Origin of the sequence: uncultured Amphritea sp. (genome assembly GCF_937127095.1) — a bacterium.
GTDB lineage: Bacteria > Pseudomonadota > Gammaproteobacteria > Pseudomonadales > Balneatricaceae > Amphritea.
On sequence record NZ_CAKZLP010000004.1, the window covers coordinates 1 to 57671 of the forward strand.

A 57671-nucleotide genomic window follows, 5' to 3' on the forward strand; every position below is an offset into this window, starting at 1 on the left:
AGGCTCCTCTGGATGCCTTGGTATCCGTGGGATTTATGGAGTTATGCGACCGTTTGTGGGGATGTCCCCAGTACCCCAAGGCACACGGATCTCCATGCCAGGGTTGTAAGAAATACTTATTAATGGAGCGCCGGGGTTAAGCCGGCGAATTTCTTCAGTGGTAGTGTGAAAATTTCTAGCAATATCACTCATGGTGAACTCCAGTTTGTTAAGCGTGGGTCGGTAAATACAAGTGGGCTCTGATTGACTTCAGATATGGTGATGACTCCAGCCGAATATCAGATCTTTCAGCCTTAGCCCGGGATCCACCTTTGTGAATACGGGGCATTTCATGACCGGTGGCGCAGAGTATCGGAACCGGCGCATGGATCTGCTGGTTAACGGTTTGTACCTCGCCCTCAACAACATCTCGATAAAAGATATTGGCTTTAAACGTAGGTGTTTGGGGCTGCTGAATGATTGCGAGAGGTGTACTTGCAGACAACTGGCCCAAAGCTTCCAGGTCGATATCAGATTGCTGAGACGTTAAACGATTTAGCATGTTTGATGCCTGCTCTACTGACACTCGGCGGATGCTTTTTGTACGCCGTTCAAGCAACGCGATACGATAGGGAGCCTTTACCACCACCGGTATAGAGCGTTTCAGTTGATTCACACACAGTCGGGCGATACCGGCCCGGTTTAACGCAACTTGAATTTCTTCCCGGGTACTCAGGTAGTCGGCCACACTCGTTTTCTTTGGTAGCACAGATCGAATGGCTGCGATCTGGCCACCGGCTTCCTGCTTTAGTTGATTAACGTGCTGGGCCAGTTCTAGTGATGACGGCCCCACCAGCAGGATCCCTTTCGATTTCTGAGTACTCCGGCCTTCCTGACCATCCATGAATTCAATACTGTTGATGCTTTGAATGGCTTGATCGACAAAAAGATGATGTTTCCGTGCACAGTAGAACTCTCCATATTTATCATCTTCATCAGCAATGCCAGGCATCCAGATGCTATGGGTTTCGTCTTTGATGGCTGCCGCCAAATTATTTTGCTGACTGATTAGGTTATTGAGAATGTCCACCAGCGCAAAAGTTGTCATAGTCATTGTTCCTGCAGGCTTATAGAGTATTGTGATTGGAGGGTTACTTGTTTATCGATATTGGCATTCAGCCGACCTTTCAGTTCTGTCAGCAATTCTTCGGTGTCGGCAATCCGAATCTTCAAGTGTGCGGTCGTCGCGGCAATGTGCTGTTCGGCCAGTCGTACCATCGTGTGAAGATCTGGAGAGAAACAATTCTGATACATCAGCTCACCGTCATGCGTGGTGTTTGGCCAGCCAAGCGATTCACACTGTTTTTCTACAATTTGACCTTTGATATGGGTGAAAACGGATAGGTGTTTTTCAAACCGGTCAGGGACCTTTACCATGAACTCAAGCAGCTCAGGATCAGCGTCCATTTCTCGCTGGTACCGCATCAGATCCTCGTTGTGCCCATCGCAGTATCGTTTAATGATCTTGCCATTCATCGATATAATGATCGCGTTAGTAATGAATGAAGAACCAATGCAGATTCCCTCATTAGTAACATGGACGATATGGCTGATTTGATACTGCTCTTTTACTCGTTTCCAACCCATAACTTCCCCCTGGATGACTGAAAACTCAGCGCATGGTTAACTGCATTAATTTGGAAAAGCGACTCTAGCTGGCCTATTGCAGAGACTGCGATAGATTCGTCAGCGGCCAGGTAAAGTTCACTGAGAAACCGAATACGGTGAATGTCTTCATTCTGAAGATGCTTATCCAGATCCCCTTTGCTCAGGGATTCCCGGTACCGGGCTTTTAATTCGGAGAAGGTGATTTCAATCAAAGGCCGAAATACAGGTTTGATTCTCACATGAATAGAGTTTCCCAACTGGATCGTTTGACGTGGCTGTGGTACGGACTGGATACAGCCATTGAAGCTGAGGGCTTTAACGATCAATGGCCTGAAACATTCACGCCCGTAATAGAACGTGCACACCTGCGGCGATTCATCGTTCGACAGTTGCCGGTATAGCTTTTCTATAACCTGCTGTACCGCATGCCGTTCATCAAAATCTTTGGTTTCAGCATCAGCCCAGGCCTTTTCAAGCAAGCTTGCTAAGTATTCAAACATCAGCCTATCCATATTGGTTATCTATACGGCATATAATAAGGCATTTATATCGATAAACCAATACTTTATTTATACCGTTATCTCCTAATAGATAACGATACCTCATCCCCTAGCCCTGTCTAACCTTCTGGGTACCCTCCCCTATGGGAATCTATATTAAGACCACCCGTAATTTCAGATCTCAAAAATAAGATACTCCAAATTATAGATACCTCCTTTTGCGGCCGCGACAATCACCAATGCAATCTACATGCAGCAAACTATGCTTCCCTTCTATATCGATATCTTTAAATTAAGATCCCTAAAAATAGGAACCCAAAATATATTGATCCCCTAAAACCCACTAAAACTAATGTCTGAGCCATTAATTGGATACGAAAAATTAAGATCTCCTTCTATAAGGGAACCTTCATATAAAGTATCCATAAAAATATAGATCCCTTTAAAATCAGGACCCTGAAATTTAGGTGCCCTACCCAGGCAGATTCCCGCTAGGAGGGTACCCAAAAGAGGTTGAACAGAATTGCTGATGGGCAGAGCTTAGGAGATAACGGTCTAAATATACAGGTAATCGAGGTTTTGGGGATTAGCTGGTCCTGCCAGGTTCGGTTTTAGGCTGGTGGTCGAGCGCTATACGAGATAACGGTATAAGTTAATTATATCAAGATCCATACTGAAAAATATTGAAATGTTCATATTGATTATCTATATTGAACTTATCGGTGCGTTAGTACTGATATGCAAGCTACTCCATCGAGCAACCTTTTTGCCGGTCTAGTATTCATCAATCCCCCCGATGAATAGTAGACCGGCAGTTTTTTATCAGCTTAACATGGCCTTCTCCGGCCCCATTCATCGCTAAGGAGCTTTGCTATGAACACCGGTGAATATATTACTGTAATCCACAAAGACCGGTCGCGTACTTCCGAGCTACTGATCTGGTGCGATATCTGCGGATATGGTGCGCGAGAGGATCACAAAACTGTCTATCAGAAAATTCATTTCTGCCGCCGTCATAAAGCCAGTGAGATTGACCGGTTTATGTCCGGCGAGTTACCCGGGTATTTTGAACTCAAAAACACCCCGCCCTCAAACTGATTAACTAACCAATCGGCAAACTTAAATAGGCCTACCTATGACCCAACTTAAACTAGTAGATTTCAAATGCACCGATGACATCAAACAGTACTGGGATACGCTTATGACACTGGGCAAGTTCTTCCATCTGGATGATGACCCTGGTGACTGTTTTGATCCTGGACCTGACACCGACATGATGACTATCAATCATGAGAAAATGTGGCGGTTTTGCGATCTGAACGGTATCGACCCATGGAATATCCATACTGAATGGAATGCAGAAAAGGAAGCTCAGGAAGCCGCTGAAAGTAAGATCAGACGCGAAATCGATGCTGAAAAGCTCGGTATCCGGCTCCAGGATGCTGGTTTTTCCAGAAATACTTCCAACAGCACAGATTTTAAAGTGAAACCGTAACATCCAAAAAAGGGCATTATGCCGTTGCCAGGTTCGTTTGGTTTCGGCTATTTGCATTCTAGGGTTGAAATGACCTGCTGATTCCCGTCAATCTGATCGTCCACCTCTGGAGGGATCGCGTAACATACGAGCGATCGTGCCGAAAGAGTAAATTGTCTGGTCCAGCTGTTGAAGAGTAAAAAAGGAGTCACACCATAGTGAACCTGAGTATGCCTCAATGTTTCAATGGGCTGACCGGTGCGATCTGCTCCTGCTCGATCCATGGTAGGTTCTCCATTGGGAGTTTAGCTAAATCCTCATAGAGCGCTGAAATGGCTGGATAGCCTCTTGCTGATTCAAGCGCACGCATTAACTCGGCCACATGTTTCTCTTCGAGTTTTTCATCAGCCTGAGTCTGTGGTTGCTCCTCCACCCCCATACGATATGGCTGGATATCGGTATCAAGTCGCTTCGCCAAGAACGCAAGGATTCTGTAGCCACCCGTATCCCGATCACCCCAGTGATAAATTGGTACTGCACCACGCAGTTCAGCGATGATGATATCCATTACTCGCGCCCACGAGCGAGGAGGAAAGCCTGCGGTGTATATAATCACACCTGAATCATCGATCTCACGTACATACCGTTCAAAGCTGGTGGGATTTTCAATGAAAAGCACATACGATGGTCGTTGGCCCCACTCAATGCCTCTCACTTCATCAGGGGAAACACCGATTCCATAGTGGAGCGCAGATAAGTCGATAACACCTCGGCAGAGCAACTGTCCATAGGCTTTGAAGCGCATTGGTATTGGGTATTTACTAATCCCAAAATACTCAAGCAGCCTCGCCCCGTCTTCAACCAAATCCACAACATCATCGTCGATATGCGGGAGCATAAGTTTTCTAACGAGACTGGCAAAACTCTTACCTTCAAGCTTCTTGGAATCGCCATAGAGCTTAGCACTGAGCGTGCGAATGTCGGACGATGGTTCAGACTCAGGTGACTGAACGATATACTCTACAATCTTCATTGCATCAAAGAGTCTATCGGCTTGATTACGCTTCACACCATAGAATGTCTTCTTGCTCGACCATGCTTGAGCTATCTTCAACTTTGTATCATCCCACCAAGGCACATTGAATTCTGCCATCTCTAAATGCTGAAATGCGACTCGGATTTCATCAGCCTGGGGGGTTATCCCCTGGCTTTCAATGAGGCTACGGCCATCAGTGATTTGGATATACTCAATATGCTTGAATGTCCCCAGTGCCACTTTGCGCTGATACTGAATTTCCATATCTGCAATGGACTCCAGCGTCTGATGCAGCGTCGTTTTGATGCTGTTATTGAGGGCAAAGTACCAGCGGTAGGTGTGATCGGTGATATTTATCCTGCACTCAGGCACCACACCTTCAGGTTTATCTATCTTCGCTATCAGTTGATTGACAAACCTTTCAAGGTTATCCCTCATATAAACTAACTTCCTCAGCTTTGGATTTCAGCTCAGCCGCACGCTGAACCACCAGTTCTGGATGGTAAACGGGATTGTGTTGGTCAATGAGTTCCTGTCCTGCCTCGAATATCTTAGTGTGATCAATCACCACATCCCTACCGTCGCGGCAAATGGTATAGATCTGATCCATCTCCTTACCGATTTTCAGGGTCACTTCAGGCGGAGCCGCAATCAAAAGTTGCAGTCCAATTTCTTTGAGGAATGCAACCGCAGCACTCGCATTTCCACCGTCCATATTGTTGAACGCTTCATCGAGGAGCACTAAAGAAGCTCCACGAGCTGAGTGACCACGGATCTTGTATACGTTCATAAAGCTTGCAGCCAGCGCGATATATGCCGGTGTCTGTAGCTCGCCGCCTGAACCGGTACTCTGCATATCAGTGACACGGCGCTCACTCAGAGTGTTAGGGTTGCGCATCATCATGTCGTAGGTAAAGAAATTGCGATAGTCCCTGATCTCATTGATCAGATCGTCACCACTGATCAGTGCCTCTTTCAACAGATCTATAGCCGGGTGTTCTGATACTGTCTCAAACATTGTACCAACTAATTCTGTCTCTTCCTTATCCGCGGTCGTTATGTACTCGTGGATGGTATGCAGGCTCTCTGTTGCAAGAATCTTAAAATGAAAACTGTAAATATTATCGTTAAACGGTATTTTCTTAAGGACGTTATTGAGCTGATTGAAGGTATATTTCATTTGCTCAAAGCGACTTTGAAGCTCACCTACGATGATGCCTCGGAAGTTTTTCTCCATCTGCTCAGCCGCTTCATGGGCCGCCTGACGATGGTCAAGAAGTTGTACCGCTAAGATACGCTCAAGCCAGTCAGAGCAATCCGCCTCAATGAAGTGGTACGCCTCTATATTCTCGTTATCAGACCTTGCTGACTCAAGTAGCTCTTGGCGGTTCGAAATATCCTCCGCAAAGTCGGTCGTGAACCCAATAACCTTCTGTCGCAGCTCTCCGCGTGATCTGATCTCCTTTTCCCTCGCCGCATGAGCGTCACTTTGGGCTTCGTTTCGAATCAGAGAGTAGATCCCTTCTTCGCCCTCAAACTTTTGCTCATAGGCCTGCCAGTTCTCATCCGCTTTAGCAGCATCGTGCAGGGATGACTTTTCTGTAATGCAGCGTATTCCTTCAGCCTCGTTTCTCTTTGTTGAGAGATTTTCAAGCTCATTCTTCAAGCCTTTCAGCGCTGCTGTGGACTGATTCTGATAACCTTCGGCTTGTATGATCGCCTTATTACACTCGTCGTAGTCCTTCTCGGTCTGATCCTTTGAGGCCTTTAGCCGTTCATCTTCGGATGAAAGGGGTTTCAACTGCTCTTGTGCGGTAGATAATGCTTCTACGTCTATCATCAAGTGTGTGCTTAGTTCCTGAACGGACACCGCGCCTTCCACAATGGATGCCGATAGTCCTGCCCACTGGCGATTGAGATTGCTGAGCGTTGTCACTGGCTCATTGAAACTCGCCAGGCGCTGCGCGAGCACATCCAGTTCGGCCTCAAGGCGCTTCCGCTGCTGCGCTTTTGCATGTTTACCAATCAACAGCCCTTGGATCCGAGCGGTACCACCTACCGTACCGCCGCCTGTTGCTAGGCCAGAGGCCATCAGCGCTTTTCGCTCGCGTCTAAGTTCATCACGCGTTGCCGCCATCTTAGTTCTATCCAGAACGATGTTCATAAAGCCGCGTGCGATCGAGTCGCTGGTATCAATCAGCGTTGAAACCATTCTCTCAGTGGGCGCTTTATTGGCGTGTAGAGCATGGTCAGGGTTAATCATTCGTGCACGTTTGAGTCGCGGCTCTCGCTGCTGCGCGGCCTCATACACCTCGAGCGCATGCTCAAAATCATGCTCAGACACCACCAGTGCTTCGCGGTTAGGCCCCAGATACGACTCCACTGCTTCCTGCCAGTCTTTATCGGTGATCTCACAAAGATCACAGACGGGTCTGGACTGAATCCCCTCGCTCTTGAGCAATTCGATGGTCATGCTAGTCACTGGGTGGATGTCCGATAGTCCCTGCTTGAGTCGTTCAATGCGCCTATGTAAGTCCTCACCCTGATTCTTAATTTGTGCCAGCGCTTGGCTCACATCCTTATCAGCGGCTTCAACGCGTTCGGTCATCTCGCGCAACAGCATGTTTGCGCCTTTCAGTCCTCCGATAACCTTGAGATTATTCGCCGGTTCCGATGTCGATAGACTGTTGACGCCTGCTTGTTCGAGCACATCCACAAGCAATCCCCAATGTCTAGCAAATAGCTCGAAACGCTGAATACCCAGCGTGTCAGGGAATCGTTCCTGGGTAACTGAACGCACCGCAACCTGCAGTGCATGCATTGAGCAGGAGAGCTTAGACCTGGATTGTGTGACCTGCTCCGCTGCTGCCTCAATAGTTTTGCTCAGGCTGGCCGCATCAGAGTTTTGCCACGCGATTAGTGCTTCCTCTCGACGCTGCTTGAGTTTCGGTAGCCGTGGCATCTCTCGGGTGATGGTGCGTTGAGCTGTTATTAGGCGGTCCTGCGCAGCTTCTTGGGCATCTTCTTTGCATGCTAGTTCCTCACCAAGACGCACAACATCAGCCTCCTGTGAAACCCATAGAGCATGGTGAGCCTTGATGCGGTGTTTAGTAATTTTCTTCGCTTCTGTGATCAATACCTCGCGTGCGTCTTTGTGGCTCTCGGCGCGAGCGATCTCCTCCTCAATACGTTGATGTTCGAGAAGGTCTTCACGCAGTTGGTCGGTTTCAATGGGATCCGGTGGCAAGATGAAGTCTCTGATAAAGGGATCGATCGGACTGTCCATCTTCAGCTGCAGAGCGTTCGATAACGTCTTAACCAACAAGTCAGGCTCAATTTTGGAACTGCGCGTCTGATTAACCGACATCGCCTCAGATATTTTTTCGCGTATCGACTTCGCACTGTCGATCATCTCATAGTGCACCACACCGCGATGTTCTTTGGTGGTCTCCTTCATGCGCTCGACAAACTCACGCCACGGCAGAAAAGTGTCATCCCCTGACAACAGATCAGCTTCAATGATGTGGCGGCCTTTGATGATATGACCGCGGGTATCAATGTTTGTCGATTGGCTGTTGGCATAGACAGACAAACCGAACGCATAGGGGCATTGATGATCGTCGTACCAGTTCAGAAATATGTAGGTGTTGGCACTGTCGCGCTGGCAGCTCGACTTATCCTTCTCTTTAATTTCACCCAGCGCATAACTTCGTGCAGATCGCCCTGAAGTTTTGGAATCAGAGGCCGCATTGTAGCGAGTTTTGCGTTGGTCCCCCCCCATCAAAACAAATTGGATCGCATCAAAAATCGTTGTTTTTCCCGCTCCGTTTTCACCCGATACAAGTGTAGCGGGTGCGTTAAGATCGATCGTCTCTAGTTCGAATAAGTACCACTGCGCCAGGACAACATTGTGAAGACTATGTCTCGAAATGGGGTTATTCTGCGCTGTCATCAGGCACCTCCTCAGTCACAATGGCCTCAATTTCTTCGTGCGCCGCTTCGGCAGACGCAGTTTCGGGTGAGTAGCTATCTATATAACGATTGAGTGTACCCACGTATGCTGTACTTACCACCCGGGTGATGTTGGGGAGTACCGTCACCTCCTGAAGTTTCGTATCGGGATCTCTGTTTCCGAGTTCAATAATTCCCTTTTTCCTTAAATTTTCCAGTGCGGAGTTGGTATCTGATATGGAAGGTATTTCTCCCTTGACCTGTTCGTACTGGTTTAGAAGTTCCGCCGTTGGCGGTGTCACACGTCCGAGATCAGTTCGTCCCATTGACGCTTCAGCATCATACATTTTCCGTAGAATAAGCAGGAATAGCGTGGAGATGATATCCAGTTGTTTACCGGAGCCTCGCGGTAAAATCCCCGCATAGCCGAAGTTGCGATCGTAGTACCACATCATATCCAACCCATCAAAGAGCTTGTGAAAATAGGACTGATTCTCATGACACAACTTAAAGTGCTCTTTTTGGCCTCGTTTTCCCTTCCATACCCACTGTTTCTGCAGTAGATACGCCGCCGTGTTGCGCAGGCTATCAGCATAGTCAGTAGATTTGTTCGACTCGATATCTTTAAGCTCTCTGAGCATAATGTCACTAGCCATGTAAGCGCTTCTCCGTGGTGGCGTGCCGGGTGATTGTCAAGCGACGACCGGCCATCTGTTTAAGGTCTGTCCACTCCTCTTCGTCAAACTCAACGCTGTACGTTGACTGCAATGGGTAGAGTGGATGCGTTTTCGATACGCCCTGCGCCAAAAGGCGCAAATGAAGTGCTGCCATCATGTCATCAGCGGTATCAATCCTGAAGTCATCCGTGGTTATCTGAACCCGACCATCAAGATTGGACTCAATGAAATTTGCAACACGCGCAGGATCATATTTCTGGAAGTTTATGTGTTCTTGCTTGAGCTGGTTGTATGCCCGTTTTTCCCACAGAGGTTTTTGCTGTCTCCGTGCCGTTGGAGCAGGCGGTACAGGCTTTGCCTTGGGCGTAGCCAATCGGCAATCGGCAAGAAGTTCTTCACCTATTAACGGGCTAGGTAAGGCATCTAACAAAGCATCACTCCCAATGCGGTCAAGCAGCGCCTGAATTTGTTGTCCCATATTGCTTGGGGTGTGCACGGTATACTTGATCTTCTCGTTCATCCGACGGGTTATGCGGCGAGCGTAGTCCTGTGTCTTCTTGAATAGTGGATTAATTCCATCAAACGCTTTACTTAAGCGGTCCAGATCTGCTTCTACAAGCTGAACAGAAGGGTTTGAAATATCGTCACGCTTATAGGCTTTAGCACAGGCCTCTATGCGATCTGGATTGAAGCGAATATCGCTAACCAGCTTACGAATCGTACTGGCATGAAGGTTGGGGTTTCCTCTCAGAGCCAGTTTCTCAATATTAGGCAGAAAAAGCTCGCCCAAGTATTCTTCAAAATAAAAGGCGAAATTATTACTGCCCCGGGCGGTTCCGCCACTGATCACATGATGGATTTCGCGGATGTTGCCAACGAGAGCTCTGAGTATGTTTGAGAAACTTTCCATGTCATCAGCCGCTTTACGCACTAATGATCCGTTACTTGGGTCTTTTACCACTTCAAAGAGGTTAGAGCGTACAGCCAAACACACCACACCTAACGATGGGTGTTCAGCACTCATACTGCCAAGGAAATGCAGCAGTCTTCGCGCATCTTGCGCCATCCAGACAACATATCGATAACCACTTTCCTGCTCTTCCCGAATCCACCCCGTATCACGGAGACGGTTATAGACGTACTGTTCTGGTGCAGGGTTTCCTGACGCGGCCTCACCCGAGTTTATTTCAAGGCTCAAGTTTTTATTAGCGATATAGTCCCGTAGAAAGACTCGTACTTGTTGCGGCGTGGGCTCATCGACCAACTGCGTCGGGTCCAGGAAGATATCGAGCTCTACTAATAAAGAGAGCACAGACCGCCCATTCTCGCCCGAGATCGGTTTAAACAAATTGGTATTTAGTGTGGCAAAGCTCATCGAATCGCCCTGTTATCCTTTGTTACGCCCAAATCTGCTTAGAATCAATGCAGACTATTTATTGTTATATACTTTATACACCCCTATATTTAATATAGGTAGTAGATATTTATACAGTAGTAGCATACACTTTCCTGCGTATAAGCAACTAAGCGTGAGAATAAGGCCCGTATATGCAGTACTCACAGTACATGAAACCCGTAATCGCGTCAGACACGCAAAAAATCTCAGTGACAGATCTGGCCAGTAAGCGGCTTGAAACTGGGGCGTACTCACATTCTCAGTGGCTGCGTTTGTGTTACATTGAGCGACAGCTACTTTGGGAGCGACGTTTAACAACGACCATGCTGATGGAGACCTTTGGTATCTCGCGTCCCCAGGCTCAGAAAGATATAAAGCTTTACCAGCAGCTTGCACCTAAGGCAGTAAAGCCATATCAGCTAGGTATTCCCTACCATCAACCCACTGAAAGCTTTGAGCCGGTCCTGTTGTCTGAGGCCGATTTACAGTGGCAGGCCATTGAAGAGTATGCTCCGCCCATAGCTGCCCACGCCACTGAAATGCCTATGCTGATTCGCCATCATAATCTGCGTGTTCTAGCCCGGTTGCTTTCGGTCATTGAACACCAGCGGTCTATCGAAGCGGTGATTGCTACAATGAGTTCACCCAAAGGACGTGGCCGACGGTTAACGCCTACTGCCGTTGCGTTTGTTAATAATCGTTACCACGTACGCGCCTTTTGCTGGGATAACATGGCGTACCGTGATTTTCTTATTGGCCGCTTCAAAACCACCCCAAAAGTGATTAAACCCTCGAAGAGCGCAAAGGACTGGGGGGATAACGCGCCTGCTTTTGAACGCTGTAGAGGTATACCCCCTGAGCCGGATACTGAGTGGGAGCAGATGATCGAACTTGAACTAAGACCTAATCCTCAACTCAGCCAAGATCAGCAGGCATTAATCGTGACTGATTATGAGTTAGATCAAGGGGGAACCGCCAAGCGGATCGTTCTTCGCAAATCATTAATCGGTTATTTCTTAGTTGATAATCGTATCCCTTGTAGCGAAGTTGAATACAAACTTGCTATAGATAAAAACCCAAGTGCTTGGCCTGTCTTTGCCTTTACTGTTGACACAAATAGGCTTGCTCACGAACTCGGTTTCTAACCTGACTGAAACCTTGGTGGGAATTGGAAGCAGCTTAGAAGCAAGGTTAGGTTAGCTGACCTACCCAAGATATAGCCTTTGGATCATTAGCCCCAGTCAGGGTTCAAGCCACGCAAACGTCCGAAATAAGTAAAGCGGCCTCTTTGCTTAAGCATCCAAGCAACTTTTGAACGAAATAGCCTAGCTCCTGCAATAACGATGCAAGTCCAACCTCAGAATGCAAATGGCCTTTGTTGCCGACTGGAGTGCACCGAAATTCAGTAGATCTAATTTGAGCATATATCAGGTCTTTTTCTTCACCAACTGTCCAGTGGTATTGTCCATTCGATAGAAGACGATGCTGCCATCAATTATCCGTTTAGCAACTTCTCTGGCCGTCTCCAAAGGAACTGAAAACCACTCTTTCGGGTGATAAGCCTTACCGTCTTTGCCTATTAGCGTCATTTTTAGGCGCTGCGCATGTAGAAACCCATGAATAAGGCTTTCAAACTTATTGGGATTTAGGTTGTAACACTCCATGGAAGCAAGAATCTTCACCGGAGCTTCCAAAAATGCCGTATCACTCTCAGCATTTCTCGTTCTTTCCTCAACGGTTAACTCGGTATAGCCGATCTTAACCAAGTTAGGCACTTTTTTCAGGTCAGGGTTATCGCCTTTGGTAGTGACGAAGTATATCTGACCGGCACGCTTATCCTTATGGGACACGTTATTGAAAGCATCAACAACTGAGTCGGCCTCACGGATGATACGGCGCCCCGTTTCGTCCTGATAGAGGCGTTTAGCAAGCGAGCGTAGAAGATGATTTGATTCCGTCCCGTTCTCGAAAATCACGCGCAGCCTGGGATTGTATCTCCCCATGTTATCTTCACGATACTCACCTATCTCATCGATCAGGCATACCACACCGTCCAAAATGAAAATATCACCAGACTGTACCTGCGAGACTTGCTGGAACCGTACCGTTTTAGCTTCGCCAGACTTCAATTTTTCGTGTATCTCATAAAAGATGGATTCAAACTCATAAAAGTCCAGACATGTACGTTGCTGTGCAATCTCATCAGGCGTTTCCCTACCTGTTACAAAGGATACGTTGACAGGCTCAAAGATACTGGTATCTCCCTGATCTATTTCCGCAAACGCATTACTAGAAAAAATATCCTCAAGAGACGTCACCTCATCGTCCTTATCCTCAGCAGCATCAGGGGAAGCCTGCACTATTTCACTATCCGGGATATTTTGTTCTGCCAACGCAAAATCACGAGGTTCAATTTCGCCTACAAGCTCCACAGTCTCCGGAAGCAAACGGTGGTGATCATAAGGTTTTAGAGTCGCATAGAGCTCACGGTTACTGATATAGCCATTCAGACGTCTTGCAAGCAGCTTTTCAGGCAGCGTACCTGTACTCTCTGGTGCTCTTTTATTTTGATCAACGAAGGCATTGATCTCTTCGAACTTGGACACCTCAAGTGGTGCGCCACTGCTAGATCGTTTAGCCTGAACATCAAGTAGTCCAAACTCATCCGGGCCATTAAAAATATCATCCAGTGAAGGGCGTACCGCGCCCTTGTTTCTATCATGGTTGATAGGCGGCATCCTACATCTCCCTATGCGCTCTGCGGCTTAGCTGCTTTGTGCTCCTGGGCCTTACGCTTGATGTAGGCCAATGCCTCAGCCAAACGGCGCTCATACAGATCGCTGGCTGTTGCAGAAGGCTCACATCCCTTGTTCTTCATGAATTCGTTGATACGGGGCCATAGAACAACAGCTTCCTGTTCGGTCATCTGAGAACGCATACCCACCACAGTATCCTGAATAGTTTTCAGCACAGACGGAGTGACCGCTTTTGAGAGAATTTCGTAGGCTCCCTGGAATGGATTGATCTGCCGGATCAAGTCAACATTCAGGTGTTCGATTTTGACGAACTTGTTGCCAATCTGAACAAACTTACGATTGGCCTTAGGATCACTATTAGATGACTCTTGATTGGGTTTGGGCGCAGATCCAGTTTCAACCTGATAAGCAGCGGGCGTCCCCTCTTCTACACCTGAAGGCACAATAATTTCTGCACCTTCCGGAAGATCCAATTCATCAAACAGACCACCGGTGGACTGGATCGCCATAGACGCATGAACAGCTTCGGATACAGTCTGTACTTCATGGGCATCCATATCGGGATACAATTTTTCGACCACCTTAGGAATTTCAACCGATTCCATTACTTCGGAATCAGCATCCCCCGTCACAGCAGGCGCTATGACTTCAGGCTTTTGTAGGATGGCCGCTTTAATGTTGTCTATGTTTTCCAAGGCCTTGACGACCTTGTCTGAAACTGGCGCCGTAGTATCTTCAATCACTACAGTACCCGGTTCTACCTCCTCACCGGGCATGAAGCGTGAACGGGGTTTAAAGGTTATGGCTGGGGCTAGTACCTGCTCCATTAATAGCGATACAGTAATAGCCTTGAGCATGTTGTTGACCGATACCTTAACGTCATCGTCTTCAGCATCAGGCTGGGCAATCAGGTTGGTGAACTGAGCGTGAGGCTTACCCTCACAGTCACGGGTAGCCCGTCCAATGATCTGGATGATCTCGGTCAAAGAGGATCGATAGCCAATGGTCAGTACATGTTCGCACCACGGCCAATCAAAGCCTTCTTTGGCCATACCCAACGCAATGATGATGTCGACATCTTCGGCTTTTGATACATTACGCAGGTAGTTCTGCACCTCAATCCGCATCGGGCCATCGTCCACTAAATCAGCCACTTTAAGTATCCGGCCAGTTGAATCCTTGACCGTGATGATGCCAGTTTTCATGTCCTTCTCGATTACGTCACCAATGGCATCCAGGATGTAATCGACTTCAGCCAGCTTATCTTTGGTCGATTCCACCGCATTTACGTTCGGGATATGGACGATCGTTTTTTTCTTGGTATCCAGAACCTTATGAACGGCATCGATGTAACGCCCCGTGTAGAAGTGGTAGCCAATGCCTAATGATTTGAGGTGCTCGTAGCCGTTCAGCTGCTCGTAATAGGAGTACGTGACCTGAGTGAATTTCTCCTCATCCTCAGGCAGCAGGATAGGTACCGCATCACCACGAAAGTAAGAGCCGGTCATCGCAATGATATGTGCATTAGAGCCTGCCATTATGCCATCAATCAGCCCCCCAAGGCGGTTCTCACCATCGGCCGAGGTATGATGAAATTCATCGACCGCCAACAAGGAATCATTGAAGTCAGCCGGCTTGAGTTCCTGATAGGCGAAACGCAATGTGGCATGGGTGCATATCAAAACACTGGCATCCGGATCGGACATGAAACGAACGAAGGCTTTTACCTTCTGAGCTTCGCCACCAGGGATACAAAGATTGTAGTTTGGCTGCACAATCCAATCAGAAAAAAAACCACCACTGGTCAGATCCGTGTCCTTAAATGAAGCGCCGATACTCATCTCTGGCACGGCAACGATGACCTTTTTCAACCCTTGGTATTGTAGTTTGTCCAGTCCCAGAAACATCAAAGCCCGTGACTTGCCAGAAGCAGGTGGTGCTTTCAGCAATAGATACTGGGCATCACGCGCCTCATACGCACGAGCCTGCATTTCACGCATACCCTTGGTATCAAGATTTGAGCTCTTACCAGTTTGCTTATACTGGACAGTTAACAGATCAGCCATAATCACTTACTCCGTGTGGTTTTCTTTTTGGCAGGCACCTTAGCATTCTCTTTGGCAATCAACTTCTCGTAACGAGTAAACAGGTGCTCCAAACGCTCTGAAGCATCGCGGAACGGCCTATCGCGATAGAGTTTTTCAACCGCACTATCCAGAGTTTTGTGGGCCTCGCGCAACGGCTCAGGCATCTTGTCTGGGTCGTACAGGTGGGCCAAAGACTTATCCGGGTAGTCTTCTCGAACCAGCAAGACCTCCTCGGCCAGCGCTTCGATCTGCTTGCGTTGTTGATCTGTCACATCAGGCCAAGGGTAAGTGTTGTAAACCAATGTGGCAGAATAGCGATAACGGCTTTCCAATCGCCCTGCAACAGCTCGCATCCAATCATTGTGCATTTCGGAGGTGAGAATACCGAATTCATACAAAGCGGCATCAGGGATAATCAGGTTGAGGTTCGTAGATATAACATCAGATCCAAACAAGCCAATAGGTACATATTCTCTACGCTCAGATGATACAGCGGGAACAATCATGAAAGATTCAGGATTTCTTGTCTCTCGAAACTGATGAGGTCTGTTTGCTAGTTTACGGGCACCTGAATCTCGACTTGCAAGGCGAATTTGTCTAACTGCATCGACTCTCTGCTTTACTAAGGGCATCACTTCAATTTCCTCTGAGGAAGCATCTGCAAGCCACAAGCACCATCGCTCTTTAGCTTGTAGGAATTCTTGTGCTCCCATGAGGCGTTTTATCCACCTTGTTGCATTCGGTTCATTTGTAACCAAGTTACTTTTTTCTTCAGGAGATAGGAGTAATTGACCTCCATCTGTTGGTTGACTGCCTTTAACCATGACAGGACTGCCAACAAGAGGGGTGGTTCTGCTTGAAACTACCGTATCCCTAGCGTCTACAAGGTACGGATTGATATTCGCAGCTGCGATACAATGAACTGTGTTTTTAACGGTTGTCTTGAATAAGGCCTTTTCTTTTACACTTGCTGCATTAGCAACACCTATAACAACAACGTGGACAGCCGCATTTTGCTTAGCATGGTTTTTCCAAGGGAAGGTCTGATAAGCGAAGCGAATCTTTAGGTTTTTTTGAAAGATCTCCGGCCAAAGTACCCCAACCTGATCACCTTGACAGATAGAATTGGTAGATACAAAAGCGAACTCTGCCTGCTTACTTTCAATGTAGTTAGCCCCTTTCCAAAACCAGCAAGTTACAAAATCAAGTATGCCGAATGACTTAAACCCATAAAAAACTTCTGCCATGTCTGCATTCTGATCAGCATTACGTCCTCCATTGCCAAGAAATGGAGGATTACCGCAGAGATAGACTTCATATAGATTCCCATTAGAATCAATAGTCGAGCAGACTTCGTCCCAGTCCCTGCGCAACGCATTACCACAAACAACGTTGCCTGAATCTCGAAGCGGAAGTGCCGCCTCGGCGTAGCCAAACTTGGCTTTAAAAGCCATGTTCATCTGGTGTTCGGCCAACCATAGAGACAAGATTGCTACTTCATGGGCGAAGTCGTCAATTTCAATTCCAAAGAACTGCGATAGACGAATACCGGAATAATACATTTCATTCTGGCCTGATACGACATTCAGTGCGTCGATCACTTCCATTTCCAGCTTACGTAGTTCCTTATAAGCGATAATCAGGAAGTTACCTGAGCCACAGGCAGGATCGAAAACACGAAGGTTCTGAAGCCTTACAAGCAGTTCCTTGAGCTTGCGTTCGCTCTTGCGGGACTTCTCCAACTCCGCATAGAGCTTATCGAGGAACAAGGGCTGTATCACCTTCATAATGTTCGACACGGATGTGTAATGCTGTCCAAGATTGCCGCGCTGTTCTTCATCAATGACCGCCTGGAACATCGAGCCAAAGATGTCAGGATTGATCTCTGACCAGTCCAAAGAGCCACAATCGATAAGGATGCGACGCGCTTTGCGACCAAATTCTGGGATGGGCTCATCATCACGGAACAGGCCACCGTTCACATACGGAAACGCCTGAAAGTGAGCAGACATCTCTTTGCGCTCAGGTGCAGCTGAATCCAGGTTCAGCACGGTAAACAGGTCTGTGAAAAACTGATCAACGTCAGAGCCATCATCCTGAGTGCATGACTGAATGGCCGTAGTCATCTGAGCCTGCTCAAAGATGCCCGTATCTTCGGCATAGAAACAAAACAACAGACGAGTGAGAAAGACGTTTAGCGCGTGAAGGTCCTCAGGTTTAGAAAGGTCGTTGCGTTCTCGGATCAGGTCAAACAACTGCCCCATTTTCTCAGAGGCTTTTACGTCCGCAGGATGCTCTGAATGCATGACTGCTTTTTCGTAACCCGCCAGAGGCAGGAAGAAAGCGTACTGTTTATCCAGTTCATCCATAGACGTATCAAGTCGCTCATCCGCCTTGAGATCGAACGCCACCAGGCTATCGAAGTTGGTTACGATCACAAAACGAATATCATTGCGAGCGACCACATCACTTGCCTTAAGCGATTCAGCTTCAGCATCAAGGTCAGCGCTTGTCGGGACTACACGGAAATAAAGTTTCTTCTTCAGGCCTATATCACCGCCCGCACCTACATTGCGACTGTCCCCACCTTTACGAAGCCGGGTGATCGTACTCTTCGGGAAGCCGTAAGCGTCTAGGAATGAAAAAATGAACTCATCGGGATTGAGGTCGGTGCAAGCCTGCTCCAGTGATTCGATAATACGTGCCTGACTAATGGCCATGCGTCAGCTCCTTGTGCCGATCATTCGTCGTACCTTCGACTTATGCGAACTCTGAATAACTCTGATGAACGGAGACAATATACACACCTTGCTCCAGATAATGAATAGTTGAAGTCTTACCAAAATTCAGAATCAAACTATGCTCAATCCCCCTAAAATAGTATGACATACGCATTCGGGCAAAGAGCTACAGTGGCGGCGCAGTCAGCATTTTTCGAGCGTCTGATAATATGCGTTCACATCCTCGACGCTACAATTCAGCATATGGGCTCGTTTCATTAACCGGTCTCGGACCGAATCAAACCTTTGATCCAAAACAAGCAGCTCCTTGTAGTAATTTGAGTGCTTGGCTTTCTTATCCATATCCTTCTGATTCACCCAAACAAAAATACCGTCAACGGATCCCAGCTCCAGCATTTCCTTTGACATTTTGTTATCTGGAATAATTGACACCGTTGCCATTGGATAGCCTTCTTTCTTATCGATCACTAAGACACAGCCGATCGCTTTAGCTTTCTTCCGGAGCTTGCTTAACAGATCTGGCACCATATAAGTTCCCCTTCTTAAATCGTTTCCGTCTTTGCTACAACAAGAAGATCTCTATCGCTTTCAGGCACAACCTGACGGGCATCTTTCAGCGTTTTATAGGTTTCTTTTGATAGGATGTGAATGTCCTGGGGCTACCGCTGCAGGCTCTCTGTCTGGTTATTATACGACCTGTCTCACTGTGGTATTGAAGCGATACATTTGATAGATTTTTCATGTTGTCCTCGATACTAGCTGTAAGCATCCAGTATATAACCTCCGTTTTATCTAAAGTCATCGATCAGCTTTTAATTTTTCTAGCATTGAGGTTAGTGCGTCTTCAGGCCGGGAAATCCGCTGCCAATGGGTGTAGTTCTTGCCTTTGAGGAAAGCCCTTAATTGGTCATCTGTTTGCAACTCAGGGCTATTCGGGTTGAGTTTAGCCGCTTCGTAAGTACAGTACTCATCATCCCAGAACAGCAGGCGCTCCCCTACCGGTGGCAAGGTATTAGATACGCGCACCCAAGGATCCTGGCAATCCTGTCCAAGAATATCTTTATACTTCTGTATCTGCTGGTCTTTCGCTTTCAGATAAGAATCTAACTCGTTAAGGTGCCACCTAACATAGCTGATACACTTGATCAGTTTTGCCTTATAGTCTCGCCCCGGGTCTCTGCTAAGCCGGTCTATTTGCTCTCTGAGACTGGAAGATTCACCCGCTTTTGATGGATGCACCATAATGATTACTCCCGGTGATACTGGATCGCCTCGGCCACCCAGTCATCAAGATCTTTCAATTTATTCAGGAGCCTGGACAGCGACGACTGCTTTATGCCATATTTCTCAGCAACTTCGATCTGCTGGCCACCGTTCACTAAGTACTCTTTTGCTGCATCCCTAACAGCTTCTGCGTTATTTCTGGAGGTAATCCGCGATAACAACAGATCTGCATATTCTTCAGGGACTTTACCTTTAATGAGCATTGCCAATCACCTTCCCTATTTACTTTGATTTCACTTCTGCCGCGCCTATACTGTACATTTGTACAGCTATCGAATTACTTTATTATGTCTATCACTACAATGCAGCACTGCAGTGCTATTGATCTAAATATTTTGTTAAACCCAGTCCCCGGGGCAACTTACCTACTGCGTGTTTCAGGCCATTCCATGACTCAGGCCGGTATCTTAGATGGCGATATCTTGCTGGTGGACCGCTCTGTTGAGCTCAGGGAGGGCGACATTGTTGTCGCTGAAGTTAACCAAGCCTTTACGGTAAAGTATCTCTTCACTTCCCCTGAAGTACGTCTGGTGCCTGCCAATAGCGACCACCCCACTATTTACCTATCCAGCTCCGAGGAGTTAAACCTTTTCGGTGTCGTTTCCTCCTCGATCCACCAGCTTAGAACACACAATATGGCCTAGATACAATTTAGAGTCAAACGAAATAAATAACCCTTGTGAGTTATATTTTGTTGATTATATAACTATATAGCGTTATATTATTGGGAATTGCTGAAAACAACTTCAAGGATAACAAGATGATCACCGACCAGATTCTCAGCCAGGAAGCTCCAGTTATTAAACACACATTTGAAATGTCCGGCCTTGGCAAAGCGCCATTCGAGATTGTCCACCCGAAGCAACATGCTCTCGCATTAGGACAGATCTTTTACTGCGAGCATTGCGGTACTGTTATTAAAAACCGTAATTTCATTAAAAGCGCAGATGGTAAAATCTCAGTAGTCGGGATTGATTGCCTTAAAAAAACTGGCGATCACGGTCTGGTGGCCGGTCACCTCCGCATGAAGCGCGAGCTTGAACATGAACGCCGTGAAGCAATCATCATGGAAAATACAGCTAAGCGCGAAGCGGAAGAGAAATTACTCAATGGAGGACTTACAAACGCCGACCTCATCTCTGCTTTGATGGACCAGCGTGAAACCCTGTGTAGCGATCTGGTAGAAAATATAGAAGATCACTTCGTTATATCAAAACTAAGCCGCCACGGGTTTGAGATCGAAATGAAGCACCAAGCGATGACCGGCAAGCCGTTCACACCCAATCAACTCACAGTTGTTCGTGAGATCTGCGCAAAGAAAGCATCCGGAGCTCGTAAAAACTCTAAGAAATACCTTTCTGCACTCGAAAACGTCAGCACTTATGTGGATGACCTGCAGCTGACGCTGAATAGTCATGCTGATCAGTTAGCTGCAATCAATAATAAAATCTACCAGCTCCGGCAACTGTAAGTAGGAGATCAACCGTAATGAATCTAAGCAGAGTAAGTGTCATTGATGCAGGTAGCTGCGACGAATGCGGTGCTGGTGGTAGAACCGGCACCGAGACCGATGCTTCAAGAAGTCAGGTAATGATCACCACCATTGAGTGTGGCCGGTCCACACTGAAACTGTGTGACCACTGCAAAAGCAATCTATCTGCAAAGCTACGTTCCGTTAGTAGCTTGTCTGTAGAAAGCCCTTTGTTGAACCCTCCTCACCCTGGCCCACTGTTGAAAGAAAACGTTATTACCGCTCTTGGTCTATCAGTGACAGAAACTGCAGATAGACTGGATATAACCCGCGTTGCACTATCCCGCGTTGTGAATGGTCGAGCAGCTATAAGCACCGATCTAGCCTTGCGCTTGGAAGAGGCTGGAGTCAGTACCGCCCATGCTTGGCTTACGATGCAACTGAATTATGATTTGGCCCGGGCTAAGCAGCATCACCAGCCGCCGATCCGATCCCTACAAACAGAAGTAGCCAAACATAATGATTGATAATTTGGTGATAAAAATCCCTACGCCCTTAATTGGGCCGCATTTTAAATGCAAAAATAGCGCTGAGCACTAAAAGAGAAAGGAGGCACCAAGGCCTCCTTTTCTAATATTGTCTAATCAGTAAAGCGAGACAATTTTCTATACCGTTTCCTGCTCCCCTTTTTTCTTCCGGATCCGTTGATAAATTTCTTCGCGGTGTACGCTTACATCGTCTGGTGCATTTACACCGATCCGCACCTGGTTCCCTTTCACTCCGAGTACAGTCACTGTCACATCGTCGCCTACCATTAACGTTTCCCCAACGCGCCTTGTTAAAATCAGCATCCTTTCATTCCTTCTATTTTCAGGTTTTGTAATCAACGGTGAATATGAACCAAGGCCCCGTTGAATGCCTTGCTATTAGTCAAACAAATTCCTATACACTCACCTCCCTTACTTGCGTATCGCCCTGTGAGGGGGCTCTGTGCGCCTGCTGTATATCGTTACTTGATACGATGTCTTCACTATTCATGGTAACTCCACTCTGCTGATCTCTGTATAGTCAAAGCTCTGAATAGCCTTTACGCCATTTAATACTCGCGGATCTACCTCAACGGCTTCTACCTCGACAGAGTAGGACTTTTTATCAACCTTACTTATATATTTTTTTGGATTTCTGAAACTCCCCAGCGCTTCAGCCAAGGTATCAAACGAATTAACGCTATACCGCTTAAACAAGTTAGAGGTTTCCGATGTCATCTGGAAAATATCTATTTTGGTCTCTCCAAACCCGTCTGCTTCGTATACGTAGCAGGGGCAGAAGTTTTCCGGCTTAGAAATGCCCAGGAACTCATCTAGTGTTTTTCCACCCGTCCTGTTAAGGTCAATTGCGATGACGGAATCTCCACCAGCTACTGTTTCCAATCGTTTGCTGAATGAATACCGGTAACCCTCCACCGCAGGTATTTTTTTATATAAATTATTTTCACCGCACCAGTCACTGAATGGATCAGGTTCGTAAAAACTAAACTCCAACACCTCTTGCAGCTCTTTCCCGGAAAATTGAGTCAGCCAGCCGCTAGCTGTTTTATGAGCGACACTTTTTTCTATATAAATTGACACATACTCACTTAAAAACTCAGCCTCTAATTCTTTGATTCCAGCGCACAACCAAGCGATCACATGCCCCGTTTTACCGGTAAATCCAAATAGTGTGTGACGTTGATACAGCGCTCTGCTATTGAAATCAGTATCCTTCAGAATCGCATCACCGAGTGCTAACGACACAAAGGGCTCAACTACGTACTTTCCTGTGCTCTTCATGGTCTGGTCATAACGGCATTTAATGTACTCATTGAGTAAAGCGATTGTTTTATCAGGGTTGCCTTTAGCAGCCAAAATCTGATCAATCGTTATGTCAGCTACATCCTCCAATGCCTCTGCTTTCGCTTTTGGAGTTTTAAACGGTACCAGCCCTTCCTGAATATACTCTTCGACTGATTCAGCTTCAAAAACCAGCGTTTCTGCTGGGTTATGCTTTCGCAGTAACACGAAGCTTTGATGCCCAGCTTTGACCCCTTTCTTGTTTAAGATGTAGGTTGTTTTAACTACCCAGTAAAAGGGTATCAGGCGGTCGTCACGCTCTGCAGGTAACGCGGTACTGTATGCCACATACTTACCGCTGGCGCTCAGCGTTATCCGCAGCACAGAGCGCCCTATCAGGCTTTCGCTTTCCGCAATCTCATTTTTGGGGTTACGGCCAAGACCGGCCAAAAAGAAAACCTGATCGGCTACGGCATTCAGTTTCTTGCGGTTCTGCAGCAAGTCCTGGGGTTCTATTGTGGGATGAGCGCAGCGCCATTTTGCAATAGCCTGGTTCACATACCTTAGCATTGAGCCCCGATCAGATGACAAGCCAGAGGCTTCAAGACTTTTTAAAAGCTCATCTCTAACTGGCTGCTCAGTTTTGCGCTCTCTCTCAGCCCGGCGAATGGCGGATTTCAGCATCCGTATACCGGTCACATTCATTCTTCGAGATTGACGGTCATGTAAGTACCAATGTGCATCTTCTGGATCCAGAGTATCCAGGCACACAATATCAAACGGATCCGCACCTCTCAGGGCCATTGATAGATTGAGTTGAGCGTTAAAAGTGCGCCATTTGTACTGACGACTATCACCGCTCACCGAAACATCTATAACCAAATTGTTTTGCTTACGCTTTACTATGCCTTCGATCAGACCAAGATCATCCGCACAATCCGGCGTATACATCAGAGCCCTTCGACTATCGCTGCCATAGTTGTGTATGTTTTCTCGCTCATAGGCCGATGAAATAGTGTCAGTGTTGAAAACTCTACGCCACTGGACTAATACCCGGGAGCCAGCGCAGATCCGTGAGTTTAATTCCTTCACCCACTCGGTAACCGACGGAGGTCGCTCACCGGCCAGTAGCCCTTCACCATCAACATCATGGATAAAGTTGAAATTTTCTTCCTGGAACTTCATCGATACAAAATCTAAAGAGGGCTCCCCTTTGTAGAAAGGCCCAAATAGCTGTTTGTTATGGTCCAGGCCACATAGCAGAATGAGTAATCGCTTGTACCCGAGTGCAGTTGCTTCAAACCTTTCAAGTGATTTGGTGTAATCAAGATCCCGGTATGTAATGTTCTGCCCATCCACACCTTTGAAGGGGGCATCTACTTCATTTTTAGTCGGAAAAAGTGTTGCACAGAAATTATGAAAAAGCTCCGGAGACAAAACAACGTGAATATTCTCACCATCTCTGACCAATAGGAATTGCCGCTGATTTTCTTTTCTAAGTCGCTCAGCTTCTTGCCAGGTATAACCACGGCGACTGTAATTATGGTCCTGTCTGGTGGTGGCCACATTCACTATGCAGCGTTTTGACGGAAATATTTGATCCACCAGCTCTGGATGATCGCAAAGCGCTTTAAAAAAACCTTCTCGGTTTTGACAATCATAATCGTCGTCAACATCAGTCCATACGGCCATCTCTTCATCCATGAATAGGACTTTCTGTGTGATGCTAAGCTTTTCATCTTCGGGAGCAGATGCCCCTTCCTGCAGGGTGTCAATAAACACATCTTTCAGGACATAGAGATTAAGGTTTCCAATTCCTTTCATCAGCTCATCGACATGATCCATCATCTCCCGGCTAACCGCTTTTGCCAGCTCTGCTTTTTCTTTGAAGAAGGGGGTCATTCGTGACGCTATTTTTGAAAGCCGCTGCGTTCTCTTTTCAATCCACTGCCCCCGGCGCTGCGCGATATCTTTCTGGTTATTCAGGCCTGCCCTGATCTGCTGTATTCCTGTTTCCGTTAATCCCCGTGACATGAGTGTTGATAGCTTTTGTGTTTTAACCGCGGCTACAACATCAGCGTCAAAGGTTTCAAGTCGAACGGGTAACCCGCCAGCAGCTTCAGTCTCTTCTTTCGGCAGTTCTTTTTCTATAAGAGCATCCATTAAATTTGCATCAGTGAAAGCCCGTGTAAGCTCATCCTGACTGTCTTGCAGCTGCCCCTGGATCTCGCGGATCTCTGCGGCCCGGATAGCCTCTGCTTCACTGGTCTCTACAAACTCAAATTTGGAGACAAAATCTTCGACCAAGTATTTAACAACCCGGGTGGAGTATTCTAATTGCGATGGGTGCAACAGCATGTGGATGGTATGAGGGCTTTGATCAACATAATCTATTTTGTAGATCATAAGAACTTGGCCAGCAGTAACGTGTTCTTCGTGGCCATCGACTAACGCTCTCCAATAATTGCCGTTTTCCAGCGCAGTGAAGCGCTCAAACCGCTCGAATTGAGGTTCCTGTTCTTGAATGTTAACGAGAGTATTCATATTTGAGTCCTCTGAGCTATTAACCGGTTCATCATCCATCATCGACATCACCCTTAGTCTTTTCAGCGCTTCTAACAGCCTCTACGCGCTTTTTGATCAGTTCTTTACACTGACCCTCTTCTAGCTTGTTAAGGGTCTCTATGTGTAACGACAGGTACTCAGGGAAGGCTTTACGTTTCCCCGACAAGAAATCGCTGGATCGAGATGTCTGTATACCTAAAACTTTTGCTAAACCCGTGACTGTTAAGTTCCACTTCTCTTGGAACTCCACCAGCTTACGATTCATATGATATACCCTTTTGAAATATTCATATTGATTATCTATATGACCAATACTAAATATTTACCATTGGTAAGGCAAGCCTTACTGTAGAATCTCGCTTAGCATGAAATATATGGCAGGCCGGTAACTTCTGCTGTGCGCCAGCAACGGACTTTCTTTGCATGAATCAAAATGTATATGTTTTGATTCACCGCAGGCCGCAAAAAAGCCCTGAAGGGGCTTTTCTGGGGGCGGATATCGTGTGTGCATGAATCACTTTAGGGCATAGCGATTCACGAATTGCAGGCACAAAAAAACCGCCTTGGAAAGGCGGTTTTCCGAGTTAATCATGTTGGAAGCACAATCAACCTAACTCAAAGAGTCATTTACCAGATGCAGTCATTATATACTGACGGAATAAGTTTACTCAAACTATTTGAGTTTTTTTTGATATTACGATGATATCACTTTGATATCAGCAGGAAGGACTTTACCATATCAGGGTCTGGTTTATAGGGCCTTGAACCGCGACCATTAGAACGTTACCTCGTTTAAGATATTCACCCCTCTTCTCGGTGTGGAAACCGGCTGGCGTTATTGAGGGTTTATAATGGTCGTACTCAATGAGTCATTTATCAGATGCCGGTGTTTGATAGGCCAGTAACTTGCGCCGGGCGACCCTCAGCAATGAGGTGTTTATGGAACTGCTAGCAGTTTTGTCCCTTTTCGTAGCGGTTGCGTCCCTGGGGATCCAGGTATTCGCGCTGCTTAACGGCAAGTAAAAGAACAGCCCCGCCCGTCAAACGGTGGGGCTTTTTTGCGTCAGCGTAGTTAGTCACCCTTTTTATGTTTATGCTCCTTTAAAGGGGGGTGCTTTGGTTTGTTTTCTGGATTAACACGCTGCCGTTTATCCCTTTCCCCATCGTCCTTTCTTCGTTTAGGTCCTGGCTTAATTCCCATAATTAATTCCTTCTTTTTGTAGATTAGTAATACCCCAACTTACTAACTACGTCGGCCATACCTTGGCGACTAGCAAGAAACATATAAATTACACCATAGTATTGCATGATTCCAGACTGCAATCAGGTCTTATATGAACCCCGCTAGGCCATAGCGGCAAATAGCGTATCGCTTTACTTTTGTATAAAATCTTATACAATATAATCATATGACTACAACACTCAAGCCCATTTGGTGGGAAGGTTCGAGCAAGGCCGAGCTGTTAGCTTTTCCTGAAGACGCCGTGCAAGATGCAGGGTATCAGCTACACCGCTTACAAGAAGGCAACGAACCGCAGGATTGGAAGCCTTTAAAAAGCTTAGGCAAGGGCATCACCGGGGTTTATGAGATTCGAATCTGGGAAGATTCTACGACATTTCGGATCGCGTATGTCACTAAATTCAAAGGCTCTGTGACCGTTTTGCACTGCTGGCAGAAAACCACACAGGCAACGGCCCAGGCCGATAAAGCCACAATAGTGAGTCGCTATAAAGAGGCGAAAGAGAGGTTAAAATGAGTCAGAATCTAACTACTGGCAGTGTGTTTGATGATCTTGAGTTAGACCCAGGCAAAGCGGAGCAGCTAAAAATCAAAGCCGCCCTTTTTGACAGCATTGTTGCATATATCAATGAAAACGAATTAACTCAGGAAAAAGCCGCCGAGGTGATGGGAGTTCAGCGCTCCCGGCTGGCCGATGTATGCAGAGGAAAAATGTCAGGTTTCACTATTGATGCGCTAGTGTCCATGACAGCCCGCGCAGGCCTGCATCCTCTAAAAATCGCGGCGTGACAAAAGCGCCCCTCAGAGCGGTTCCAGATAACGGCGCGGCTACAGCGTTTTCTCGGCCAAATCGCTGCACCCTTTCATAAGGGTGCCAGCGGTGGGCAATTCACCGTATAGCGATTCAGGTGAAACCTGAGATAGGAACTATATGCCTAGCTCTGAATGATAGTTAACGAGGGTGCTGTATTTATATGTAGAACTACTTAGTGTGTTTCCAGCTCCCTCTTGAACTGCGCTTACATACCCTTTTACATAGCGTTCAAACTGGTTAATGATTGCCTTTTTACGGCTTATAAGTATTTTCTTCTGCGCCGAGCTCACATTAAACCGAGCGCCTAACTCTTTTGTTTCATCACGAATCAAAAGGGCTTTTGTATAATCCAAGCCTCTATTAGAGCTTCTTCCCCCGCGTTGTACGGTATCTAACACCATACAATGCCGATGATTAAGATTAGTTCTAAGCGGTATCCCAAATGTAAGGTCATTAATTTTTATTTTAACAACCCCGTAACCCCGCCCTTTATCGTCTAAAGACTCAACCAGATCTTTATTGGCTTGATGAAAATCATCCGTGAGCTGAACAGTAACTAGCATCAATGTTCCCTAAGTAGAATCAAAAAAGCCTCCATAAAGGAGGCTTCAATGAGTGAATGCTTGGTCATTCAGTGCGGACATTTCATTGGTAATGCTGGCTCTCCACTGGCGCAGCTTCATTCATTGCAGACATTTCATTGATAATGCAGGCTCTCTACTGGCGCTGCTTCATTCACACCCCTAATATACACATATAAAGACGATATTGGAAATACTTAATCAGCATAGCCAATGCAAGAATCTTCATTCTTGATCAAGATGAGCCTATATAGGGTATAGCGTTTCACTAAACGAGTGACGGGGTCTGCGACTTTCAATACACCAATGAACAGTAAATAGGTCGGAGTGCCAGCCTAACTGATTACACTCCTAAGCATTACACCCTAGCCAGAATTATTGATGCTGCCAGTGCTAACACGAATGCAGCAACTGGAGTAAAAGACACCACTAGCATCGAATACAACGCACCAAATGCGCCCATTCGAAGGGGTAAACTTGCTGAACCTGCCAATTGTTGGTTAGTCATAGACTCTCCTAAATTAACAAGGCACTAGTCTTTTAGGATACCAAGGCATAGTGCCGTTCAGACTTTTGCTGCTTTTTGGTGAATCTTCCGCACGTTGGAAACAGCAAACCTTGGCGGACTTTTGGTATAAGCAGATACTACCGTCTACTTATACGCATTCTTTTACGTAACCTAATTAATCTAACACTCAGAATATCGACATATCAACCAAGCAACAAATTACAATTATAGAAACATCGGCCTCGACAACACCCTGCATGCGGGTCCGCACAGGCGTTTCAGTTAGACTTGTGAAGCGTGATTGGTAGGTTCGAATCCGACTACAAACCAGAAAATGAACGTCTGGTATGTCAAAAGCAAACGTCGGGCAGTAAGACCCATGAACCCGGCTCGGGCATAGCGATTCATTCAGCATTGCTGGCCGTAACATTTACATTCCTGCTTCGATTGTTTAGCATCTATTCAGTTTTATAACTGGGTTCGCGCACCCGCATGGTCTGCAAATTGGCAAACGCGCTTGACAGTCTTCATTGATTAAATCCTTTGTTTAAGCACTCAGGAACGCAGACAACTGAACCGCTTAGTCCGGAGGATTTTATGGCATCAACTGATCTCATTACCCGCATGAAGAAACAAGCCTCGGCCTTGGTTGCCGGTGGCGAATATTGTTTAGCTAAGGTCAGACACACTCAGGCACTCGAATTTATTTGCCGCCAGGTATATGGATACCCTTCTTGGAATGTCGCCTGCAGTGCAGGCAGCGAAGATCGCATTTTTGAGCCCTCCTTTTGTGATTGCCTTCACCTTGTCGGAACCCTTGCAAATACGTTCCCTGCTCTGCAGGTATTAGAAGAAGATTTAACGCTTTCCGATACCGGGTACCCCTGGATCATGGAAAGTATCCGTTATAGACGAGCATCTATCATGTTGGGTGCCGCATTGTCCGAAGAAGAGCTATCCGGCGATATCTGGGATGAGTATTTGGTTAGTCTGTTTGTTGATAAAGAACAAATGAAAAAAAGAATATTCGGCTGGGAACCTGAGTCGGCAGCGGAATGGCTACATGCAACCTCTATGTCTCTGGAATATAAGCAGTATGATATTGGGGATTACCCGTGGGATCGTTGGGCCAAAAAGGAACAACACATCGGTGAATTAAGCAAAGACCTCATCAGTATTGGCAGAGAAGTTTACCGGGAATGCTATATGCACACCTGGAATCGTGAATTACAACTATTCTGCGGTTACCTGGATCACGGCCAAACCTTGTCTATCATTCTTAGAAAGTGGCCAGCAAAAGCAGCGGCGGTCATCAGTGTTCTAATGACAACGGATGGAGGTGCGGTTTCTGTTTAAGTAGAGGGGAGAGGAATATGTGTGGCTTCTTTGAATTTGATAGCAAATCAGCTCAAGCCCAGGCGCTAATCCGATCTCTTGAGATTGAGGAGCAATCAGACCTGTTTCAGGTTAATACCGGGTCTGGACCTGCATCATTCGTTGATATCGTGATTGGCCAGCAGGCTGGGCTTCAGGTTGTGCCTGCTATCTGGTGGTTGCTACTGGATCAGAACCTGAAGCCTTCACACTATACATCCTTTAATACGCGCTCTGACAAGCTGGATGTCCGAAACTCTGCCGGATACCTTCCTTATCGAAGCCACCGCTGCATCGTACCTGCCACAGCCATAGTGGAAGGTGAGGGGTCTAAAGGTAAACGCCGGTATCATAGGATTGAGCCTGAGAACACAGCCTTTGCATTAGGGGGTCTATATCGGGAGTGGTGGAATCGTGATACCGGTGAGCAGATGCTGTCCTGTTCGATCATTACGTTACCACCCCACCTGGCTTGGCAAGACATACACTCGAAATCGGTACCGTTATTCCTGCCTCATGATGATAAAGACATCATCGCTAAATGGCTCGACCCATTGTTTAGCGATGTGGAAGAGTTTAGAGGGCTGCTTACACCGACAATCAGAGATACTTTAAAGATTACGCCGGTTGACCGGCCCTCAACTCAAATTCAGACTGGGGAGTCATTTGCAATTTTTAGTGATGCTGATCATGCGAGGTCAGCCGGTAGTACGACTTAAAGCCTCTATAATCTGGATGCCCCGCTTTATGAGGTCCATAATAACGTTTCGCGTTTTCTAACACACCAGCATCAACCAGCTCTTCCAATACTGGCCGCACATCTAAATTGCTCCACCCATTTACAATCCAGATGTCCCTGGAACAAAACCACCCTTCCATAACCAGTATGGACTCTCTTACAAGCTTGGATGTTGCCGCCACAATGGCTTTGTTCCGCTCGATGATTCTTTTCCGTGCTTCAATCTGCGGTCCATCAAACAGACCATGTTGGTAATCTAAATTTACCTTAAAGCTCATAACCTAATCCTTCATCTCGTTAATATATAACCATTATAGGATATATAATTCCGTTAATGAACCATTAATAGAATATATATTACCGGTTTATTGATTTTTTTTGATATCTGGATCTAAAATCTTCCCTGAGTTAGCAAAACAACAATATGAACACTATAATATCCTTTAAGTTTGTTAATGAGCATTATAGTTATCATGAATAAAAAGTTACCTTATGATTCAGAAGCTGCATTAAAGCAATTTGGAGCTAACTTAGCTGTTGCCCGAAAACGCCGTGGCTGGCGGCAAGAAGATGTGAAGGAACGTACCGGCCTTACTCGCTTAACGATTAGAAAGATTGAAGCCGGTGAACCTTCTGTTGCGATGGGTAACTACATGCTGGTGCTATCAATTTTGGGGGGCGCAGATCAAATACGTTCTTTGATGAATCCTGCTGAAGATCTGCTGGGAGGGTCATTAACTAACTCGCTTCCTGATCGGGTACGCAAAGTAAAAAACGTAGATAACGACTTTTAATAAGGTTCTTTCCATGGCAATTACAGAAGCATACGTTTTTATTGAAATGCCCAACGAATCGGCACCAGTTCTGGCGGGACGGCTGAACATAGATCCTGGTAATAATACTGGGTCATTTATCTATGGTAAAAGCTATCTCGCCAGAACCGATGCTTTTGCATTTGATCCTATCAACCTCCCGTTAACCGACTCTCTCCAGATGATTCATGGCAACGATGGAGTTCCGACAGTGTTGCTCGATGCTGGTCCGGATAATTGGGGGCAACGGCTTATGCAGGCTCTCCATAGTAAACATCCAGAAAACAAGCTGGAATTACTTCTCGCCGGTCGGGGTACCGGAGCTGGCGCTATTAGTCTTTCTCTATCAAGAGCTAAGCCTAAGAGCCCTCCCGAGTATCGACCTCTTTCTGAGCTTACCGACTTGGATAACGGTATTCAGCGCATGATTGAAGAGGGAGTGGTCACACCCGAAATACTGCGCCAGCTTGAACCTGGCTCATCAATGGGGGGAGCCCGGCCCAAGAGTGTTGTAGCAGACGAAAATCAACGACTATGGATTGCGAAGTTCGGGCGACCTGATGATATTTATGATCAGGTTAAAACCGAGGAAATGTGTTTCCGGATGATGAGGGACTGCGGAATTGCAACTGCACCGACAAAGCTGATCACACCGGATAACAGATCCATTCTGCTGGTGGAGCGCTTTGACCAGCCTCTGGTCGCTGGAGGATCAAACAGGCACTTTATAAGTGGCCACGCGCTGACATATCGCCCACGGATAAAACAGAACGATGCCCCTTTTCATTTTTCGTATCCCAAGCTTGCTGACATTATCACCCAAATAGGTCACCCTGACGATCTGCAGGAGTTATACCGCCGCTTAATATTTAACATCCTGTCATCCAATACCGATGACCACATGCGCAACCACGGTTTTTTAAAGAACGTGGACGACAATTTCTATCGGATCTCGCCTGCCTATGATGTTGTAACTCAATTATCCAACTCAGGCCTCCAGGCGATCGGTGTAGGCGATGAAGGCAGGAAGGGATCGATCCATAACGCTTTAAGCGCTTGCGGTCGTTTCAGGCTGTCTGAGGCCCAAGCACACGACATTATTCAATCAGTGCAGGAAGTCACTTGCAAATGGCAAGAATATGCAGCGTCTGTTTCGCTTAGCGATACTGATATCAACATTCTTGCGGGGGTGCTGAATCGTCATGAAAGCTCTGATATTGATTTCAGCAAGGTCAGCAGCTCTTTAGCCCAGCTATCCACCAAAACAAAAGGGCCAAGTATTTAGCTTGGCCCTTCTACATTGCTGGTCTTCACGCTTAGATTATCTTGCAACACCGAAATCTGATCCATTCACCTGAGTCACTGCCATTTTTCGCAGCTCCAACAAACGCATAATCTACTGGACAGGAATTGTAGTAAACGGCATTTGACCACTGGACATCATAGCAAGAACCATAATCAATACTTCTGCTTACTTGTTGGCCCTGCCAAGTGCCACCTTTACATGTCAGCAGTTCACCAGACAATGTTCTTGCTAAGCGACCTACTCCAGTACATGTATTGCCAGCTGTTTTCACACTCTGAATCGCTAAATTTCCGTCCAGGTTAGTGATATTCGCTGCACCACTAACGATCAGATCCGTTGTAGTGATGTTAGTCGAGTTCAGGGTTGGAATCGTACCGTTTGTCGCAGTCAGATCAGTACTATTAAGATCCGTTATCGTGCCGGTTGTTGCAGATAAGGTATTTGAATTGAGGCTGGTAGCCGTTGCTGTACCCAATGAGGATGTACTAAAAGACCCCTGAGATGCCGTGATAACGCCAACGTTATTCAGATTGTTACCCGTCATATCGAGGTTGCCGGACATGGAGTCGCCGTTGCGCCGGACGTAGACACTTGCTCCATTCGTGATATCAACAGTTGCTGTTATGACAGCATTATTATCATCTGTATACGTAACAAGACCACTCAGTTCATCGCCGCCGATCTCAATTGCTTGATTAACTGAATGTGCAGAACCGACTATTTTCGCTTCACCGGCTTCTGTCAGAGCAGGCCACGTAGTAACAACGGTAGTAACGCCACCTGAGTTAGTTACTACCGTGGTTGGTGTATCTCCGAACCGTCCTGTGGTGAATGAGAAATCACACGGTAAATATGGAATTGCACCCCCCGTTGTAATCCCGCAGTCCGTATTGCTTTTCAGCCAATCAGTTCCGGTATAGGTTGCAGGTATAGCAGTACCAGTATTATCAATGACCCACTCACCCACTGCCCGAGAATGTTCTGAAAGCTTATTGCCTAAGCTCCTATACTCTCTTATTTCAGCTTGTCTTTCTGTTTGAATAGACATAATGGTTACAGCTGAGCCTAAGCCTGCAAGAATCACCATCAATAAGACTAACCCATATCCTTTTTGAGACTGCTTGTTACGCATTAGTTACTCTCTCATTTACACTTAACTTCCCTTTAATTCAACTGACAGCATGTGAATCCATTCCATTCGTATGTGTCACTCCCTCTTCGATAACCACCCACAAAAACGTAATTGCTCGGACAGGCATTAAAATAAATATTGGTCCAGTAGTTAACGTAATAACAAGAACTGTAATTGATCATTCCGCCACTCGCCTCGGATTGCGCCCAAAGACTGCCTTTACAGGTCAAAATGTCTCCGTCTAATGTTCGCGCCAACCGGCCCGATCCGATACAAGCGCTCCCGGGTACTTTCACACTTTGAATTTGTAGATTACCGTCGAGGTTATTGATGTTCGCAGTACCTGCAACATTTAGATCTGAAGTCGTCAGATTGGTAGCCGAGAGGTCAGTAATCGTGCTGCTGGTCGCTTCCAGGTCAGTGCTATTGAGATTCGTTATCGTACCGTTGGTTGCAGACAATGTATTTGTATTAAGACTGTTGGCGGTCGCGGCACCCAATGACGAGGTACTAAATGAGCCCTGAGAAGCAGTAATAACCCCAACATTATTAATATTATTCCCGGTCATATCGAGGTGGCCGGTCATTGAATCCCCGCTGCGTTTCACATAAAGACTTTCTGCATTGTTTACTGCGATCGTCGCCGTTATCACTGCACTGTTGTTTGCAGAGTATGTAACAACACCCTCCAGCGTTTCTCTTGTATCGGCTTGCGCTCGGTTAACGGCCTTAGCTGCCCCAATGATTTTTACGCTGCCGCCTTCGTTTATAGCTGTCCATGTTGTTGTGGCTGTCGTGACACCACCGATATTCGTTACTACTGTAGTTGCACTCCCTCCAAATCGACCTGAGTTGAAGCTAAATCCACACGGAAGATAAGCGGTTCCACTACCAGTCGTGATGCCGCAATCGCTATTACTTTTAAGCCAATTTGTTCCTGTATAGGTTGCAGGTACTGCTGTACCGTCTTGATCAACAATCCAGAGGGTCACAGCCTTTGAGTGTGCGGCCATACGTGCGCCCAGGTCTCTGAACTCAGAATCTTCTCCTACTCTTGCCTGATAGGTCAGCAGAGAAGCTGTAATAATCCCCATGATCGCAGTAGCTATCATAAGTTGGAAAAGGAGAAATCCCTGCTGTGAGCTTCTACGTTGCATATAAATTAGCCGTCCATTATTCATTTCAGTTTGCAGCAGTTAAAACCATTCCATTCTCCTGAGTCGCTACCTCGCCGGTAACCACCCCTAAAAACATATCCGGTCGGGCAAGCGTTGTACGCAACGTTTGTGCCATGATAAGCCCCATAGCATTGTCTGTAGTCTAGCCCACCTGCCCCTTGAACCCCTTTCCAGTTTCCGTTGACGCAGGAGAGTAAATCATCCGTGGCTGTCATTGCCATTTGTCCATTCCCGCTGCAAGCATCTCCCACCACTCTGATCTTCTGAATTTTCAGATTGCCGGAAAGCTGATCGATTGTTGCGGTACCGCTTACCGTTAGATTTGATGTCGAGGTATCAGTCGCACCAAGATTAGTTATAGTGCCATTTGTTGCCGTCAGGGTTGTGCTATCAAGAGTCGTTATCGTTCCGTTGGTTGCGATCACGTTGTTGGTATTAAAACTGGAGGCTGAAGCATTGCCGAGGGACGATGTATTAAATGTCCCGGTGGATGCAGTAATCACACCTACGTTATCGAGATTGTTTCCGCCCATATCAAGGCTACCATTCATCGAATCGCCAGCTCGCTTTACATAAATGCTGGTCGCGTTGTTAACGGAAATAGTTGCTGTTATGACTCCGTTGATATCCTCTGAATAGGTAACGACACTGTGCATGGAGTCTCTATTGGTAGCTTGTGCTTCTCGCACCACCCTTGCAGCTCCTATCACTTTCACCTTAGATCCCTCAACCAGCGCAGGCCAGGTAGTCACAACGGTGGTGACACCTCCAGAGTTGGTCACTACAGAGGTTGGAGATCCTCCAAATCGGCTTGTAGTGAAACTAAAAGAACAGGGTAGATAAGCGGTTGTTCCTCCGGTCGTTATGCCGCAATCGCTATTACTTTTAAGCCAATTTGTTCCTGTATACGTTCCAGATAATGCGGTTGCGCCTTGATCGACAACCCATTCAGTAATAGCTGTTGAATGCTCTGCAATTACACTTCCTAGAGCATAAAAGCTGTCATTTTCTTCATTCTTGGCTGCATAGTTCATGTAGCCGGTGAACGCAAGGCCAAAGATGAAAACAACAATCATCATTTCGACTATCAGATATCCGCGTTGAAACGACTTACTTACCACGGGATTCTCCAATACGGGCATTGTTCTGAAGGGTTACGAGGTCTCGAATTGAATGTGTCTTTTCTTGCGAAAGTATGGCGTTTAAGTCATTACCGCCTTCTAGCGTTGTAAATTTAACTTCAGACGCGCCACTGAGCGTTACTATTTTATGTTGATTGATCAGGAGTCTTAACATTTTGCCAAGCGACTCCCGAACATATGCTCCATTTCCGCACAAATTAAGAAATCGGAGTACTGACGATTGAATGTCTTCGCCGTGAATAGTCGCAAGTACAGATGTACCATTCAGCATAGCTCTCAGGGCTTCCTGAGCTGTGTTCTGATCACGGATCTCACCCAAAAGCATGTATGACGGCACTCCGCTCGGAAAGCTTCTCATCATGCTTCTGATCAAGGGGGCAAAGTCACCGCCTTCCACTTCATGTTGCCAACAAATGCCATTGTCACCATATTTCCCTTGTAAATCATATTCTGGTGGATCTTCTAATGTTCTGGCCACACCGCCTGTCAATGTCAACATGTAATTTAGTAAAGCAGCGGCTGTTGTTGATTTACCGGATCCAAGCGGACCGGTTACGAGATATAAGCCGCCCGTTTGTTTTAACTGTTTCTGTACAGTGCGAGGAAAATAAGAAGGGAACTTAATCCCTTCTTTATTCTCTTTATCGAGGGAGGGTCTAAATGAAGGAACACGTCTCAGTGAGTACTGCTTACCTGTTTTTGTGCAGCCAAGGTGCGCCCTGAAAATAGTTCCTTCATACGTTATAAATCGATCCTTTCCTACTTCCATTTCCAGAGTGGAAAGCTTATCCAGGATCCCTTTTAGAACCTCTTCATTTACGTTTTGTGATAACACATTATTTGACAGAACCGTGCTCTCAGCTAAACGGTCTACTTCAATAAAGAGGTCTGCAATGGAATCCAGATTCATAGTTAAGCTTTCCGAAGAGTTACACCAACAGTTGCCGTAGAAACAGCGCAGGCTGTTGTTGCAGTCGCGTTATTCAGCACTCCACCTACGGTTTTAACAGTAGTCGTACCGACCAGAACTTCATCAGCTGAATCGGAAGTTTTTGATACATAGTTCAAGCAAGCATCTGCAGGAACTGTATTGACCATTTGAATGGCTCCATTTGCTGTTCCGCCTGTCAGTGTTCCTGCAGTAAATACAATTGAATAGCCCCAAAGGTTACTGATCGTTGTTCCACTGATAGTGGCATCATCCGGTACACCGGCATCAATAACCATTTGATTGTTCAAACCTGTATATGGTCCCCGAGGATATTTCGTTTTGAGGTCATTCAGATAGCCTTGTGTGATCTGACCTTCACTGTTTGCTGTTGCTGATCCCATAGCTTTTACGCCCAGATAACCAAGTGGAATTGCAACAATTGCGATAATGGCTATCGCTATAATCATTTCAATCAAGGTAAAACCTTTCTGCTGCTTTTGGGTTTTAACGATTTTTGCTTTCATTTTGTTACTCCGATATTTGATATATTTTTGAACTAAAGGTTGTTGTTTAAAGAATTCATAGCAACAAGCATGAAACTTGAAATGAGTAATCCCACGCTGCTCCCTATTAATGCAAGACTAATAAAATTTACTGTTTGATTTACCCGAGCCATACGTTTCTCAACCTTTTCCCGGGTTCTTTCTGCAGCTCTCATATAAAATATTTTCTTATCTCCACCAGCACCCACAGCGGTTAATACACTTTGAATTTCCTGGTTGATTAGGGGGTTATTGAGCATCGGGTTACCAGAACCCGAATCTATTCTGATAGTCATCATGTCGTAACACTCTCTTAGCCAGAGGTTTGACGGATGTGCAGCTTTTCTCAGGGTACGAATTGCCTCACTTTCTGAGTACACCTCTGAAAGTGCGGCCAGGCTTTCAAGCACTGCTTGACCTGTTACATCACGATGAATGTTCCAAGGCGGCATATGATTCATACACCATTTGCGTTTATCCGTATTTGTCCAGCGTGTTAGTGAAGCACTAATGCTGAAAAATATAATGACAAGCACCAACACCAGAATTGAAGCCCACACAGGCATTGTGCCAATCACGTTACGCACCACTTGCGAAAAACCAGGCCATTGCTCAACCGGCGTTATTTTTTCGAGTACCGGAAACAATCCATTCCCGAATAACGCCATCAAGCCAAGAAGAGCGAGTAAGTACAGGCAGAATGTAGTCAGTGTTTTGATCAGTACTCCCTGCATTTTATTCTTGCTTTCCATTCGATCACGGGCTTTTGCTAACCCCTCGCCCAGCTGTCCACCACTCTCTGCGGCAGTAATCAGGATGTATTCATCTTCAGGTACAATCCCTTGCAGCGCGGAGCTAAATGAATTACCTGCCCGAAGACTTTTGATAGAAATATTTTCTAAAAGATCTGCTCTCTTTACCCCTTTTGCATTGGTCTTTTTCAACTCTTTTATCATCTGAGGTAAACCCTCAGACAGACTGCCTATCTGTGATCGGAACTCCAAAACGTCATATAACCATTGGCGTGTTTCAGTGTTTAGTTTTTTGGCAGTGTTGGCTGTTTTGTCAGTTGCAACTAATTGCTTGAAGATACTCATTAGTCTTGAGCCCACTCTCTCGAATCTTCTGTAGTGCTTCCCGTCATCATGCGCACCTCTTCACCAATGATCTGGTTATCACTTGCAATCATGTTGTGGGTCAGAATTTCCAACTTATCTTCAACATCAACAGGAGAAATCATTCCCATCAACATTTTTTTAAACGCATGATCAAAAGCAGTGAAGCCTACGCAATGCTGCGGGTAGTTTTCACTAATCGTTTTTTCAGCATCGAAAACGGAACCTTCTCCGCGTTTAGACAGCCACTCAACACGCGCAGAATCTATCTTCCCTTCAGCTATCTGCTTTCGCACCTCATGATCCATTCTCAGCGGTTCAATACACGCTGTACGGCCTTTAAGACCTTTCCGACAATGCTCACAACCTTCATAGTTTCTGAATCGCAGGTTATGCTTTAGTGATGAACATGCGATGTTGATTCTCGACATCAGACCGGGTGAGCACATGCCCCGCTGTGCCAAATCAGGAGCATATTTAATCGAGCACTTATCACACAAAACCGGCATTAGGCGCTGATATACAATCCCTTTCAAAAAGCCAGATGTGCCTAATAAAGATAATGGCACCCCTAACTCAACAAGCCGTGAGAAAGCGTCAAAGGTTGAGTTACCGTGAAGGGTTACTAATGTCGTATGGCCTGTTAACGCAGCTTCACAAGCACTATGCGCTGTATCTGGCGTTCTCATCTCGCCTTGCAGAATGTAATCAGGGTCTCGACGCATCATTGCGGCTAAGTGTCTTACCCACGCTTCTTGAGTAGTCTCGCCATCAACTGCCGTAACTTGTGTGTGGCGTACACCAGGAATACGAAACTCAACCGGATCTTCTACTGTGACGATATTCTTTCGGCCGCCATGCTCTTTTACGAGTTTTCCTAGAATGGTCGCTGCCGTGGTCGTTTTACCATCACCGGTAGCACCGACCAAAATGAACAGTCCACCACCGCCTTTCAGCATTACATCTTGTATGAGATCTCGTTGGTCTTTCTCATAACCTAGATCTGTTAACTCCATTTCTGTGAAGTTTTTATCAAGATCGATTAAACGCATGGTTACGTGAATTGAGTCTTCATCACCATCCAGCTCAGCATCCTGATACCGCAGTCTGTTCCGCTTATTACATGACGAAATCTTTTCTTGTACTGTTGCAGATTGCGTTTTAGTGGGGGAATAGCTGTTTTTTGAACTAGCGGTATTTCCAGTTTTTGACTGATAAATAGACATGCAAAGTCGTTTTAATCCCAGGTGCGTCATTCCCTCGGACAGCCTGACTCGTTCCAGCTCACCATTAATTCGTAACTGTATGTGCGGATCATCTTTGTATGTGAAAATATGAATATCTGACGCACCGGCATTTACCGCTATGTCAAATAACTCATCAAACATAGATTCTGCATCCGTGTTCGATACTTCAGCTTTATCTGTTGAAATACGATTTTTAATACGCTCTACATCGGATTCACCCACCAGATGAAATGCAGCTTTATGCGGTCTCAAGTAGTTTTCTAAAGCCAGTTTTGCCATCATATCTAGCTTTTTTTGAGACAAAACATAAACAGAGGAGTCGCCTGCTTGATGACCAAAGAATACTTCGCCTGGAACTTGAGCAGGCATTGGTTTTGACATGAACTGGTTAGAGACTTGTAGCTTTCTCAACAGATCTTCATTACCGGCGTGATATTGAGTATTCATGGTGTTAACCCTCATCCGCAATGTTAGAGAAATAGACTTTGGCCGTTGCTCTGTCCTTTGTCAGGGTCATATAGTTAGCGCTAATCTTTGTAATTTCCCAGCCTTTAATAATGCTGCCTTTGTTGACCCGATAAACCCGGCCATTAATGAAAATATCTGCTGTCGGGCTTGTCTGATCACGCCATAGAGAAATTAGCTCAATCTCCTCTGAAAAAGTTGGCTTCTCTGTCTTCTTCGTTTCGGAATCTAACCCAGGCGATCTTTGAGTGGCCAATGCAGCTTTGACTGACTGCTCAAGGGTCTCAACAAAGGTTATTGAATCGCTACTGTTAGTCTTCTCAACAGGAGCCTCAATTCTGACTTTACTATCACGGATATCTGCAAGTCGTTCCATTACAGCTTTAACGTGATCCAGTCGTTGAATCTCTCGCTCTCTCTCCAGCTGTTTGTCCGGCACTGAGTTCATAAGACTGTTAATTTCGTCATCCATGAGTTCTGAATGAGCTGGACTGGCAACAAACAACGTTGAAACCAGCATGATTAAAAGAGTTTTACTATTAATGCAGTACATACGCGCCTTCAATAACCACGGAGGTTGTTTTAGTTGTGTCATCGGAAAGCTGAACTTTTACGCCCCGAACTTTCACCCAATCCACTAACGGCAAATCTTTGATAACGCTCGTTAGCTTCGAATAGTTTCCTGATACTTCCCAGACCCCTTCTCTATGTAAGTACTGCGGCGGTAAAAATGTGGCACCCGGAATGTTTGAAGAAATGGGATTCATCAATTTGGTTTTGAACCCGATTTGACTAAAGGTAAGCAGCTGTTCTGTAAATTCAACGATCCCTTCACCACGCTCGGAACTTTTAAACGGAGGGCTAAATCTGAAACTACAGTTAGCACTAAATCCTTGAGGATCCAGATCAAATGAGGCGCATCGGTGTACAGCATATGCTCGAAGCGGCGCGGTGCTGCTGTTGTTGGTATTTACGAATGTAGCAATGCAACTACCCTGAACCACATGACAGTTCAGCACCTGGAGAGGCCAGGGAGCGTCTAAAATATCTGAATCATTAATCAATTGATCAACAACCGTCATCGCTGATTGAAGAGTGGGTTCTTCCTGCAACTTGCGATAATAATTTTCAGCAGCAATAATTGATTGTTGCTCCTGCTCTTTTTGTATCTCTTCCGGACTTTTACTGAAAAAATTAAAATTAATGTCGAAAACCATTGCATAAAAATAAGCAACGCCTATTAACACTAAAAAAATGAGCAGGTGCTTTCCATAGCCAACCTTTTTACCAACAGGGCCTGCTAATAAAATGTCTTGCTTTGATAAACTACTGAGAATCGTATCTAGTGATACGTTGACACACTTCTCTGCCGGTACGCCAAATTCATCCAGAGCCCCACCGGCAAAATAAGTACTATGCCCCTCTTCACTGGAAGCATCGGAATAACGTAGCGCTTCCGCTTCGGCTTCTGCTTTTGTTAGCTGTGCGCCTGTTTCAGTGAGGATCACACCGTTAACGATCATGCAGACCCAGAAACCATCGGTTAATGAGTCAATAACAATCCAGGCAATATCGTCTTCAGTTCTCTCAGAAACCTGCTGCTTTGCGTAAAGAGCCGCTGCAGATACGAGTTTCTTTTTTGACTTAATCCCTTTTAAAGAACAGAAACCCTTCTGAGTGCCCTCTGATAGAAAGTTCTTAAATATTCTAGCGTCTTGCAGACCTTCTGAGCGAATACGAGCAGTGATATCCGTATCGTCTTCAAGAGGCAACCAATCAACACCGGTCAGTATTGAGTAGTTACCTATCGCATGTTTTTCAATTTCTTTGATTTCTGACATATCAGACTCGCTTAATGATATGTGGTGTTACAAAGATGATTAGGAGATCGCGGCTTTCTCCTGAAGACTGGCCACCACCGAGGAGCCAAAAGCTGCTATCGCCTGTCCCTTCTTCTCCCGTTCTCAGATTGGAATTGATATACCCAGATAACATTGCGGTATCGCCATCGCGCAGGACTTTTGTAGTTTTCAGTTCTTTGGATGTAGTGGTTGAATACTTCGATGTCGATGTCGAAGTAGTGACTGTTTCAAAAGTCGGCTGACCCTTCATGATCGCAACGATATTCATGATGATCTGATTATCGGCCGTGATCCGAGGGAGAATGTTCATATCAAACCCTGGAGTGACGACGGCCTTCTCTGATGAAACGGTTGTCACTCCTTGGTCTACCGTTACTGTAGTATTTGATGGATATTCAATAGTGCTAACATCACGCAATGTCGCGTAAGTGTTATTCATAACCGTTTTTGTATCTCTTGTTACAACTGATACGTGCGTTTTTTTAGCAAGCGCCTTCAGCAGCAACTGTGAACCATTTAGTCTGCCTGCATTCGATGTTATGCCAGCTTGATTGAGGAAAGTCTGTGAGAGCGCCGGGGTATTGGAAAGCACTGAAAGTGAAGCATCTCCGAGATCGGCAAGCAGAGAGTCCCAAACGACACCTACATCTTTTCCATCACTCTTTGTTACCCGGACAACCTCAACATCAACAGCAACCTGTCTTAGGAGATTGTCATTTTCATTTTTTACGAAGCTGCCAATTATTTCCAATTTATCTGGGGTGTCTGTTACGACAATACCCCCAGAGTTGGGCAACGAGCGTACTTGCCCAAACTCAGACAACATTGAAGTAATAGTCTCGGTGTACAGTTCATAGCTTCCACCGGTAAACTTACTGCTACTTGCGGTATTCAACCCACCAGAATTGGAACCAGAGACTCCTGTAGAGCTGATATCAAGATTTTCTTCAAGAAGGAAATTCAGACGAAATGTGTCCGTTTTCAGCTTATAAAAAGTAACGGAGCCTTCATCATATCGCCAAAAAACATTAAATGAGCTGGCCAGCTTATTCAAAGCTACTTCTGCTGTAGATTTTAAAAATACTCGTTCTCGCATTGAAAGCGGTGACAGGCGTTTTTGATTATCTACAATCAGTTTATCAATGGTTTTGTTTGCGGTTTCTTCTGAAGCGACAGCTGAACTGGATCCGCTTGATTCCTGTAAATCTGAGTTAATACTGCTATCAATCGTATAAATATCCTGGCCTATTCGGACAGGCACCCCAATTTGCTCTGACAGGTTGTTAGCATAATATTTAAGGTCAAGTGCTGTTCGAGGATCGATATAAACCTGTTTTTTCAAGTATAACGGCAGCTCTTCAGGCTCTAAATAGGTTGTCCCAGCTACAAATGGTAGTGAATGCCGTTTAAAACCTGCATTTTCCATTCTGACTTGCTCTAGCCGCTGCTCATTAAAAGCTAGATTGCTATCAACTTTCGGCGCAATCGTTTCATTAATACAGCCGGTCAGCATGGCTAAGCAGGCTCCGGCAATAATTACTTTTTTCATGTTTAACGCACCACCACAACTTTGTTTGCATAGAATTCGGGATCTAGCTCACTACCGGAGTTACGCAGGGCGCGAAATAACGCTTCTACTGCATGATCGAATGTTCCGTAAAAGTCAGCCCCGGCCAGAACGTCTTGATTCTTCCTGGTATCCCAAACAACGTGCCAGAGGCTTGCGGCATCCCACTCATATAGTTGATCCTGGATTTTCTTACCGGGAACAATTCGCCAATGCTGTTCAACCACCAGTTCATTCCCCAGGACATAAAAACGTAACGGAAAGTTTTGAGTAAACTGTTTAGCAATAACAGACGTTGATCCACGAACATTCCCACGGATATTGTGAAAGAAGGTTTCCGCTTCATAACGCAATTTGAGGCCTGCATTATCAGCAAGCTGCTGGAGAGCTGATTCAACAGAGCCCGGCTGCATTTCAAACATGTACTCATCGACAGAAACTACTGACTCATACTGTGCTTGTTCCGTTTGCACCTGAACTTGAACTTGCTCTTTATGGTTGGCAACGCATCCTGAGAGGATAATTGCCATCATGAACGTATACGCGACTTTCTTCATTGCTGCTGGCCTGTCAATTCGGATCAAAACTGATCGTTTGGTTTTTATAAACTTTGACCTGACCATCCAATTCTGTGTAATCAAGAATACCTTGGAGCACTCCTAATGAATCTGCAGCTCCAATCTGGATATCGTTGGTCACGTTGTAGTCAGCTAAGGTCCACTGCCCACCAGCAAAACCCAGTTCTTTCATCAAAGCGGGAATCTGTTTCTGTAAGCTGCCGGAAGCAATGTTCAGTACAACGGTAGGCGTAACAGAAACGGGATTATCTGATTCTGTCATAACACCCGTAGCCGTATAGACATCCGAATCTGCAGGATCTCCCCCCGCTTTGATTTCCCAATCCATTTCTGACAGTGCCAGGTCATCCAGTACACTTTTGGGCAGAAAATGAACCGTCATTGAGACCGGTGAGCTGACAGCAACAGGCGATATCGTTATCGCAAGAAACGCCGGAATTAAAAGTTTCAACATAGTCATATTGATTATCTATTTAAACATTTCAGACAAAAATAATACTAATTTCATTGCAGCGCAAGGATTACACAGTTTTGATTGCTAAAACTTTCTGCACTAAAATGGCCAAAGCGTTCATCCAAACGAGAAATTCACTTTCCTTCATCGCTTCAACATCAGTGTGGTTTTCGCGCTCAGACTTGACGATCTCTCCACAATAAGGCTTGAGATCAATCTGTGATATGACCCCGTTTGCGTGGAGCATCATGCTAACCAATGCCTCATTTTCATCAGCGATTTTCGTTAGAAGTTTAACTTTGTGGATGTCTTTGTCGGCGTGAAGATGCTCACGAACTTCAGCTGATTCTGCATTGTGATGTTTCAATGTCGCGCTTGAAGATTCTGCCCCTTTCAGCTGCATATCATCACCAACACTGAAGCCTTGCTCTACGGCTGATTCTGTCGTCGCTACCCATTGTGTAAGGGTGTCCTGGAGGAAGGGCGATATAGTGTCAGCACTGTAACGTAACTTGATGTCTTGAGGCTCTAAGGCCCTGTTAAGCTTATCTACAAAGAACTCAACAGTTGCGGGCTCTGATATCAATAAATACAACCGATTATTCAGGGAATTGAATACGGCTTTAATATAACTGTCGTCTGCGTGTATTTCTTTCAACAAGCTATGTTTTACTTTGTCTCTCAGCTCTTTTCTTCGTGCTTTATCCAGTACGATCTTTTCTTTCTTTTCGACTTCCCGTATCTCTTTATTCCAGGCTCTTGATAGCCGACTTTTATTAATTTTTTTTCTATCATGCCGAAGGTTCATGATCGCATAAGGATTGATGCGTCTGAGCTTTGGACCCATCGCTTCAAGCTCATCTACAAAGAAGAATCCCCAGGACTCCTCCATTGCGGGGGAACACTCTTTGAAACTTAACTTATCCAGAGCCTCTTCGAGCATATCAAGATCAATTTTAGGGGTATCAATCGAGATAACCCGTTTCGGGATGATCATATTTTGCACACCTTGCTGATGAGTAATACAATATTCATATTGATATTCTATATGAAACATTCAGAGAAACAATATTATGGAAACTACGAACAGTAGCGGAATGATACCTCAAGACTTTATTGATGATCTTGCGGCCAAGGTTAACTTAGTAGACTTCATGACCGAAAAATACGGCACAAAGTTTAAAGTTGTCGGATCAAACGCAGTAGCCAGCTGCCCCAGCCCCAGCCATCCAGATAAAAGCCCTTCGTTTAGCGTATCAACAGCCAAGAATCTCTGTAACTGCCACAGTTGCGGCTTTGGCGGCAACATTTTTAAAGTTGTTGAACAACTGGAAAATGTAAGCTTCCCTGAAGCCGTCAAAGTTGTAGCGAATCACGCTGGCTTTGATGTCCCTGGCACTTTCAAAACATCATCATCCACCGGTCGTCGTGATGTTCTCCGGAGTATGCTGGAATCAGCCCGGGACACCTTTCGTTCTAACTATAAGCAGAATGAAAATCCTGAAATTAATCGAATGATTAGTGATCGAGGGTTTACGCCGGAAATGGTCAACAAGTTTCAACTGGGTGTTGCCCTTGCATCTTGGAACCAGATCACTAATCAGTTTGGTAACTACAACAGGGCACAACTACTATCCGATTCCGGCCTATCTGTTTATCAGCCAAAGGAATCTGAAGACGGTAAGAACAAGCTTTACGATCGTTTCAGGGATGCCCTGATTTTCCCAATTCGGGATACCAGCGGATCCACTATAAGTTTCGGGGCACGATTTAAAGACGGTGTTAAACCAAAATACATAAACGGCATAGAAACCGAGCTGTTCAAGAAGCACCGGGTAATGTATGGCTTATATGAAACAATTCAGACGGAACGAAAACGGGACAAGATAGCAGTCGTTGAAGGTTACACGGATGTTATTAGTATGCACCAGGCCGGTTTAGATTATGCCACCGCACCGATGGGCACCGCTCTCACAGATGACCAAATCAGGTTATTGCTACGTCATACCAATGACCTGGTATTCTGTTTCGACTCTGATAGAGCAGGAAAGATCGCAGCCCAAAAAGCACTGAATACTGTACTCCCGTTCATCAACGACGAACGTAAATTCAGTTTCTGTCATCTACCTTCCGGCCACGATCCTGATAGTTTGCTAAAGCAGTTTGGTGCTAAAGCCATGGAAACTACTCTGGAGCAATCAAAACCTTTGAGCCGTTACATCATAGATACCCTATTTGACGGTCGGCCTACTAACAATCGGGAGTCACTTGCTAAAATTGGCCTGCAATTCTCAGATATGCTCAATCAGATACCAGCCTCATTGTTCAAAAGCGACCTCATAAAACAATTTGAGCAGCTGACTGGGATAGAGCTGGCGGGGGCTTTGAATGTTGAGTTCTCTACGGATAGCGCACAACCACATCAGCTAATTGAACTTAGCGATACTATACGGCGGGTAACCTCTTCACAACTCAAGGTTGAACCTAACAAAATAAACGTAAGAATAAATTCAGACTGTGTACGGCCTGCAGGTCTCAATAGCATTTTTGTTAATCAGAGCAGTGTACTGCAGCAATCTCTACCGGCCGGATCCTCTGACGTTGCTTACATCAAATTTATGAACACTGCAGCAGAGCATATCATTCAAAATTTGAGCTTGAGCATAAAGGACATCAGTGGCATTCCTCTCAACCAGCTAATTGTCGATGCGGGAGCAGCTGCCAGCCCAAACCCGGCGATCAACCGTTTATCCGCGCTTGCTACTTCACAGCTCAAAAACGTACTGATCAACAATGATCTTCCTCATATGCTTCGACTGCTGGCCAGCGAGATAAATAGAGTAGCTGACATGAACAATTTTTTAGCTAAGAAAAAATCGCCCCAGTGCCAGGCATCAGAAGCGCTTTGTGCTCAGATCACAAAATGTGGTGACCGGAGTATCCGTTACGTACTGAAGCTTTCTGAACACTCTCCCAGCAATTCTTATCACGCCCGGTATAATCAATCAGCTCAAATGCTTCACGCAGCTCTGGAGCGGCTAGGAGAGCATCATAATAGCGTTCGTAGTCATACAGCGCAGCAGATAAGCCCGTCTATGTAGCACTGATAAAACTGCAACCAAACGGCAGCGTTCGCTGCCGTTTTCACTTCTTCCGTAAACTACACGATCCCCACCACTGCAATAGATCAGGTATAAAGTAGTGGGTAAGATGTAGCGCATAGCACTGTATTAGCCTTAATATGGAGCCCTCCGGCATAATTACCCGCTCTTTTGTCAGCAGACGCTGCCTGCATCATTGTGTAAAATACGATATTGCAGTTTTGATCTATATCTATGTTTAGTTGAAATAGTTTTCCACAATTTCTGTGGATTATTACTGTATAAAAAGTGAACAAAGCTGTATATCTTGTGGACAGGAATACCACGTAATGGGAATGATGATGCGTAAGTCATTGGGATCATGCAGCATAAGTACTTGGAATAAGGCAGCGTAAGTACTTGGGATAAAGCGGCTCATGTAATTGGGATGAAGCAGCTTATGTAATTGGTATCACGTAGAATAATTGCTGGGAATGAGGTAGCGTATCCGTCATAAGCTATTGATTCAATTGAATATTGGTTCTTACAAAAATAACCTCTCCTTTCTTAATCTTTACTAACCTTTACTAACCCTTTTTATCCTCTTTCACTCTTTTTATAAGAAAAGAATAAAATCAGCATTGTGCAAATTTTAACCAATTGGTTAGGGCTTTGAATTACTTCTTGCATACGTATCTGAGTTACATACAATCGGATAATCAATAAAAACTAGGCTTACGCTATGAGTGAGAGAAACAGTATATTAACAGTCGAACAGAAGCGAGAACCGAAAAGCTCGCAGTTTCTCAGGGCTGAGAATATTCACCGTCCCCCTCAGATCGAGCTATTTAGTGATCCAAATAGTATTCCAACGGGTTTTACTCATGGTCTTGAACTCGTTAACAGTATTCCATGGTTTGAACCGGATAAAAAAACGTTAACAATCCGCGGTGCTGCAACTCCCTCAGATTTGATTTTAACTCGTTTATGTACCATCGCTGGTCAGAAAATCGAATTGACAGTAAAAGCAGCAACGCTTAATGACTGCTATCGATTCCCTGGCGGCAGAGAAGAGCTTGTATTTGATGCGCTTTTAAAGATAGCCAGTGAAGGCCATAACGGCGTATTCATTGAAGACAGTTCAGCGGTTGCTTTTTCGCTATCAAAAGTTCACCGAACGCTGAAATTACATAATGGCGGCAAAGCCAAGTTCAATCTCAATGAGATCAAAGAAGCACTCATAGTCTTGAACACATCAGCCTTTGATATCCGTCTATTTGATCCAGAAGGCGGCAGTGAATCATATTCTGATAATTTGATCTCAGGTCTTGGTGTGTTATCACGCGACGACTGGTTAACAAGCTCAGATAAAGATGTAACGTGTTATGCCCGGTTCCATCCGATGGTGACCCAGGCAATAAAGAAAATGCGTGTGCGGCCCTACAGCCTGACTCACAACGTACAATTTACATCACCTGCGGCAAGACGCTTACACAAACACCTCTCCATGGTATACAAGCAAGCTTCGATAGCTCACCCCTATACGATCAGCTTACAGACGGCCCTTTCTCTTGTAGGGTACCGGAATAAGAATGAAGCTAAGGTTTATAGTGCTGCTCGGCCCATCGAAAAAGGATTAGACGAATTAGTAGCGAAACGTATTATCCATAGCTGGAATTCAGAGAGCGCGTATTCTTCGGGCCTGAGAGGCCGTCAGGTTGAAGCTGATCGACTGTATACCCTCTACCCTCATGAAGAGTACTGTAAAGCAACTAAGCAGTCTAACGCCATACAGAGCACTATGTCGGCTAAGATGCGTCTTATACAGTCTTTTGCTTCTGAGGAAATTAAACCGATCGAGTCTTTTGACGATTTTGATGCTGTTAATAAGTTGTCGGATATCACTCGTAGAGTTAAATCGATGTCCGGTGATCAGGCGAAGAAGGTCTTGCAGAAAAGGCTGGATGGTGGGGATGATGAAGAGTTAATAACGGAATAAAAAAAGGCACCCAGGAGGTGCCTTTTTTTTTTTGCGTTTATTACTGCCTTTCCCAGCATAATTTGGCCCTGCTCCAGTCGCTCTTCATCAGCTTTACCCTTAACCACTCCCCAAAAGTTGCTCTGAGATCCATCAGCGGCCTTTACCCATTCTGCTATCTTACAGCCTCTGTACTCTCCGATCGGCGGACCTAGCTCGACAATGATGTGTGATAACGGTACTCGTAATCCACTCGACATACTATTCTCCTATCCTTGGTAATTTAAGTATTAGCTCCGATGACAGTTTTTAGTGTTGTACCAGCTGTCAGGACGGTAGTTTTTAAATGAATCTAAATCACCCGGGATGTCATAACCAATACGATTCTGAATCTCTTCTACGGTTGATTCCCAGTCACGTAGTGTGAATCGTGTAGCGTTCGCAGAGTTTGGCATGATCCAGGCGATCTGTTTTGAGCCCTGTTTGATGACTTTCCAATACGCATCTGGAATCGGTGTGCCGTGGGTATCCCGGGTTGCTTTTCTTGCATGAGGCCCTTCCCAGATTACACCGGCATACAGCTCCAAAGGTTGCCCCTGCTCTCTTAGGCATTCAATAATTACATCCGACTCATCCCAGGCACCGGTATTGAGTTCTTTACGTTGAGGCATGATATTCGTCATGTAAAATGTGTCTAAATACCCTTTCATACTGTTCTCATTAGTATTGGCTCCCAGGATATGCCCTCTATGATAGCCTTTAGGGTAGTAATTGGTGCTTGTCTGCTGACAGTTCGCTGGCACGGTCGGGTCCAGTTTAAAATCAATGCCCTTCCGTTGCCGGTTGCCGGTATCTTTACCAACAACTGCCATCATCATTTCCAACCCACGCTTTTCACAGTTCATCACGATTTGAAAGCCATCGTATTCTTTAATGAAATAGTGGTCGGAGTTAGTGGGAATCGTGGAGCTTTCAGCTGACGATACTACAAGAACAGTCAAAGCTATCAGTACCGATGCTTTACGCTTCAGATTCATCATTTTCATTACCTCTTTTTTTAACATCTTGTAAGTGTTTATCTACTTTATGGCGGATATAAAGCAGACCCTGATCGGACAGGGATGCAAACCGATCGCTTTGAATTGGCCGGTTGAGCTTTTCTAATGAGTGATGTGAAATGCCAGTAATTTCACTCAAGACCTTATAGCTTCTACCGTCGAGCCTTAACCCCATTTGAAAGAAGAGTTCAAGAAGCTTATTTCTGTTGCGGGACGCATAGTTTTTGCTGTGTTCAGTTTTAACCCAAACCACTTCTCCGTCATTAATTTCCTCTAAATGGAATAAACAATAAACAGCGTGTGGGTTTTCCTCTGCAACAGCCATTAACTGGCGATAACAACGTGCGTATGTTCCTGATATTTCGGGATATACAAAAACCCACTCAGTACCAACTAGCTTGCGGATTTGATACACACCCAGGTTATATTCGAGTCGCGCAGGCTTGTCCGTCAGCTCCTCTTTCATCACAAAGTCCTCCCCAGGGGTTTCATCACGAAAGAGGAGCTTACATACCTCCTACGGACATCTACATTCCCGTTTTTCACTGAAATAGTGAAAGAATACTCGTCCAAATTAGAAATTATGTATGGTGCGGTCGAGACCTTGGTTTTCTGATTCGTCTCAGTGCAATGAATTTGAATGACTGACTCTTCCCATATATCTAAATGAGAGACACAGCGCTGCAGAACCAATCGAACATAAGAAGGCAGCTGCAAGAGAGAAGCTATTTGTTTGGTTTGAGAGTCGAAGAAATGAACAATCACGATTTTGGAAGCTTTATCGGGCGCTTCCTTATCCGGCATTAAGTATTCTGACGCTTCCATAATCTGGACCTATTTTCGTTATATAAACATTCTATATTGATTACCTATATGAAGTATAGAGGACCAAAAACGGCCAAGTCAACAATATATTACTGTATGATATTATACAGGCTGTTTTCATACGGTAGGTTATCGTTTATAGTAGATTCACTTTTAATCTCCCAGGGAGTTGGATATGGCCAAGATTCTTGTTGTTGCCAATAACAAGGGCGGTGTGGGTAAAACCACAACGACAAATATTACAGCCGCATACATCGGTGGTATTTGTGGTAAACGTGTGCTGCTGGTGGACAACGATCACCAGTGCAACTTGACAGCTTCAGTATTAGATGTGGAATACGGCGATCATTATTTACCAATTCACCCTGAAACCGGTGACCGGCATGATCTATCGGATATATTCTTAGAGCGGCCACTAGCGCCCTACCCTACTAACCTAAAGAATGTTTCTATCATCCCAAATAAGCCGACCAATATTGCATTGGACCAGGCTGGTGAGGACGATATTCAGAAGTTCGTAGACTTTTTCGATCAAGAAATTCTTCACGAAATGTTTGATGTCATTATCATAGATACCCCTCCTGCTAAAGGCGCGATGACGACTGCTGCGCTTAGATCGGGCTCTCATTGCATTATCCCTGTAGTCATGGAGAAGAAGCCCGTAGAAGGCCTTTTTGGAATGTTGCAGAAGATTGATGAGGAACGCAATAATCAGGATCACGATCGTATGATCGACTTGATAGGTATTCTTCCTACAAAATTTGACGCACGTATGCGCCTGCATAAGCAGTATCTGACACAACTCAATGATGCAGAGACTATGGCTCCCATCAGCAAGTTAATGATTCCTTCCCTTTTGCGACAGGGTGATGGTGTTTGTTCTTTTGTAGTTAAAGAGAGGGCAGCAATTAAAGAAATGGAGCTTGTAGGTGCCAACCCTACCACTCCGTTCGCTATGCCTAAAAGTTCTGATGTGTCGAAAGAGTGGAGAGCGTTAGGTAAATTCATCGTAGATAGGATGGCGCTATGAATACTTCAACAGTGTTACTGGGTGGTCCTGCTTCTAAGCCCGGCAGAAAGCACAACAAGTCGCCCCAGGTTAAAAGAGGCGTAAGTATTGATAGTAATCTTGCTTCAGCATTAAAGGCTCAGGGTGATCAGCTTGCAGCTGGTCGGACTAAAACGTTCCCATTGGATAAACTCGCTCCAAACCCCGATAACAAGCGAATTTTCCGTGTTGGTTTGAGTGAGATGCAAGACGTACTCCAAATGTTTTCTGATGCACCGCTGGTCTATGTTGAAGAGAGCGGCCATCTGGTATTTCCTGAGCACGAAGACTTACATCATCCGACCGCGTTAGCCTGGAGCAAACGGCAGGTTTCTTTTTACACCCGTATTCGTGAGCTGGCCTGCTCTATCCAAGAGCATAAAGGGCTGCTTCAACCTTTGGAGGTTTTCCCTCACGATGATCTCTTTATGTTGAATATCGGCCATCGACGCTGGTATTCGGCTCATTTTACGGGTATCGATAAGCTTGAGGCTGCAGTAAGAGAAAAGGTTAATGAATCAGCGCTTCAGTCTGCTACGCGGCGTTATGATGAGAACTCGAAGCGTGAAGATCTGTGTCTCTACGAGAATATTGAAAGCGCGAACCAAATAGCCGTCTTAATGGCGCAGGAGCTTGGCAGAAAGCCTAAACAGGTGGAGTTAGCCCGGGCTCTTTCGATATCAAAGTCTGAAATGTCCTTCTTGCAGCGTATATTGACGGCTGAGCTTTCTGAAGCGGAGATGCAGCTTATTCTTGATCATGAACTTGAAGACCTTCGCACAGTTGCAGAGATTTGTCGCCTGAGCGATCCAGAGCAGCGTGGAGAGGTTTTCCAGGCTTACATCAAGCATGGCAACACAGTAGCCAGAAATATGGTTCTGAGACTTCTGGAGGCTGAAGATGGGGACGGGACGCTTTCAGTAACCCCCCCAAAAAGGGCTGTACAAATTAAGCCAACCAAAGGCGCGGTGAAACACCTCGTTACCCTGCTCCAGGGTGTACAGCCTGATCTGGTTGCTGGCTTAGATGATCAGGCTTCACCTAAAGAGATATTATCAAGTATTCTTTCTCGCTTAGATGACTTTGATAAGGAGTGATGTTGTAGATGTCCTTATTGATACCAAGCCCTAAACAGAAAAGTAGAGATGACGAGGTTAAAAAACCTCATCGGGTTCCCATCCGCTTATCTCAAGCGCTTATTGTAGCGGCGAGTAAATATTATTCGGCCAAGGGTAAAAGTCGTTGGTTTGATGAAGCGATAGCGGATCTTCTAGCAAGAAGTACCTATGCTGATGCCGACTGGACAGACAGGAACAACTCAGATACGAGTTCGTTTATGGCATTGTTGTCTCTCAATGAGAAGCTGGTGGATGCAAAAGGAGATACGATACTTTTAAGTCCCGACACTCTACACGATCTGACAAGTGCCGTAGAGAACATCACAAAGCTATACCCTTCAGAAGCTACTAGGATCAGGCCTGCTATCATTCGAGCCGCAGTTAAACAGCGAATTTTGTTGAACGGGCTGTTGTGGGCAGAAGCATTCGGGGAAGAGGAATAGTTCCCCGGGCGTGTAAGTTATCTGAATTATAAAAGTTGCCACTGGCAACTTTTTTTTTAAGTTTTCACCAACGAAACGTAAGACCTATCTCTTCATTGCTACATCGGGCTTTGGGCCTCCAGCAGGGAATGCAGCATCGATATCTTCTGCAATTGAATTAAGATCTATCGGCTGATCAATATTATTATTTGAGTCGATTATATCCTGCAGCTCCTGTTCTGTAGCTGTCTCTATAGTATCGAGCAGGTCATAATATATGTCTGCTGATGCGGCCTTTAGTGCTTCTTTTTCTAGTACATCTCTCGAAGTGCTCATAGGTTGTGACTCTTTTAGGGTTAAGTATCAGGATTGGTAAAGTTTGTTCAGAAGCTCGCTGATGGTTTTGTCATCGAAATAGACTCTTTTGTGCATTATGAACTGATGTACCAGGGTGTATGCAGCTGAGCTAAGACATAGCGCTAGAATTAAACTACTCATTGGGGCTTTCACATCAATAAGCTCGTAAGCAGACCCAAGAATCAGACTAAGAAAGAGCCCAACAGAAGAGTGACTTGTATGCCAGATCACATAAGTTACCTGTCTCGTTTCAATATCCCTTATGGTCTGGTCTATCGCTGAGTTATCTGGATGGCTCTGCATAAGGGCTCCCTCTTAGGTATTACGGTTTAGCCTGGCACAATTGAGGTTGTGATAGATGGGGATTGGCCGCGAATATTATCTAACTTGTTGGCATCAATTCCATTTAGCAGGGTTGTTTTTTCAGGAGATAAGAGCCGAACCTGTTGGCCGGTCGAGTTGATTTCAATATCCAGCGACCCTTCCTCTAAGTAGCTAACACAAGGCAAGATTTCTGTCATAGGATCATGAAAGGCCAGAGCATCATCAGATACGCGAATGTTTTGAAGGTCTGCTGGATTAACCTGGCTTCGACACATTCCACAAAATCCATTTCGGCAATGGTTTTCTGGCTGAAAGCCGTTTTCTTCCAGAGCTTGAAGAATTGTTTTATCAGGCCTGCTTGATAGTTCCATATAGATAACCAATATGAATGGTTCTTCATCATTACAGAAGGTTGTATAGTTTTCAAGCTATTGCAATTTCTACTATTTACAATAAACTTAAAAAATGAGTGAAACTTTTACATACGATGATCTTTGGGGCTTATGCGAAGCTTGCGTTAATGAGCAAGTACAAGCGTTTATTGCTATTAGCGGCTATTGCTGGTTAAAGCCAAGTGAAGTCTTAAATTTATCCTTTCGGGATGTTGCTGATGGGGTTCTAAGTCATGGGGATAATGTAGCGATACTTCCTCCAGCAGTGAGATCCAAGATACACACACTGCAGATAGGTAGAGGGCTTGATAGTCTGATTTTTCAATCATTTCAATATAAAAAAGCTCGACCGATCAGTAGTTCCTTTGTACGTAAGAAGATTGCTAATGCGAAGGCTGCGGCCGGTTTTACTAAAGATGTTCATCCGGAAACCTTCAGGAAGCTATATGGACGCGCTCAATGTGAAGGATTGGAAGGTGAGGAGTTGTTTGAAGCCCTCAAACGACTGAATGAGTTATATAGGAATGATCGGTTACCTGCCTTAGCTGCATATCTCGGTGTCAGCTACTCCCGGCCCCGTGGTCGGCCCATTACAAAAGTTGCCAGTGGCAACTAATTCAAAACATAGTTTCCGCTCCCCTGCCCTCCCCTGCTTTTCTTTGAACCAAAAAAAGTTGCCAGTGGCAACTTTTTTGGGGCTGGTCGCTATTTAGTGCATAGGACTATCTTCCGGCGCTTTGACAAAGATATTGCTCAGTTGTGATGAAATGCCCTCTACATCAAATTCAGTATCAATCCCCTGCCCTTCTCCAGGGCCATCAAACATCCTGGTGATAACATCATTAATCTCCTTTGTTGGCTGAACGCCGAGGTTAGAAACCGATGCGTACACGTTTCTCATCCACTCTTCAACACGTTTAACTTCCGGGATCATACTATTGTTGTCTAAGAAGTATGCTTCCACTGTTCGCGCCCACAGCTCCTCTTGTTCTTCTGTGAAGGCTTGGCCTGGCGAACAACCTAAGTACTGACAAATCGCCTCATAGTCTTTCACCAGGCATTGAGGAGCATTTTCTTTAAGAGCTTCTGCCGAGAATAGATCCAAAATTACGTGGCTACTCTCATGCAGGAAGCTTGATTCATTCGCGCAAGTTGACAGTAAAATCATAAAGTTTGTTTTTGAGTTATCTCGGAGTACCGCCGCCAGCGGTACGCGGCCTGCCTTCGAGCCCGTTGAGTCTAGGGTTTTGACTTCAAGATCTGCTGGTCTGATTTTCTCGCTTGAATACGGAGGGGTGATCAATCGCTCCTCAATAGAAAGGTTTATTCTGCTTTCTACGTCCCGGGCTTCATACTCTCCAGCCAGGTAGTGGTATCTAAATGCAGGGGTTTTCAGTTGATGCCGCTGATCATTAATAAATCGTTCAATCTCTGATTTATCACAGTTTCTGGCCATGACTCTGGTTTCAGGAGTTATTAGATTTCCCAGATCCCGGGCGGCAGAGGATAGGTCAACATTACTTTCTTCTGCGTAGTCGAGAAGTAGCATCGCGGAGTGCATGACCCTACGAATCTCGTTAGCTTCTGCGGTAGTGGGAATCGAGTAGTCTTCAGGAGTACCGCCGAATGAAAACCCTTCAATGGCCTGGATGCCATGCTGAAGCTCATGCAGAGTGGTTTTTAGTGCCTCATTTAAAGAGTTCGCTCTAACTGTCGCAGTGTGCGAGTCTGGCTGGTAGTGCCCGTATGCTCTTGTGATATCCGGTGATATTTGGACATCCACCAGCAGATCTTTCAGTTGAGGGTAGTGATTGAACAGCCCGGGGTGATATAGAACATCATTTAACTGACCGACAAATTCTGCAGAGGGCGGCAGATTTAATATACGGTCTTGTTCAGGCTGGCTTAAATCCATAAAGCGTGTCCCAGGTCCAGCCATTCTCTCCATTGCTCGGTGGTGATGATGATTGGTTTCTGAGAATTTCTCATGGTTTAAAAAGGCGTTACCATCAGCAATCTCAAATCGCCACTGCCCATCTACCCATTGATGCCATCCCGTTGTTTGTCT

At 45.6% G+C, this 57671-nt stretch carries 55 protein-coding genes (1 of these 55 running past the window's edge); 18 read left to right on the forward strand and 37 right to left on the reverse strand.

Annotated features, from left to right (window positions below; translation table 11 throughout):
- Window positions 1-208: 208 nt before the first annotated feature.
- Genes Q0499_RS00320 through Q0499_RS00330 form a run of 3 tightly spaced genes read right to left on the reverse strand, consistent with a single transcriptional unit; the run spans window position 209 to window position 2147 of the window.
- A complete protein-coding gene (locus tag Q0499_RS00320; protein WP_299194560.1) occupies window positions 209-1087 on the reverse strand; it encodes a hypothetical protein in 879 nt (292 codons plus the stop codon).
- A gap of 2 nt (window positions 1088-1089) precedes the next feature.
- A complete protein-coding gene (locus Q0499_RS00325) occupies window positions 1090-1626 on the reverse strand; it encodes a hypothetical protein (protein WP_299194563.1) in 537 nt (178 codons plus the stop codon).
- Window positions 1608-2147 (reverse strand): hypothetical protein, encoded by a 540-nt coding sequence (locus Q0499_RS00330; protein WP_299194566.1) that lies wholly within the window; start codon window positions 2145-2147, stop codon window positions 1608-1610. The genes Q0499_RS00325 and Q0499_RS00330 overlap by 19 nt, the downstream gene beginning before the upstream one ends.
- 873 nt (window positions 2148-3020) lie before the next feature.
- Between Q0499_RS00330 and Q0499_RS00335 the strand changes: the two genes are divergently transcribed.
- Both Q0499_RS00335 and Q0499_RS00340 read left to right on the forward strand, forming a co-directional pair.
- Entirely contained in the window at window positions 3021-3245 is a 225-nt protein-coding gene (locus Q0499_RS00335) for a hypothetical protein (RefSeq protein WP_299194568.1), read from the forward strand.
- A gap of 37 nt (window positions 3246-3282) precedes the next feature.
- Window positions 3283-3642 carry a hypothetical protein gene (locus Q0499_RS00340; RefSeq protein ID WP_299194570.1) on the forward strand — a complete coding sequence of 120 codons (360 nt, stop codon included), beginning with the start codon at window positions 3283-3285 and terminating at the stop codon, window positions 3640-3642.
- 214 nt (window positions 3643-3856) lie between these two features.
- On the opposite strand, the gene Q0499_RS00345 is transcribed toward Q0499_RS00340, so the two are convergent.
- Genes Q0499_RS00345 through Q0499_RS00360 form a run of 4 tightly spaced genes read right to left on the reverse strand, consistent with a single transcriptional unit; the run spans window position 3857 to window position 10660 of the window.
- Window positions 3857-5095, reverse strand: coding sequence for a Wadjet anti-phage system protein JetD domain-containing protein (locus tag Q0499_RS00345; protein ID WP_299194574.1), 1239 nt, complete (start codon window positions 5093-5095; stop codon window positions 3857-3859).
- Entirely contained in the window at window positions 5085-8609 is a 3525-nt protein-coding gene (locus Q0499_RS00350) for an SbcC/MukB-like Walker B domain-containing protein (RefSeq protein ID WP_299194577.1), read from the reverse strand. The genes Q0499_RS00345 and Q0499_RS00350 overlap by 11 nt, the downstream gene beginning before the upstream one ends.
- Entirely contained in the window at window positions 8593-9264 is a 672-nt protein-coding gene (locus tag Q0499_RS00355) for a DUF4194 domain-containing protein (RefSeq protein ID WP_299194579.1), read from the reverse strand. The genes Q0499_RS00350 and Q0499_RS00355 overlap by 17 nt, the downstream gene beginning before the upstream one ends.
- Window positions 9257-10660 carry a Wadjet anti-phage system protein JetA family protein gene (locus Q0499_RS00360; RefSeq protein ID WP_299194582.1) on the reverse strand — a complete coding sequence of 468 codons (1404 nt, stop codon included), beginning with the start codon at window positions 10658-10660 and terminating at the stop codon, window positions 9257-9259. Before Q0499_RS00360 ends, Q0499_RS00355 begins: the two co-directional genes overlap by 8 nt.
- Before the next feature lie 173 nt (window positions 10661-10833).
- Here Q0499_RS00360 and Q0499_RS00365 point away from each other — a divergent pair, with 173 nt between their 5' ends.
- Window positions 10834-11826: a hypothetical protein gene (locus tag Q0499_RS00365; RefSeq protein ID WP_299194585.1), complete on the forward strand. Its 993-nt coding sequence runs from the start codon at window positions 10834-10836 to the stop codon at window positions 11824-11826.
- A 282-nt stretch (window positions 11827-12108) separates the two neighbouring features.
- On the opposite strand, the gene Q0499_RS00370 is transcribed toward Q0499_RS00365, so the two are convergent.
- From Q0499_RS00370 to Q0499_RS00395, 6 genes are all read right to left on the reverse strand, one after another.
- Window positions 12109-13419: a GIY-YIG nuclease family protein gene (locus Q0499_RS00370; RefSeq protein WP_299194588.1), complete on the reverse strand. Its 1311-nt coding sequence runs from the start codon at window positions 13417-13419 to the stop codon at window positions 12109-12111.
- 11 nt (window positions 13420-13430) lie between these two features.
- On the reverse strand, window positions 13431-15503 hold the full coding sequence (locus Q0499_RS00375; RefSeq protein ID WP_299194590.1) for a helicase-related protein: 2073 nt from the start codon (window positions 15501-15503) through the stop codon (window positions 13431-13433).
- A 2-nt stretch (window positions 15504-15505) separates the two neighbouring features.
- Entirely contained in the window at window positions 15506-18244 is a 2739-nt protein-coding gene (locus tag Q0499_RS00380) for a DNA methyltransferase (protein WP_299194593.1), read from the reverse strand.
- A gap of 204 nt (window positions 18245-18448) precedes the next feature.
- Window positions 18449-18793 (reverse strand): hypothetical protein, encoded by a 345-nt coding sequence (locus Q0499_RS00385; RefSeq protein ID WP_299194596.1) that lies wholly within the window; start codon window positions 18791-18793, stop codon window positions 18449-18451.
- A gap of 270 nt (window positions 18794-19063) precedes the next feature.
- A complete protein-coding gene (locus tag Q0499_RS00390; RefSeq protein ID WP_299194599.1) occupies window positions 19064-19507 on the reverse strand; it encodes a hypothetical protein in 444 nt (147 codons plus the stop codon).
- A gap of 5 nt (window positions 19508-19512) precedes the next feature.
- Entirely contained in the window at window positions 19513-19752 is a 240-nt protein-coding gene (locus Q0499_RS00395) for a PapB/FocB family fimbrial expression transcriptional regulator (RefSeq protein WP_299194603.1), read from the reverse strand.
- Between the two features lie 84 nt (window positions 19753-19836).
- Between Q0499_RS00395 and Q0499_RS00400 the strand changes: the two genes are divergently transcribed.
- The 3 genes from Q0499_RS00400 (at window position 19837) to Q0499_RS00410 (ending at window position 21547) form a co-directional block, all read left to right on the forward strand.
- Window positions 19837-20193 carry a S24 family peptidase gene (locus tag Q0499_RS00400; RefSeq protein ID WP_299194606.1) on the forward strand — a complete coding sequence of 119 codons (357 nt, stop codon included), beginning with the start codon at window positions 19837-19839 and terminating at the stop codon, window positions 20191-20193.
- A gap of 116 nt (window positions 20194-20309) precedes the next feature.
- Window positions 20310-21020 carry a hypothetical protein gene (locus Q0499_RS00405; protein WP_299194609.1) on the forward strand — a complete coding sequence of 237 codons (711 nt, stop codon included), beginning with the start codon at window positions 20310-20312 and terminating at the stop codon, window positions 21018-21020.
- A gap of 17 nt (window positions 21021-21037) precedes the next feature.
- Window positions 21038-21547 carry a HigA family addiction module antitoxin gene (locus Q0499_RS00410; protein ID WP_299194612.1) on the forward strand — a complete coding sequence of 170 codons (510 nt, stop codon included), beginning with the start codon at window positions 21038-21040 and terminating at the stop codon, window positions 21545-21547.
- A 138-nt stretch (window positions 21548-21685) separates the two neighbouring features.
- Here the strand turns inward: Q0499_RS00410 and csrA are convergent, their stop codons facing one another.
- From csrA to Q0499_RS00425, 3 genes are all read right to left on the reverse strand, one after another.
- Entirely contained in the window at window positions 21686-21871 is a 186-nt protein-coding gene (csrA, locus tag Q0499_RS00415; protein WP_299194615.1) for a carbon storage regulator CsrA, read from the reverse strand.
- Window positions 21872-22054: 183 nt separating this feature from the next.
- Window positions 22055-25435 (reverse strand): hypothetical protein, encoded by a 3381-nt coding sequence (locus Q0499_RS00420; protein WP_299194618.1) that lies wholly within the window; start codon window positions 25433-25435, stop codon window positions 22055-22057.
- Complete coding sequence (locus Q0499_RS00425) at window positions 25425-25679, reverse strand: hypothetical protein (RefSeq protein ID WP_299194621.1); 255 nt, start codon at window positions 25677-25679, stop codon at window positions 25425-25427. The genes Q0499_RS00420 and Q0499_RS00425 overlap by 11 nt, the downstream gene beginning before the upstream one ends.
- A gap of 1144 nt (window positions 25680-26823) precedes the next feature.
- Here Q0499_RS00425 and Q0499_RS00430 point away from each other — a divergent pair.
- Together Q0499_RS00430 and Q0499_RS00435 are read left to right on the forward strand one after the other, a co-directional pair.
- Entirely contained in the window at window positions 26824-27171 is a 348-nt protein-coding gene (locus tag Q0499_RS00430; RefSeq protein WP_299194623.1) for a type II toxin-antitoxin system RelE/ParE family toxin, read from the forward strand.
- On the forward strand, window positions 27168-27443 hold the full coding sequence (locus Q0499_RS00435; RefSeq protein WP_299194626.1) for an XRE family transcriptional regulator: 276 nt from the start codon (window positions 27168-27170) through the stop codon (window positions 27441-27443). Before Q0499_RS00430 ends, Q0499_RS00435 begins: the two co-directional genes overlap by 4 nt.
- Window positions 27444-27581: 138 nt before the next feature.
- Here Q0499_RS00435 and Q0499_RS00440 read toward each other — a convergent pair whose 3' ends face one another.
- Together Q0499_RS00440 and Q0499_RS00445 are read right to left on the reverse strand one after the other, a co-directional pair.
- Window positions 27582-28031 (reverse strand): hypothetical protein, encoded by a 450-nt coding sequence (locus Q0499_RS00440; RefSeq protein ID WP_299194629.1) that lies wholly within the window; start codon window positions 28029-28031, stop codon window positions 27582-27584.
- Between the two features lie 376 nt (window positions 28032-28407).
- A complete protein-coding gene (locus tag Q0499_RS00445; protein WP_299194631.1) occupies window positions 28408-28557 on the reverse strand; it encodes a hypothetical protein in 150 nt (49 codons plus the stop codon).
- 597 nt (window positions 28558-29154) lie between these two features.
- On the opposite strand from Q0499_RS00445, the gene Q0499_RS00450 reads away from it, so the two are divergent.
- Window positions 29155-29913: a hypothetical protein gene (locus Q0499_RS00450; protein ID WP_299194634.1), complete on the forward strand. Its 759-nt coding sequence runs from the start codon at window positions 29155-29157 to the stop codon at window positions 29911-29913.
- Window positions 29914-29930: 17 nt separating this feature from the next.
- Window positions 29931-30650, forward strand: coding sequence for an SOS response-associated peptidase family protein (locus Q0499_RS00455; RefSeq protein WP_299194636.1), 720 nt, complete (start codon window positions 29931-29933; stop codon window positions 30648-30650).
- Here the strand turns inward: Q0499_RS00455 and Q0499_RS00460 are convergent.
- Entirely contained in the window at window positions 30607-30948 is a 342-nt protein-coding gene (locus Q0499_RS00460) for a hypothetical protein (RefSeq protein ID WP_299194638.1), read from the reverse strand. The two genes, Q0499_RS00455 and Q0499_RS00460, sit on opposite strands and share 44 nt — an antisense overlap.
- 195 nt (window positions 30949-31143) lie before the next feature.
- Between Q0499_RS00460 and Q0499_RS00465 the strand changes: the two genes are divergently transcribed.
- Together Q0499_RS00465 and Q0499_RS00470 are read left to right on the forward strand one after the other, a co-directional pair.
- On the forward strand, window positions 31144-31464 hold the full coding sequence (locus Q0499_RS00465; RefSeq protein ID WP_299194641.1) for a helix-turn-helix domain-containing protein: 321 nt from the start codon (window positions 31144-31146) through the stop codon (window positions 31462-31464).
- Window positions 31465-31477: 13 nt separating this feature from the next.
- The gene (locus tag Q0499_RS00470; protein ID WP_299194644.1) at window positions 31478-32767 is read left to right on the forward strand and encodes a type II toxin-antitoxin system HipA family toxin; all 1290 of its coding nucleotides are present in this window, start codon (window positions 31478-31480) and stop codon (window positions 32765-32767) included.
- 31 nt (window positions 32768-32798) lie between these two features.
- On the opposite strand, the gene Q0499_RS00475 is transcribed toward Q0499_RS00470, so the two are convergent.
- The 13 genes from Q0499_RS00475 to rdgC form a co-directional block, all read right to left on the reverse strand.
- Window positions 32799-33920: a hypothetical protein gene (locus Q0499_RS00475; protein ID WP_299194647.1), complete on the reverse strand. Its 1122-nt coding sequence runs from the start codon at window positions 33918-33920 to the stop codon at window positions 32799-32801.
- Between the two features lie 32 nt (window positions 33921-33952).
- Window positions 33953-35077 (reverse strand): hypothetical protein, encoded by a 1125-nt coding sequence (locus Q0499_RS00480; protein WP_299194650.1) that lies wholly within the window; start codon window positions 35075-35077, stop codon window positions 33953-33955.
- Window positions 35078-35097: 20 nt separating this feature from the next.
- A complete protein-coding gene (locus tag Q0499_RS00485) occupies window positions 35098-36177 on the reverse strand; it encodes a hypothetical protein (RefSeq protein ID WP_299194651.1) in 1080 nt (359 codons plus the stop codon).
- A gap of 31 nt (window positions 36178-36208) precedes the next feature.
- Window positions 36209-37150, reverse strand: a complete 942-nt coding sequence (locus tag Q0499_RS00490; protein WP_299194654.1) for an ATPase, T2SS/T4P/T4SS family — start codon at window positions 37148-37150, stop codon at window positions 36209-36211.
- Between the two features lie 2 nt (window positions 37151-37152).
- Window positions 37153-37695: a type 4 pilus major pilin gene (locus Q0499_RS00495; RefSeq protein ID WP_299194658.1), complete on the reverse strand. Its 543-nt coding sequence runs from the start codon at window positions 37693-37695 to the stop codon at window positions 37153-37155.
- Between the two features lie 32 nt (window positions 37696-37727).
- The gene (locus Q0499_RS00500; protein WP_299194661.1) at window positions 37728-38810 is read right to left on the reverse strand and encodes a hypothetical protein; all 1083 of its coding nucleotides are present in this window, start codon (window positions 38808-38810) and stop codon (window positions 37728-37730) included.
- Window positions 38810-40522, reverse strand: coding sequence for an ATPase, T2SS/T4P/T4SS family (locus tag Q0499_RS00505; RefSeq protein ID WP_299194664.1), 1713 nt, complete (start codon window positions 40520-40522; stop codon window positions 38810-38812). Before Q0499_RS00505 ends, Q0499_RS00500 begins: the two co-directional genes overlap by 1 nt.
- Before the next feature lie 4 nt (window positions 40523-40526).
- Window positions 40527-41012: a hypothetical protein gene (locus Q0499_RS00510; protein ID WP_299194667.1), complete on the reverse strand. Its 486-nt coding sequence runs from the start codon at window positions 41010-41012 to the stop codon at window positions 40527-40529.
- A 67-nt stretch (window positions 41013-41079) separates the two neighbouring features.
- Window positions 41080-42381 (reverse strand): hypothetical protein, encoded by a 1302-nt coding sequence (locus Q0499_RS00515; protein ID WP_299194671.1) that lies wholly within the window; start codon window positions 42379-42381, stop codon window positions 41080-41082.
- Between the two features lies 1 nt (window position 42382).
- Window positions 42383-43951 (reverse strand): hypothetical protein, encoded by a 1569-nt coding sequence (locus tag Q0499_RS00520; protein WP_299194674.1) that lies wholly within the window; start codon window positions 43949-43951, stop codon window positions 42383-42385.
- 2 nt (window positions 43952-43953) lie between these two features.
- The gene (locus tag Q0499_RS00525) at window positions 43954-44526 is read right to left on the reverse strand and encodes a TcpQ domain-containing protein (RefSeq protein WP_299194678.1); all 573 of its coding nucleotides are present in this window, start codon (window positions 44524-44526) and stop codon (window positions 43954-43956) included.
- 13 nt (window positions 44527-44539) lie between these two features.
- Window positions 44540-45007, reverse strand: a complete 468-nt coding sequence (locus Q0499_RS00530) for a hypothetical protein (protein ID WP_299194681.1) — start codon at window positions 45005-45007, stop codon at window positions 44540-44542.
- A 61-nt stretch (window positions 45008-45068) separates the two neighbouring features.
- The gene (rdgC, locus tag Q0499_RS00535; RefSeq protein ID WP_299194683.1) at window positions 45069-46058 is read right to left on the reverse strand and encodes a recombination-associated protein RdgC; all 990 of its coding nucleotides are present in this window, start codon (window positions 46056-46058) and stop codon (window positions 45069-45071) included.
- A 16-nt stretch (window positions 46059-46074) separates the two neighbouring features.
- Here rdgC and dnaG point away from each other — a divergent pair, with 16 nt between their 5' ends.
- Window positions 46075-48102: a DNA primase gene (gene dnaG / locus Q0499_RS00540; protein ID WP_299194686.1), complete on the forward strand. Its 2028-nt coding sequence runs from the start codon at window positions 46075-46077 to the stop codon at window positions 48100-48102.
- A gap of 721 nt (window positions 48103-48823) precedes the next feature.
- A complete protein-coding gene (locus Q0499_RS00545) occupies window positions 48824-50080 on the forward strand; it encodes a hypothetical protein (RefSeq protein WP_299194689.1) in 1257 nt (418 codons plus the stop codon).
- A 269-nt stretch (window positions 50081-50349) separates the two neighbouring features.
- Here Q0499_RS00545 and Q0499_RS00550 read toward each other — a convergent pair whose 3' ends face one another.
- Both Q0499_RS00550 and Q0499_RS00555 read right to left on the reverse strand, forming a co-directional pair.
- Window positions 50350-51099 (reverse strand): DNA/RNA non-specific endonuclease, encoded by a 750-nt coding sequence (locus tag Q0499_RS00550; RefSeq protein ID WP_299194691.1) that lies wholly within the window; start codon window positions 51097-51099, stop codon window positions 50350-50352.
- Complete coding sequence (locus Q0499_RS00555) at window positions 51080-51583, reverse strand: hypothetical protein (protein WP_299194693.1); 504 nt, start codon at window positions 51581-51583, stop codon at window positions 51080-51082. Before Q0499_RS00555 ends, Q0499_RS00550 begins: the two co-directional genes overlap by 20 nt.
- Window positions 51584-52117: 534 nt before the next feature.
- Here Q0499_RS00555 and Q0499_RS00560 point away from each other — a divergent pair.
- From Q0499_RS00560 to Q0499_RS00570, 3 genes are read left to right on the forward strand one after another with little or no spacing between them, the layout of a single operon-like run.
- Complete coding sequence (locus tag Q0499_RS00560; RefSeq protein WP_299194696.1) at window positions 52118-52972, forward strand: ParA family protein; 855 nt, start codon at window positions 52118-52120, stop codon at window positions 52970-52972.
- Window positions 52973-52983: 11 nt separating this feature from the next.
- Window positions 52984-54087 (forward strand): ParB N-terminal domain-containing protein, encoded by a 1104-nt coding sequence (locus tag Q0499_RS00565; RefSeq protein WP_299194698.1) that lies wholly within the window; start codon window positions 52984-52986, stop codon window positions 54085-54087.
- A gap of 8 nt (window positions 54088-54095) precedes the next feature.
- Window positions 54096-54551, forward strand: a complete 456-nt coding sequence (locus tag Q0499_RS00570) for a hypothetical protein (RefSeq protein ID WP_299194701.1) — start codon at window positions 54096-54098, stop codon at window positions 54549-54551.
- Window positions 54552-54635: 84 nt separating this feature from the next.
- On the opposite strand, the gene Q0499_RS00575 is transcribed toward Q0499_RS00570, so the two are convergent.
- Both Q0499_RS00575 and Q0499_RS00580 read right to left on the reverse strand, forming a co-directional pair.
- The gene (locus Q0499_RS00575) at window positions 54636-54866 is read right to left on the reverse strand and encodes a hypothetical protein (protein ID WP_299194703.1); all 231 of its coding nucleotides are present in this window, start codon (window positions 54864-54866) and stop codon (window positions 54636-54638) included.
- A 350-nt stretch (window positions 54867-55216) separates the two neighbouring features.
- Window positions 55217-55582, reverse strand: a complete 366-nt coding sequence (locus Q0499_RS00580) for a 2Fe-2S iron-sulfur cluster binding domain-containing protein (RefSeq protein ID WP_299194705.1) — start codon at window positions 55580-55582, stop codon at window positions 55217-55219.
- Window positions 55583-55676: 94 nt separating this feature from the next.
- Between Q0499_RS00580 and Q0499_RS00585 the strand changes: the two genes are divergently transcribed.
- Window positions 55677-56219, forward strand: coding sequence for a hypothetical protein (locus Q0499_RS00585; protein WP_299194708.1), 543 nt, complete (start codon window positions 55677-55679; stop codon window positions 56217-56219).
- A 93-nt stretch (window positions 56220-56312) separates the two neighbouring features.
- On the opposite strand, the gene Q0499_RS00590 is transcribed toward Q0499_RS00585, so the two are convergent.
- Window positions 56313-57671, reverse strand: the 3' portion of a protein-coding gene (locus Q0499_RS00590) for an LPD23 domain-containing protein (protein WP_299194711.1). 1110 nt of this gene lie beyond the right edge of the window; only the last 1359 of its 2469 coding nucleotides appear in the window; its start codon lies off the right edge, out of view — the gene reads right to left on this strand; the stop codon is at window positions 56313-56315.

Excerpts from the sequence above, each read along its gene's own strand:
- Q0499_RS00320 (WP_299194560.1), bottom strand. The coding sequence starts at position 1,087 with ATGACAACTTTTGCGCTGGTGGACATTCTCAATAACCTAATCAGTCAG.
- Q0499_RS00325 (WP_299194563.1), bottom strand. The coding sequence starts at position 1,626 with ATGGGTTGGAAACGAGTAAAAGAGCAGTATCAAATCAGCCATATCGTC.
- Q0499_RS00330 (WP_299194566.1), bottom strand. The coding sequence starts at position 2,147 with ATGTTTGAATACTTAGCAAGCTTGCTTGAAAAGGCCTGGGCTGATGCT.
- Q0499_RS00335 (WP_299194568.1), top strand. The coding sequence starts at position 3,021 with ATGAACACCGGTGAATATATTACTGTAATCCACAAAGACCGGTCGCGT.
- Q0499_RS00340 (WP_299194570.1), top strand. The coding sequence starts at position 3,283 with ATGACCCAACTTAAACTAGTAGATTTCAAATGCACCGATGACATCAAA.
- Q0499_RS00345 (WP_299194574.1), bottom strand. The coding sequence starts at position 5,095 with ATGAGGGATAACCTTGAAAGGTTTGTCAATCAACTGATAGCGAAGATA.
- Q0499_RS00350 (WP_299194577.1), bottom strand. The coding sequence starts at position 8,609 with ATGACAGCGCAGAATAACCCCATTTCGAGACATAGTCTTCACAATGTT.
- Q0499_RS00355 (WP_299194579.1), bottom strand. The coding sequence starts at position 9,264 with ATGGCTAGTGACATTATGCTCAGAGAGCTTAAAGATATCGAGTCGAAC.
- Q0499_RS00360 (WP_299194582.1), bottom strand. The coding sequence starts at position 10,660 with ATGAGCTTTGCCACACTAAATACCAATTTGTTTAAACCGATCTCGGGC.
- Q0499_RS00365 (WP_299194585.1), top strand. The coding sequence starts at position 10,834 with ATGCAGTACTCACAGTACATGAAACCCGTAATCGCGTCAGACACGCAA.
- Q0499_RS00370 (WP_299194588.1), bottom strand. The coding sequence starts at position 13,419 with ATGCCGCCTATCAACCATGATAGAAACAAGGGCGCGGTACGCCCTTCA.
- Q0499_RS00375 (WP_299194590.1), bottom strand. The coding sequence starts at position 15,503 with ATGGCTGATCTGTTAACTGTCCAGTATAAGCAAACTGGTAAGAGCTCA.
- Q0499_RS00380 (WP_299194593.1), bottom strand. The coding sequence starts at position 18,244 with ATGGCCATTAGTCAGGCACGTATTATCGAATCACTGGAGCAGGCTTGC.
- Q0499_RS00385 (WP_299194596.1), bottom strand. The coding sequence starts at position 18,793 with ATGGTGCCAGATCTGTTAAGCAAGCTCCGGAAGAAAGCTAAAGCGATC.
- Q0499_RS00390 (WP_299194599.1), bottom strand. The coding sequence starts at position 19,507 with ATGGTGCATCCATCAAAAGCGGGTGAATCTTCCAGTCTCAGAGAGCAA.
- Q0499_RS00395 (WP_299194603.1), bottom strand. The coding sequence starts at position 19,752 with ATGCTCATTAAAGGTAAAGTCCCTGAAGAATATGCAGATCTGTTGTTA.
- Q0499_RS00400 (WP_299194606.1), top strand. The coding sequence starts at position 19,837 with ATGTCTATCACTACAATGCAGCACTGCAGTGCTATTGATCTAAATATT.
- Q0499_RS00405 (WP_299194609.1), top strand. The coding sequence starts at position 20,310 with ATGATCACCGACCAGATTCTCAGCCAGGAAGCTCCAGTTATTAAACAC.
- Q0499_RS00410 (WP_299194612.1), top strand. The coding sequence starts at position 21,038 with ATGAATCTAAGCAGAGTAAGTGTCATTGATGCAGGTAGCTGCGACGAA.
- csrA (WP_299194615.1), bottom strand. The coding sequence starts at position 21,871 with ATGCTGATTTTAACAAGGCGCGTTGGGGAAACGTTAATGGTAGGCGAC.
- Q0499_RS00420 (WP_299194618.1), bottom strand. The coding sequence starts at position 25,435 with ATGATGGATGATGAACCGGTTAATAGCTCAGAGGACTCAAATATGAAT.
- Q0499_RS00425 (WP_299194621.1), bottom strand. The coding sequence starts at position 25,679 with ATGAATCGTAAGCTGGTGGAGTTCCAAGAGAAGTGGAACTTAACAGTC.
- Q0499_RS00430 (WP_299194623.1), top strand. The coding sequence starts at position 26,824 with ATGACTACAACACTCAAGCCCATTTGGTGGGAAGGTTCGAGCAAGGCC.
- Q0499_RS00435 (WP_299194626.1), top strand. The coding sequence starts at position 27,168 with ATGAGTCAGAATCTAACTACTGGCAGTGTGTTTGATGATCTTGAGTTA.
- Q0499_RS00440 (WP_299194629.1), bottom strand. The coding sequence starts at position 28,031 with ATGCTAGTTACTGTTCAGCTCACGGATGATTTTCATCAAGCCAATAAA.
- Q0499_RS00445 (WP_299194631.1), bottom strand. The coding sequence starts at position 28,557 with ATGACTAACCAACAATTGGCAGGTTCAGCAAGTTTACCCCTTCGAATG.
- Q0499_RS00450 (WP_299194634.1), top strand. The coding sequence starts at position 29,155 with ATGGCATCAACTGATCTCATTACCCGCATGAAGAAACAAGCCTCGGCC.
- Q0499_RS00455 (WP_299194636.1), top strand. The coding sequence starts at position 29,931 with ATGTGTGGCTTCTTTGAATTTGATAGCAAATCAGCTCAAGCCCAGGCG.
- Q0499_RS00460 (WP_299194638.1), bottom strand. The coding sequence starts at position 30,948 with ATGAGCTTTAAGGTAAATTTAGATTACCAACATGGTCTGTTTGATGGA.
- Q0499_RS00465 (WP_299194641.1), top strand. The coding sequence starts at position 31,144 with ATGAATAAAAAGTTACCTTATGATTCAGAAGCTGCATTAAAGCAATTT.
- Q0499_RS00470 (WP_299194644.1), top strand. The coding sequence starts at position 31,478 with ATGGCAATTACAGAAGCATACGTTTTTATTGAAATGCCCAACGAATCG.
- Q0499_RS00475 (WP_299194647.1), bottom strand. The coding sequence starts at position 33,920 with ATGCGTAACAAGCAGTCTCAAAAAGGATATGGGTTAGTCTTATTGATG.
- Q0499_RS00480 (WP_299194650.1), bottom strand. The coding sequence starts at position 35,077 with ATGCAACGTAGAAGCTCACAGCAGGGATTTCTCCTTTTCCAACTTATG.
- Q0499_RS00485 (WP_299194651.1), bottom strand. The coding sequence starts at position 36,177 with ATGATGATTGTTGTTTTCATCTTTGGCCTTGCGTTCACCGGCTACATG.
- Q0499_RS00490 (WP_299194654.1), bottom strand. The coding sequence starts at position 37,150 with ATGAATCTGGATTCCATTGCAGACCTCTTTATTGAAGTAGACCGTTTA.
- Q0499_RS00495 (WP_299194658.1), bottom strand. The coding sequence starts at position 37,695 with ATGAAAGCAAAAATCGTTAAAACCCAAAAGCAGCAGAAAGGTTTTACC.
- Q0499_RS00500 (WP_299194661.1), bottom strand. The coding sequence starts at position 38,810 with ATGAGTATCTTCAAGCAATTAGTTGCAACTGACAAAACAGCCAACACT.
- Q0499_RS00505 (WP_299194664.1), bottom strand. The coding sequence starts at position 40,522 with ATGAATACTCAATATCACGCCGGTAATGAAGATCTGTTGAGAAAGCTA.
- Q0499_RS00510 (WP_299194667.1), bottom strand. The coding sequence starts at position 41,012 with ATGGATGACGAAATTAACAGTCTTATGAACTCAGTGCCGGACAAACAG.
- Q0499_RS00515 (WP_299194671.1), bottom strand. The coding sequence starts at position 42,381 with ATGTCAGAAATCAAAGAAATTGAAAAACATGCGATAGGTAACTACTCA.
- Q0499_RS00520 (WP_299194674.1), bottom strand. The coding sequence starts at position 43,951 with ATGAAAAAAGTAATTATTGCCGGAGCCTGCTTAGCCATGCTGACCGGC.
- Q0499_RS00525 (WP_299194678.1), bottom strand. The coding sequence starts at position 44,526 with ATGAAGAAAGTCGCGTATACGTTCATGATGGCAATTATCCTCTCAGGA.
- Q0499_RS00530 (WP_299194681.1), bottom strand. The coding sequence starts at position 45,007 with ATGACTATGTTGAAACTTTTAATTCCGGCGTTTCTTGCGATAACGATA.
- rdgC (WP_299194683.1), bottom strand. The coding sequence starts at position 46,058 with ATGTTTCATATAGAATATCAATATGAATATTGTATTACTCATCAGCAA.
- dnaG (WP_299194686.1), top strand. The coding sequence starts at position 46,075 with ATGGAAACTACGAACAGTAGCGGAATGATACCTCAAGACTTTATTGAT.
- Q0499_RS00545 (WP_299194689.1), top strand. The coding sequence starts at position 48,824 with ATGAGTGAGAGAAACAGTATATTAACAGTCGAACAGAAGCGAGAACCG.
- Q0499_RS00550 (WP_299194691.1), bottom strand. The coding sequence starts at position 51,099 with ATGATGAATCTGAAGCGTAAAGCATCGGTACTGATAGCTTTGACTGTT.
- Q0499_RS00555 (WP_299194693.1), bottom strand. The coding sequence starts at position 51,583 with ATGAAAGAGGAGCTGACGGACAAGCCTGCGCGACTCGAATATAACCTG.
- Q0499_RS00560 (WP_299194696.1), top strand. The coding sequence starts at position 52,118 with ATGGCCAAGATTCTTGTTGTTGCCAATAACAAGGGCGGTGTGGGTAAA.
- Q0499_RS00570 (WP_299194701.1), top strand. The coding sequence starts at position 54,096 with ATGTCCTTATTGATACCAAGCCCTAAACAGAAAAGTAGAGATGACGAG.
- Q0499_RS00575 (WP_299194703.1), bottom strand. The coding sequence starts at position 54,866 with ATGAGCACTTCGAGAGATGTACTAGAAAAAGAAGCACTAAAGGCCGCA.
- Q0499_RS00580 (WP_299194705.1), bottom strand. The coding sequence starts at position 55,582 with ATGGAACTATCAAGCAGGCCTGATAAAACAATTCTTCAAGCTCTGGAA.
- Q0499_RS00585 (WP_299194708.1), top strand. The coding sequence starts at position 55,677 with ATGAGTGAAACTTTTACATACGATGATCTTTGGGGCTTATGCGAAGCT.